The organism is Paraburkholderia dilworthii (genome assembly GCF_000472525.1).
Classification (GTDB): domain Bacteria; phylum Pseudomonadota; class Gammaproteobacteria; order Burkholderiales; family Burkholderiaceae; genus Paraburkholderia; species Paraburkholderia dilworthii.
The window spans coordinates 1-55156 of record NZ_AWZT01000045.1 but is presented as its reverse complement, the minus strand read 5'-3'; the positions used below and the strand labels follow the sequence as shown (position 1 = coordinate 55156).

Here is a 55156-nt window from a genome sequence, read left to right as displayed (position 1 = left end):
AGCAGGCCGTCCTGGCGTTGCATCGGATACGGCAGCAGCTCGTCATCTTCAGGCGCTCCCAGTCTAACTGCCTGAGGGGTTTGCTGGGCGAGTACGGCGAAGTAATGGGCGTTGGGCGCGCAGCAATGAACCGGGCCATGCCGGAGGTCCTTCTGCGCCTCGATTCACGCCTGCCCCGCGTATTGTTGGATTCTCTCCGGGAGCAATGGCAACGGCTGGTTGATATCGACGGGCAGATTGCTGTCATCGAGCAGCGGCTCCGTGCATGGTTACGTGAGAATCCCGCCTGTAGAGCAATTGCAGAAATCCCGGGCGTAGGGTTCCTCACCGCAACTGCTGCCGTCGCGTCTATGGGCGACCCGAAAGCCTTTCGTTCAGGGCGGGAATTTGCTGCGTGGCTGGGACTTGTTCCTGCGCAATTCGGGACCGGGGGAAAGGTTCGCCTGCTTGGCATCAGCAAGAGAGGTGACCGATACCTGCGTACCCTCATGATTCATGGTGCGCGCTCCGTCATGAAGCATGCAAAAGACCCGGGGTCGTGGGCTGTGCAGTTAAGCATGCGGCGTCCGCTCAATGTCGTAGTCGTTGCTATGGCGAACAAGATAGCCCGAACCATATGGGCTCTACTGGCTCACGGCCGTGCTTACAGCGCAAGCTACCCACCGCAGGCCGAGGCGGCCTGACTAGTACCCTGTCTCGTGAGGTCATGATTCTCAACTCAAAAGCTCAAGGTTGTGCAAGGTAACGTTGCAATGGCAAACAGGTAAGACCGGGACTCATCAAACCTGTATCGTCTTCCGGACGTCATGGTCCGTGGCAAAAATGAGGATTGAGTCAGCGGATTCCATTGGGGCCAGCGGGTATCGACCTGCATGGGCCGGATATAAAACCGCAGCCTATATCTGTTCAACAACGCAACACATCCTTGGCAAGCCGGAGGCGTCCATATAGAAAACGATGGAGGTGGAGATTCTGCGCGAAGCCGTGGAGTATGGCTGCGAAAAAAATGGATTGCGCGCTCGCCATCATTGCCGGGGGACGACCAGTGAAGCAGGTCTGTGACGTTCTCGGTGTAGCGCGTTCGAATGTGACGGCAAAGCGCACGCGGCCCTCCTGATTGGCGGGACGCACGCACGGCCCGCAAGACCGATGATGAGAGGTGGCCTCACTCGTTCGGACAGTCTTCTGAGAATTTTAAGGGGAACGTCCGGGGCAGTCATGCTGCCAGTTTGATCGCAGGCAGCGTCGCGAAGTATGGCTCATCCGGCGTGCGGTCATCCAGACTCGAACGAGGTCGTCTCTGGTTGTACAGATTGATGTAATCGCCGATTGAGCGCCGGGCATGGCCGACCGATTCATAGGCTTTCAGATACACCTCTTCATATTTCACGCTTCGCCACACGCGCTCGACGAACACGTTGTCTCGCCAGGCACCTTTGCCGTCCATGGACAAGCGGATGCCGCGGCTGAGCACGGCCTCGGTGAACACTGTCGCGGTGAACTGGCTGCCCTGGTCGGTATTGACGATCTCAGGTTGCCCGTACTTTGCGAACGCTTCTTCCAACGCCTCGACAGCGTGCATCGCCTCCATCGTGATCGCCACGCGGTGGGCCAGTACCTTCCTGCTGGCCCAGTCCACCACGGCGGTCAGATACACGAAGCCGCGCGCCATTGGGATAAAACTCGTATCCAGTGCCCAGACCTGGTTTGCCCTATTGATCGTCATGCCCCGCGGCAGATACGGCCAGATCTTGTGCTGAGCATTGCGTCGGCTCGTGTTCGGCTTGCAATACAGCGCCTCGATACCCATGCGCTTCATCAGCGTGCGCACGCGCCTGCGGCCAATCTCGTGTGCCTCGCGACGCAGCAGTCGCGCCAGCATCCGCGCTCCGGCAAACGGAAACTCCATGTGCAGTTCATCGATCCGGCGCATCAGCAACTGGTCTGCCTCGCTCACCGGTTGCGCCCGGTAATACACGCTCGATCTTGCGATACCAGCGAGTCGCGCCTGCTTGTTAGCGCCGATATAAAAATGACCCGTGGGGGTGCGGACAGAAACTTGGACTACCTGGAGGTAGTTCATGTACTCGTACGAAGACCGTCTTCGAGCGGTCCGGCTTTACCTAGAGTTGGGAAAGCGCATCAAGGCGACCATCAGACGGCTGGGTTACCCGACAAAGAATGCCTTGAAAGCCTGGCATCGCGAATACGAGGAGTGTCATGATCTACGGATTGGCTATGTTCGCGCGACGCCAAGGTATTCGGACGAACAGAAACAAGCTGCCGTTGACCACTATTTAAGCCATGACCGATGTGCCGCTGCTACGTTGAGGGCTTTGGGCTATCCGAGTCGCGGAACGCTCGCGGCCTGGATTGAAGAACGGTGCCCCAAGCTTGGCAAGCGCGTTGTCGGCAGGGTGGCTGGCAGCGTTCCGGCTTCGCGGGAGGCCAGGCAGGCGGCAGTCATCGAGCTGTGCACGAGAGAGGAAAGCGCACGCGTGGTCGCCGAGAAAGCGGGCGTAAGCAGGCCGATGCTGTACAACTGGAAGAACCAGCTACTCGGTCGAGAGGTCCCAGCATCTATGAAACGCCAGAAGAAGCCAGCGCCGGATCATGAACGTGAGGAGCTGGAGCAGCAGGTCGAATCGCTTCGACGCGACATACGGAAGTTGGAGCTCGAGCGCGACATCCTCAAGAAGGCGAACGAACTGGTAAAAAAAGCATGGGCATCGACCTGCAACTCCTGAGCAACCAGGAGAAGACGATGCTGGTTGATGCCCTGAAACAAACCTATTCTTTGCCGGAATTGTTAGCCGTCTTGGGGCTTGCTCGCAGTTCCTACTTCTATCACCGTGCACGTCGGCTCGTCGCTGACAGGCATGCGAGTGCGCGTCGCGTCATCGAAGACATCTTCGAGCGCAATCACCGCTGTTACGGCTATCGTCGAATCAGCGCAGCCTTGATAACGCACCAACTGCTCATCTCGGAGAAAGTGGTGCGACGCTTGATGCGACAAGAAGGTCTGATCGCAGCCACGACCAGACGACGTCGCTACGGCTCCTACCGTGGCGAAATAAGCCCTGCGCCGGAGAATCTTATCAATCGAGATTTCCGTGCAGCCGCCCCGAATCAGAAATGGCTGACCGACATTTCCGAATTCCAGATCCCGGCAGGCAAGGTCTATTTGTCGCCGGTGATCGACTGCTTCGACGGTCTCGTTGTTAGCTGGTCAATCAGCACGCGGCCAGATGCTGAACTCGTCAATACTATGCTGGATTCAGCGATCGAATCGGTGGCTAATTGCGATGAGCGACCCGTAGTGCACTCCGACCGCGGTGCCCATTATCGCTGGCCGGGATGGCTATCGCGAATGAGCGATGCCAGGTTGATTCGGTCGATGTCACGCAAAGGATGCTCGCCTGATAACGCAGCCTGTGAAGGTTTCTTCGGGCGACTCAAGACGGAAATGTTCTATCCTCGTGACTGGCGAGCTTCGACCGTTGACGAATTTATCGAGGCTCTCGACTCCTACATCCGGTGGTACAACGCAACGCGGATCAAGGTCTCGCTCGGCTCTCTTAGTCCGATCGAATACCGGCAAAGTCTTGGAATCGCGGCATAAATCAGTCCAAGAATTTAGCCGCACCCCCTTACGGTCAGATTTCAGTCGGCGTTGACAGGTAATTCACGCGCATGAGCGTGATGTGCCGCCCGGGCGTTCCGGAATCGGAGGAAGCTGCTGACCAACCTCTCGGTCCGATCACGTGCCGAAGCAATCGAGAAGCTGGACTGGTGCGCAACGCGCTGGAAAATCGAAACGTTCCACAAAATCCTCAAGTCCGGATGCAAGGCCGAGGACTCGAAGCTGCGCACAGCTGATCGGCTAGCGAACTTGATCTCTGTGTTTTGCATCCTGAGCGGGCGCACAACGGCTGACCATGATCAGCCGTTGTGCGCCGCAAGCTCCTCCAGAGGCGGCGTTGACATCAACCGAAATGGAATTGCTCGAGCGCCTCGTCCCAGATCTGCCGCTTGTTGCGCAGGCGCCACCGCTACGGCGCAAGCTCATTAAGGTTGCCCGGCCTGGTGGCTGTCTGGCTCGCGCCAGCGATCCACCTCCGGGTAATACTGTCATGTTGCGCGGCATGCAGCGCCTTACCGATACTCAAATGGGTTATGAATTCACGCCGAACCGAAGTGGGGAATTGCAAGCCAACTGAGGTGCATACGTTCAAACGCCGAGCCTCTCTCGTCCGGTGGAACATCTGAGGCCGAACCGAGCGGCATTTTTGAACTAGCCTTTCAGTTTGTATTCCAAAATATCTTGACGTCCGGTGGGTCCGCAATGGTTAACGCCGGTTTCTTGAAAACCTGAATTCAGATAGGTTCGCCTAGCTATGGCGTTGCGCCGATTGACAGCGAGCATAAGACGATTGGCATCTTGTCGATTCGATAGAACCCAATTAGCTATCAATCCAGATGTCGCCTTACCATAACTATTGCCCTGATATGATCGGCCAATACGGAAGCTATGCACAGTGATAGCGTCCAACGGCGCCCACTCCGGCAAGGCCGCCTTCTCACGAAGTACAAAGAAGCCAACGATCTGATCTCCAACCGCAAGCGAGCACGGGTGCTCATTCTCGTGAAGAGAACTACTTTGAAGCTCATGAAACACCGTATACAACGGATCCACGAACTGCGTCTGCTCAGGCTTCAACTGGAGGTGGGCAACGGACGCGCTATCGAAGCGGGACAAGAATATTAGCCTTGCGTCTCGCGTCTCTTGGATAACGGTAGGCCTTTTGTTTTCTGCATTCAGGTTGCGCTCAGGCGAGACCGGGTCGGCCAGTTGATGCGGCGATGCATGCAAACTCGCGGGCGGCTGATGGATGAGGCTTGAAAGGACTTGGTCGAGCGTGCGCCTGCGCCAGGCATAGGTAGACCACACGGTCATCTGTTGCGTGGGCGCTTCCACGGCCACTGGTTCGCAGGGTACCGATGCAGGCCATCCAGGCACGGATGAAAGCCAGTTTTCGTCATACACCGTCTCGACGTAACGGTGGCCCTCATCGGGGAAAATCGCGACGACCTTCTTTCCGCGGTTTTTTCTTGACCACCAGTCGGCCACTCTATATGCCGCACCACTAGTTGGTCCCATAAACAATCCGTGATGCCGATGCAATCGCTGAGTTGAATGGAACACCTCGACAGGCGTTAGCCAGTGAACTTCGTCAAACTGCGTGTGATCTACATTGGAGGGCACAAACGCGCCGCCCAGGCCGCTGAGGGGTATCGGCTTTCCGCTATGTTGCCCAAACAGGACAGAATTCGGGGTATCGACACCAACCGCATGCAACTCAGGAAACAGTGTCCGAAGAAGCGTGGTCGTACCGCACATCGACCCGCCTGATCCAACAGGGCCCACCAAACAATCGATCTTTCCAATCCTTTGGATTAAGACCTCCGCAAATTTTCCGTACGAAAGCGGATTATCCGTATTGGAGTACTGCGAGGGCCAATAGCTTCCAGGTACCTCGTCTAGGAATTTGGCGAGCCTGTTTAACCGCGCTTGCTGAAGTCCGCCGACGCGCGCAGGCCCGTCGACAATTTCGACCTGCGCTCCCAGCTCTACAAGTCTTTTATGAAGATGCCGGTCGAGCGCCCAGTCACTCACGAGTATTAGCTTGTATCCATATTGTACGGAAAGCATGGCCAAGGCAAGACCAAAAGTGCCAGACGAAGACTCACAGATAGTCGATCCGGGGCTTAACAAGCCTTGTTCGGAAGCCCGCTCCAACATAAATCGTGCCGGTAGGAGCTTCATAAGGAAGAAGCTGGCTCCATAGAAATCGTCAGCCAATTCGACGATTCGAGGATTTTCAAAATCCTCTAAATTTCGCATTAGTATTCGATTAAACATTTGTTTTCCACGAACTGGTTGAGTGTACGATAGACTGCTCAAAACCTAAACGTCTTAAATCATGCGTAGCCAGCTCTATACGAGCTGCGGTTCTGTCGTCAACTGGGTCAAACATCAAACCAACGACAGTTCCACTGTGGGCAACCTGGACACCGATCGCGCCGTGCCGGACGCCGATTCCTTCAATGCGATCCAAGTGCAGTTTTCGCAAAAATCTTTCGTTGATTCGGGCGCTCGCCGTAGCAACCCGACCCAGCAAGTTAAGATTGGAAGTGTTAAACGCTTGGCGCAGGAGAGCCCGCATGGAACGAAACATTTCGATCTCTACGTGGCTATACTCAGCAGGCTTTAATGTGAGAGTGTCGACGGACTCCACCGTTGCTGCATCGATGCTAATGAAGTCAATATGTGGCAGTGACTTTGTAAAGGCTTCAATTATCAGCCCCTCGCGTTGGGCAAAGAGCACGGCATTCTGAGAGAACAGCGTGGAATCACATGCCGTCTCGGCATCCACGGCAATCTGCATTACACGATCAATTGGTGCTTGGATGTTCAAGCAGTCCAGCACGGCCAAGATGGTAGCCAAAACGTCAGCAGTAGATGATCCCATGCCGCGCCCAATGGCGATGTTGCTATTAATTGTTACATGTCCACCGACTCCCGTTTGTGCAAACGTCTTGAGCGTAAGCTCGGCGGCGCGTTTCGCTTTTTCGCAGTGTTGTGGACTAACAGAAATCTGCGTGTCGCTATTGGCTAGAAACCTCGCTTTTGACGTTAGGTTAGGACAAGGCAGCGAGACCAAGCCACGACGCATGCGACCTCCCTCGCTTTCAAAAACTCCCTGTAGAAGCTCACCGTGGTGTCCAATAGCTTCACCAAATCCTTCTTTGCAATGCATAACAAACCTACCAGTGCGGGTTTCAAGTCTTTTGTGAGCGATGAGCGGGTTTCAGAAGTCGGCTCAGGTGAGAAACATGCCTCCCTGAGCCAACCACGTCATAGCAGTAGCCGGTCTTAGCAATGAATATCGCGGTCATGTCCGGTGTTTTCGAAAAAATTATCGAGCAGCGCCCAAAGAATTCGTAATCCGCCGGCGTACACCATGCCGCGTAGCGGTGGTAGTTGTGACAGTCGCGTATAGGAAACACAAGCCGCACGAGAGGTGTCCCGGTGTCGCGCTCCAGGACTTCCCATGTGTGTTGCCGACAAGGAAGTCCACTCGCTCTGTGAATAGGAGCGAGTGGATGTCCCACAGGCCGCGCGTGGGATAGACTTGCCTTCCCCACCGAGTGCCGACGCGTCCCGCCGGGCTTTGACTTTCTCCGCCCAGTCGGTCGTTGCCGGTTGTCGAGATCACATGCATTGACCTCCGCGCCACTTCGAGGAGGGATTTCTCGTTCCCGAGCATCTGGTCCGAAGGCGTGTTCGGGCGCTTGCCTTCCTTCGTCGCGACGTCGACTAGAATCTGCACCTCGTCCAGCATCTCGCTCTTCAGCGCTAAGACTGGCTCCCCCTTGTTTTGCCTCGCACGCGTATTGCGTTAAGGCTCCCACGCGGCGCTGGTATTCGAGGCGGACGTAATATTGTGCAGGAGCGCGCCAACCCTCTTTACCTCCCGGTTTGCATTGATCAGCTGTTGGTGGTTGATGCTCGGGATCCCGACCGAAGTCATCTTCGTCAATACGCCACGCTTTGTGGGCGCCCCAGGTGCGCCCACCGAACCGCAGCTCGACTTCCAGTGGGCCGCCGCCTGCACGACATCCCCCGCCCAAAACTGGCGCTTCGGGGATTGACGCCAAGGGTATTGTTTGCCGGATGTCAAAGTGGGCAGACCAGCGTAGCCGGCAAGCGTTCGTGCAATCAAACATATACCTCTCCTCGCGACCGGCAGTGGTCGCACGGTCGGTTATTGCGAGATCCATGCCCACTTGTTTGAAGTCCGTAAATACGCCAGTCCCCGCATGGCTGGGCTGATTTTCGTCTACCTGGACCGACAATCAAAGCCGACAACCGCACCACATTTGTCATTGTTACGACAATTTTTACGTTCGCCCGTCGGCCGTATCGGCGATCCGTTCCACGAGGTGCACCTGCGCAGATTGCCGACACCCACACGCAGCTTCATACCGCGCCTGTTCGGGCGCCAGCTCCTCGTGCCGCATGCGTTCGTCCTTTTCACGCACGTTCAATGGCCTTGATTAATGCACGAATACCTAACGGCTGGAGCTGGCGCAAAGCCTCTTCAGTGACCCGTTGATCAACACGGACAGCGCCGAACGAAATCCAGCGAGGGTCGCCATGATTGATGATGCTGCCCTGAGAGTTGTAGCACGCGACGGTGCCCTCAGCGCTGAATAGGCAACGTGCAGCTTGCGACCACAATGACCGCAACAGAGCAGTCCTGTCAGAGCTGTCAACGCCGACTGAAACCTGACCCGCCGGGGGCGCGGCACAATCCCTAGACTGATTTATGCCGCAAATCCAAGACTCTGCCAGTATTCGACGGGACTCAGGGAGTCGAGCGAGACCTTGATCCGCTTTGCGGTGTACCAGCGGATGTGCGAGTCAACGACTTCGATGCATTGATCGACGGTGATGGCCTGCCAGTCACGGGGATAGAATAACTCCGTTTTGAGGCGCCCGAAGATACTGGTCCCACCCAATGTTGAGGTTCCCGTGCTGCGACGTCCAGTCTGCGTCGGTGTTGCCGCAGTACTTGCACCAGCAGGCGCAGCGTCTGCTGCCGCACTTCCAGCAGCAGATTCGCCCAGAGATACGGCCAAGTCTGGTGTATGAGCGGTCGATGAACAGTGACGTCAGGCGGCGAGTTTCTGCTGACCTGGTTGTGGAAGGCATTGCCTCCAGGGACGGCGAACCGGTGCAAGACGATCCGTCACGAACCGATCGAAGGCGGCATGCGCGTCGGCGCGCGTCGCGGCCATCCATATCGCCTGCAGATCTGCTTTAGCTTTGCCTTGCTGCGATTTCGGCAGCGCGTTCAGGACGTTGACCATTTTGTGGAACCAACAGCGCTGGCCTCGCCTCGCGGGAAACACTTCCTCCAGTGCGGCCCAGAAGCCCATCGCGCCATCGCCAATGGCCAGCAGCGGACCAGCTTGCACGCCTCGGGATTTCAGGTCGAGCAGCAACTCCTGCCACGACGCCTTCGACTCGCGATACCCATCGCCGATCACCACACGCTCCTTGCGCCCATCTGGCTTCACGCCGATGATCACCAGCAGGCATTGCCCGTGTGAATTTTCGCTTCGCAGCCCGGTGTGAATACCGTCGACCCACCAGTACACGTAGCGCGACTTCGACAGATTACGCCGGCTCCAGTGCGTATGTTCGTCGGCCCACTGGGCCTTCAGGCGACTCACCACATTCGCCGACAAACCCTTCGCATCCTCGCCCAGCAGCACGCTCAACGCCTCGCTCATGTCGCCCGTTGAGAGCCTTTCAGATAAAACCACGGCAACGCGGCACTCACACGCGGCGACTTGCGCACATACGGTGGCACGATCGATGAATTGAACTTCACGCCTGACCCTGAACGATCGCGAACCTTGGGGACCTTCACCGCAATCGGGCCGGCCGCCGTCAATACCTCGCGCTCCGGCAAATAGCCATTGCGCACCACCGCGCGTGGTCCGTGCAACGTCTTGACGTTTTCGAACCGCTCCAGCAGCGCCTGCAGCTCTGCTTCGATCGCCTGTTGAATCACCTGCCGGGCTCCGTGACGGACCAATTCGTCCAGGCCCAGACCGCTTTCTGATAGACCGATAACCGCTTTTTCCCGTAAACTTGCTCATGGTGGATGGTTTGTTGTTTGCTGGTTTCCGACTTCGACAATCAGATTCTCAGCTAAAACGTCCACCGCCTTCAATCGCCCGCCTCAACTCCCCCGTACACCAGTTCCGGGCATATCTCATTCGCCCATTCGGAGGTCCCTAGGTAAAGCTGAAACAGATCGGGTTGATCGCCCGGTTGAGTGCTCGGCACGCGTCGCATCGCCTCCTCCTGTATAGGACAGAGGACGGTCTCGGTTTGTACCACATTGAGTTGTGCGGTGAGAGATTTATCGCTCAACAGGCGCCTCAGTTTGCGCAGCGGCTCGTAGCCAACGATTTGGAATGCTTACGATATAGGCAGACGGCAAGAAACTGCATCAAACATTTACTGCGGCATCTCCGATACATGCGCTGCCTCGAGTGGGTCAAGTGCACATCGCAGAATGATCTCGCGATTCTTCTCCATCAAGTTGCAATCCAGGCAATTCGACCGAACCACGGATGCCAGCGATAGGGACTTCTCGTGACTCGGTAATGTGGGTGTTGTGTTTATGGCTCCTATAACCGGAGCCGTCGCCACTCCACGCTTGGTCAGGTGTCGCCGATCAAGCTTCTTCAGGACTGAATCCGCCCTGAGGGCAAGCAAAATCTGGCAGCATAACGACCCGTCCTCGATGCGCGACCGGGGGCGCTCAATTCAAAAGCACTTTTCAACGTATCCACGTTATAGATGCAAAGCATCAACACAATCGATTTCACAAATTTGTTTTTGTGTTGCACAGTGGAACCGGTCGTAACGAAAGTTGAAATCGAGATTAATTGATTGTGTACTCGTGTCTATAAACTTGAGCAGTACGACAAGCTTTAGCTATGCCTCCACGATTCCCACACTTCTGAATGTGTCTCTCTCGACACGCCAGCTACGCATAGCGAAACAGTGCCTGTCGCGGGGCCTTCCGGATTGGACGATCGGCCGTGGAGCGAAGTGCTAACTGGACAATTGAGCAAGACGGGGCTGATCCAGCGAACGATCGCCGAGGGACACCAGATTGCCAATCACAAGATGACTCATCTGGATTTGTGCAGATGCGAACTTGATGAAGTACGACGCGAAATATTGGACTTGAAATGGAGCATCCGGATGGCGTGTCCCCAGGCCACAGTTTGGCATATGCATGCCTCCTACGGAACATGGACGGACGAAGTGGTCGCTGAAGCGACAAAGGCGGGGCTGCCGGCTCTTGACTAGTCGCAAGACTCGCGTGACTGGTCTCGCCCGGCGTCGATGCGATTGTCAGCACAGTGCTGGCCTCGGTCCGGCCTGGCGCAATTGTGCTCTTGCACGACGGATGTCCTCCCGGCGAGTCAGAAGGTGCTGTCATGCTGGGCTGCGCGACCGGACCCTCATGGCGCTTTCCCGCCTGATTCCAGCACTGCATGACTGCGGATTTGTAATCAGCTAGCTACCCCAACCACACTGAACAAACCGACATCTATGAATGCCCTTGCCACAATCAGCACTGCCCCGGTTTTGTTGTATGCACTACTCTCGACTATTTACAAAAGCGCACAGGCCCTCCATGGCCTACCGACGAGTGATCGGCCGGAGTCGCCCAATGCCGCCGACTCCAACTTTCTGCCGGACGTGGACGTCATCGTGCCGTGCTTTAACGAGCAACCGAGCACGCTCTCTGCGTGCCTGGAGTCCATTGCAAACCAGGACTACGCCGGAAAACTGCGGGTCTATGTGGTTGATGATGGTTCTGCGAATCTCGACGCCGTGAGGCCGGCATACGACGCGTACACACGCGACCCGAGATTCAACTTCATTACGCTTCCCCAAAATATGGGAAAGCGAAAGGCACAGATCGCCGCGATACACTCTTCATCCGGGGAACTGGTACTCAACGTCGACTCCGACACGACGCTGGCGCCCGATGTCGTCAAGAAGCTCGTATTGACAATGCGAGACGCGACGATAGGCGCCGCCATGGGGCAGTTGACTGCCAGCAACCGGAGCGACACCTGGTTGACCCGCTTGATCGATATGGAGTACTGGTTGGCTTGCAACGAAGAGCGCGCCGCACAGGCTCGCTTCGGCGCTGTTATGTGCTGCTCCGGTCCATGTGCCATGTACCGCCGGTCCGCGCTCCTTATGCTGCTAGATCAGTACGAGACACAGTTTTTTCGCGGGAAGCCGAGCGACTTCGGCGAGGACCGCCATCTCACGATTCTCATGCTGACCGCAGGTTATCGGACCGAGTACGTTCCGGACGCCATTGCCGCGACAGTCGTTCCGGACAGACTTGGGGCGTATCTGCGCCAACAACTGCGCTGGGCGCGCAGTACTTATCGGGACACGCTGCTTTCGCTGCGCCTGCTGCCCTGTCTCGATCGCTACCTTACGCTGGACGTGATCGGACTGAATCTGGGCTCGCTATTTCTCGCCTTATCGCTTCTAGCGGGGCTCGCGCAGTTCGCATTGACAGCGACAGTGCCGTGGTGGACTGCCCTGATAATCGCATCATCGACCATGATCCGCTGTAGCGTGGCATCGGTTCGCGCTCGCCAGGTTCGATTTCTTGGCTTTTCTCTTCACACACCCATTAACCTCTTTCTGTTGCTCCCGCTGAAAGTCTATGCGCTATGTACATTGAGCAATAGCGATTGGCTGTCCCGTGGCTCTGCAGGCAACGTATCGAACGTTCGTGAAAAACAGCCCGATACTCCTGATCCGGTTACTAAGCCGAACGTGACTTCAGCGTCAAGAGTTGCGACTCCGCACCGTCGACCGGATAACGCGTGTGAGTCCTCAACGTTAGCAACGTCTGACGAGGCATTCGATGGCAATTAGTTCATCGACATATAGGACCTCGAACCTTGCGCCAACCGAGAACCGCCCACCATCGGTAGGCATCCGCTTGAGTGCGATCGTCTCACGCAATGGCTCAATTGGCGCCTTCCCAACGCGAGTGCATTCACCGGAATCCTGGTACTTCCTTGTGAGTAACTCTTCCGCATGGTAGGCAAGGATCTTCTATCGGCTAGGGCGTTTTCAATCGGGCTGCGGCAGCAGAACGGCTTCTTTTCTCCAAGACGAGCGCGTAATTTTTCCTTCTTATCCCCATGTCCAAAGCAGCAATCAGCTTCGCTAGCGTAAGGAAGTCATATGGCAGCAAGATCGTAGTCGACGGATTATCGTTCAGCGTCGCGCCTGGAGAGTGCTTCGGTCTGTTAGGGCCAAATGGCGCGGGCAAGAGCACGACGGTGCGTATGGTTCTCGGCATGGCGCCGCCCGACGCAGGCAAGATCATCGTGCTCGGGGAGCCAGTGCCGGCTCGCGCTCGCGCGGCACGTATGCGCATTGGCGTAGTGCCGCAATTCGACAACCTCGAGCCCGGGTTCACCGTGCGCGAGAACCTTCTGGTGTTTGGCCGCTACTTTGGCATGAGCACACGTGAAATTGAAGTGGTCGTACCATCGCTGCTCGAATTCGCCCGCCTGGAAAGCAAGGTTGATGCGCGCGTCACCGAGCTATCCGGCGGCATGAAGCGGCGGCTGATGCTGGCTCGCGCGTTGATCAACGATCCACAGTTGTTGGTCATGGACGAGCCCACAACGGGTCTCGACCCGCATGCTCGCCACCTGATCTGGGAACGGCTGCGTTCCCTGCTGGTGCGCGGCACCACGATCCTCTTAACCACCCATTTCATGGAAGAGGCCGAGCGGTTGTGCGACCGACTGTGTGTGCTGGAGGAGGGTCGAAAGATCGCCGAAGGCGGGCCCCGCGCGCTAATCGCAGAACAGATCGGGAGCCACGTGGTCGAGATCCACGGCGGCAATCCGCATGAGCTGCGCACATTGATCGCGCCGCACGCGCAGCGTATCGAGGTCAGTGGTGAGACCCTCTTCTGCTATGTGTCCGATCCGGAACGGGTGCGCATACAGTTACGCGGGCAAACGGCGCTGCGCCTTTTACAGCGTCCAGCGAATCTCGAGGATGTCTTTTTGCAGCTAACCGGGCGCGGGATGAAGGAGTGAACGATGAGAGAGTTTTATGCAGCGGCCCTGCCCGCGAACGTGTGGAACTGGGTTGCAGTGTGGCGCCACAACTATCTGGCATGGAAAAAAGTCGCGTTTGCCTCGATTCTCGGTAACCTTGCCGATCCTATGATTTATCTGTTCGGTCTCGGCTTTGGTTTCGGGATAATGGTAGGTCGGGTCGATGGCGCACCTTATATCGCGTTTCTCGCGGCGGGTATGGTCGCGACGAGCGCAATGACCTCCGCGACCTTCGAAACGATTTACGCAGCTTTCTCTCGCATGCATGTTCAGCGCATGTGGGAAGCGATCCTCTGTACACAGCTCACGCTCGGCGATATCGTTCTCGGTGAACTGGCATGGGCCGCCACCAAGGCCTTTTTTGCCGGCATTGCCGTCATGGCGGTAGCCACCGTGCTGGGTTATGCAGCGTGGTCATCCATGCTCTACGCATCGCCTGCCATCGCCCTGACTGGCCTCGCCTTCGCAAGTCTGGCGATGATCCTCGCGGCGCTTGCACCCAGTCACGATTACTTCGTGTTCTATCAAACGCTCGTTCTCACGCCCATGGTGCTCCTGAGCGGCGTGATCTTCCCGATCAGTAAGCTACCTGCCGTTTTTTGTGACGTAGCGCGTTTCTTACCGCTGGCACATTCCGTCGACCTTATCCGTCCCCCGATGCTCGGACGCCCGGTCAGCTATGTTGCCCTCCATATTGGCGCTCTCTGCATTTGCACGGTGTTGCCGTTCTTCCTGTCAGTGGCGCTGTTACGTCGACGCCTCATGTCTTAATGCTGCTATGGCCGGTACGAATGAGTTGGAAAACACCATGTCGTATCAACGCGAACACTTCGTGCATCCGCGCACGCGATTCTCGTGCGCCGACAATATCTCCGCGGCCCGATATGGCAACGGAAACGAGCCGCGATGTGGGCGCGAACAGCAGCGCCAGCGCGTTGCTGTTCGCGTACGACCTGTAGTTATGCTCGGCGAGCCACACCTCGTGGTAGCCGAACGTTCGCGCGGCCGGCGCGTTACGCACCGTTTGCGTCAGCGCATCGCGCGCGTGTCGCCGTCGGGGGTTCTCGACGTTGAGGAAAAGGCCGTAGGGTTGTGCGGAATCCCACATGACAGGCTCTCTTGTCGAAAGACCACGTCAAAGGCACGACGTTTCGCGCGCACATCTCGCGGTATGTGAAGTCATGACGACGTCAGCCATGCCTCAGGCAGCCGTGCGACGCGGGGACCACGCCGCACGGCCGGGCGGGCCGAGCCCGCAACACGCCCGCGATGAAGCTCGTCACGCTCGACGAACGCAAGGCGGACCACGGCGCGCGGTGACGCGCGCACAACCGCCGCAGCGCGACCAGCGAGTCCGGGTCGATCAGATCCAATGGGCACAGCACCCGGTAGGCGCCTGACAGCAAAGCCTCGAGGCCTTGCGCACGGCCATCGTCGTCGATGGTCCCGGCGTGATGAAGGAACTCGCCTCCGGCCGATTCCACCAGCGCACACAGCACGGCGTTGATGCTTGGCCGCCCGCCTACATAAACCCATCGACGCCCGCTCAATGCGCGAGTCAGTGCGCGGCCATCGAGCAGCGTCTGCTCAATCGCGAACAACTCGTGCTGCAGGCTCGCGACGTGTGCCCGCGCGCGTTCGAGCGACAGGCTAGCATTACTGTCGGGAAGGCATGTGCTGCGGTTCTGATCCATGTCGGGTTGCCCTTCGGGTCGCACCTTTACGGCAACGGCAGGCCGCATGCGTTTCATGGCGAGCGCCTCGTGCCATGGCCCGCGAGCCGTTCGCCCGCTGCCGGGGTAAGAAACCAGCTACGCACCGTGTCGTAGGTGCAGCGCGTCCGGCAGCATGACCAGCGTGCGTCGCTAGCCGATGCTCGGACAGCGACTGTGCCCCGCCCCAGAAGTCGGCGCGCAGCGCGGGCGGAAAACCGACGTCGTCGAACACGTGCCAAAGTTGAACCAGCCGGAGTTCGCGGCCCTCTTCGTCAAGCCGCAAAGGCGGCCCGAAGTCCGCCTGCAGATGCGCATGCCGCTCGCCGTAATACAGCAGCCCGCCGCAGGGCTCGGCCACGAAGTCGGCCACCCGCAAGGCGACACAATCGAAGCGCTGACCGACGCTTGCAAATAGCGGCATAAGCCTGAGCCGCTGCAAATGGTACAGCGACGACCGCGCGACCGCGGTCCGTCGCAGATCGCGAGTAACGGATGGCGCGGTTGCGGCAGCGCGGGCACGCAGGCGGACGGCAATGCCCGGGCGCGCGGCCCTTGCTGCTGCGACTCCGCAACGGGCCATTGCAGCGTCAGACGGCAAGCGCGGATGAACGGTGTACAGCGAGGGCATGGCCCCCCGGGACGCAGCAGGTCGGAACGAATCGATAGATGTGTAAGGTTTGTGGTTCGATTTTCTCGTTGAATGCCCGAATACATCACGATGAGCATGCTTACGCAACTCCGGCGCCTTCTCACTGTGAATCTACCGAAGAGGCCTGGCAAAGCGGACCGGCGACGCGCCTGCTCGACGGGGGGCGCGAGCCGGGCATTTTTGCCTACTCCGCTCCAAAGCAAAGCACATGGTCCGAACAGACGCCACAACTCGGCGCCTTGCAGTTGGACAGGCCCTCGCGCTCGCACAGTTGCTTGTAGAAGAACTTCTTCCACTTCATGTCATGCGTATTCTTTGCGGCCAGCCGCGGAAACCAGTGGTCAATCAACGCAGACAGCTCGCGCCGCGACGGCAGAAGCAGGTCTTGCCAAAGGTGGTTTTGTCCGAGGCTCGCACAGGCCAAGGCATGGGCCACGCAGTTCGCCTCGTCTGCCGGGCCGGCGCGCGGATCGGCATGGTGATTGAGCAACGCCACCAGATCTTCGAGTTCGTCCTCACGCGGCATCGTCGCGGGCGACAACGCGCACTTAAGACCGAGCGCCGGCCCGGCACCCGGGAACCAGCGCGCGAGCATCCCGTGCGTCTGGTCGGGGTCAAGTCCGCGCATCGGCAGCACATCGACGCCGCGGTGCTCGAACCCGCTCGACAGCACGCCGGCCAGTGCCAGCACGGTCGGATCCCCCGCATCCACCGCGCACGCCATCAGGGTTGTATAGGCGTTCGTCACGTCATCGCTCAGAGGACGGCCGCCGCGTGCGTGTAGCACTTTTTCGGGCAAATTTTTGCACACGCGCTGCAGCCGACGCACAGTTCCCGATACGCAATAGTCATCACCTTCTTCTCGTACTCGTCGTCTTCGTCTTGGTCGTCGCCGCCCAGTGCGATGTGCGCGCCGTCCTCGTCAAGCCCGACGAGTTGCAGCACGCCACGCGGACAGACACGGAAACAGCGTCCGCAACCGATGCATTTTTCTTCGTCGAGCCTGTTGACGAAGGTCGGCGTCCAGGTGGCGCCGCTCGGCAGCGTAACGCTGAAGGTATCGCTCATGGTGTGGCTCCGTGGCTTCGCTGGCTCAGACCTCTGCCGCAGCGGCAGCCTTGCGGGCTGCCATCAGCGCGGCGTGGGCGTCATGGCAGCGCTGAGCGACAGCGAGAATCTTCTCCCAGTTTGTCGGGAGTTCCTCTGAGAGGTCGTGCAGGTCCAGCTTCGCCTGGGTCGCTTGCGCGTTGAGTTTCTTCAGGTGCGCCGTGAGTTCATCGGCATCGGTGCTCATCGTCTCGGCCCCCTCACAATTCCTTCAGGCACTGTACTGTGCGACGGCGGGGTACGTCCGGATCAGCTCGACCGCTTCGCCGAGAAGCTTTGCGCCAGCCTCGGCGAGCTTCTCCAGCGAAGCGAAGCCGAACCGGTGTACGTCGCGCAACTGCTTGTTGACGACAACGAGCCGCCCCGCGAGCAACACCATGCGACCGAAGCCCTCGTGGCTCATCTTCATCATCGGCGAAACCATTTGGCCGGTCTCACGCTCGATCGCCACCGCAATCGCGCTATAGAAAAGCTCGAGCCGCCACAGCGTTTCGGGGTCGGGGTCTCCCATGATCGGAATCGCGCGGCGTTCCGCGGGAGTGTGGATGTACGGCTTGAGCAGTTGCAGGTCGGTCTTTCCGTCCCACACGCCGTGGGCATCTTGCGCGCGCAATTGCCTGACGAGCTGCTGCACGAACGGTACGCGCAGCAACGTTTCGTCGGTGGCCTCGGACGGAATTGTGGATGATTCAGTCATGGGATACCTCATCGTCTTCAAAGTCGAATACTCGCTCGCCATCCTTCGCCAGCGCCTTGCGCAGCCACGGCGGCGGCGTGCCCTTCAGCACCTGTTGCAACTTGCCGAGAATCTCCTCGATAGACTCGGGCCGCGACACCTTGATCGGGTGAATCTTCAGCGCAACCACTCGCGCCGCGGCCGAGCCGCCGATTGCGACGACGTACAGAATCGCGCAATCCTTGACGGCTTCGAGCTTGGGCGCGAGCTTGTCCTCGTCGCCGTCCTCCTCCAGCTTGCCACCAAAGTCGAACGCCTCGACGAACTGGTAGCCGTACGGTGTGACGTTGTAGGTGACGATGCTCCTCGCCCAGCCAAAATGCGCATCGACGAACTGCCTGCCCTGGGTGGCGAACGCGATCTTCATACTGTGTGCTCCTTTAGGTAGGTCAGGCACCGGCCGCGACGACAGGAATGTTCGCTTTTTGCGCCGGATCGCGCGCGGCCAGATCGATAGCGGCCTGCGGCAGCGGCCAGTCGCCCGGACCGTGATGCGGAATTTGCTCGATCATCAGGTTGCTGATCTCAAAGATCAGGTTCATCGTGCCACGGTAGCCGACGTAGCGTCGACGTGCGTTTCCAACGCGGTCGAAGACCGGAAAGCCGATCCGGAAGAGCGGCTTCTGCAGGCGCTCAGCCATCTGCCTGCCGTGCGAATGTGTGATCAGCAGGTCGCAGTCCGCCGCGGCGCGCTCCATGTCTTCGAGATCGCCGATCACGACCTGATCAGCGGGCAGCAACGCGTGCGCTGGTGATCGCGTCGTGCTGATGCAGCAGCGCAACTGCGCGCCCATCTCGTGCAGCATGCTGCCCACCGCGAAAAGCAGATCGGGCTCTGCGCCGATCGCGACCCTTATGCCTCCAGTGTAGAAATGCCCGTCTAGCATCGCATCGAGCAATTGGCTGCGCTGACGGCGGTATTTCGCGGGAACGGGTCGTCGTGAGCGCCGCGCGAGCAAGTGCAACAGACGGTCGGTGGGTTCCAGTCCGGTGAGCCGCTCGAACACTTCGAACGGTGTGCCGGCGATAGCATGCAATGCCTCCGCACCGTCGCGCGTCTGCTCGCCCACACCGATCGTAAATGCCGATGCACCCGCGGCCCGGATCTCCCCGAGTGTGGTACCGCCCAGTGTGGTGCTGCGCCAGTCCGGCGCGATATGGCCGTCGAGCGAGCCGGAAATGTCGGGCAGCACAATGATATCAAAGCCGAACGCTTCGATGATCTCGCGCAGTTCGTCGATGTCGCCAGGCGACAGATGGCTGCCGGGCAGCAGCGTCACCTGATTGGCCACCGTTGGCAACGCCTTGACCAGCGCGTTGACGATTCCGGTAATCGCATGCCGGTAGCCGTCTTCGAACGCGCCGACATAGTCGGGGGTCGACACATAGACGATCTCAGTGTCCTTGAGCTCGGGGTTGCGTTTGCGCACGGTAACGAGATAGCCGTCCACGTCGTCGCCCTCGGTCTCGGTGAGGCCTGTTGAACAGATCGCGATGACCTTCGGCGCAGCGCGCTTGCGGATGTTGAGCAGCGCGGCCTCGATGCTCTCGTAGCCGCCGAGCACCGCGGTGACTTCGTCCATGGCCGTCGTCTGCAGCGGGATCGCCTCCCTGAAGTGGCGCACCAGCAGCACGAGGCCGAACGACGTGCAGCCCTGCGAGCCGTGCATTAGGGGCATGCAGGCATCGAGTCCAAGGAACGCGAGGATGGCGCCCAGCGGCTGGCTCATCTTGAGCGGGTTGACCGCACAGGCTTTCATAGATTCGACGACATCGGCCATAGCATGTTCTCTAGTTCAGGGGGCGTCAGGTTGGTATACCGGGTTCAAGACCCATCACCCACGCCGCGGCGCTCGACAGTGGGTGCGCGACTTGCGTTTGGACCACACCGAGCGCTTGCCCGTCGTCATCCCACGGAGCAGGGATGCGCACCTGTTGCCACACCGGGTTGTAGATCGAGCGGTCGATCTCGTGCACCAGCTCGACCATCCCCTCGTAGCCGCCGTAAGGGTGGTGGCGTTCTTGGTTGATGTCGAGCCACGGTACGTGGGCCTTCAGTGCGACGAACTGTGAACGGCCACCCGACAGCATGATGTCGGCCCGCGCGTCCTTGAGCATCGCGTACATCTCGCGCGGCGTCATACCGTCGATTATGTGGGCGTCGTCGCCCATGATCTCCTTGATCTTGTCCTTGTCCCTCTTAGTGCTCTTTTTGACGCTGGTGCCGACGATTTCGAGCCCTGCTTCCTGCAGCGCGGAAACCACCGACCAAGACTTCACGCCACCTGTGATGAGCAACACCCGCTTGCCGGTAAGGCGCGCTTTGTAGTGCGCGATACGCTCCCACGCGCGCGCTTCCTCGACGGCGACCAGGCGCTCCGTCCGATCGAGCAGATCGTCCGGCGCGCCCTGCTGCACGAGCAGGCTGGCGATACGACGCAGCGTGTCGCTCATGTCGCCGATCCCATAGAACGAGCCCTCAAAGTAAGGGATGCCGTAGCGCCGCTGCATCTTTGTCGCGATGTTGATCATCGACTTTGAGCAGACCATCATATTGACCTTGGCGCGATGCGAACTTGCGATCTCGTTGTAGCGCCCGTCGCCGGAGATGCACGAGAGGATACGGATGCCTAGCGCGTCGAGCAGCGGCTTGGTTTGCCAGAGTTCGCCCGAGAGGTTGTATTCGCCAATGACGTTTATGTCATACGGCGTCGTGTAATCGGGCTCGCGCGTGCCGATCACATAGTTCAGGATCGCCTCGCCGCCAAGCTTGTTGCCGAGATTCTTCGGCCCGGCGAAACCAGGGGAAAGGACCGGAATCACCGGCTTGCCAAATTGTTCAGTTGCGCGCTTGCAGACTGCCTCGATGTCGTCGCCGATCAGCGCAGTGACGCAGGTCTGGTAGACGAACACTGCGGGCGGATCGTATTTCTCAATGATTTCGCGCAGACTCCTGAACAGGCGCTTCTCGCCGCCGTACACGACGTCGAGTTCGTTGATATTGGTGGTGAAGCCAGTGCGATAGAGTTGCGAACCGGACGAAGCGGCGTGCCGGTTGTCCCACGAGTTACCTTCACAGGCAATTGGCCCGTGCACGAGATGTGCGACGTCCGCCACCGGCTGCAGAGCGATCTTCGCGCCGTCGAACGCGCACCCACCTGCGGCCGAACCCGGCGAAAGCCGCTTAGTGCAGCCTCTTTTGCGGTCCTTCTCGCTCTTGCCTTGATTCTTGTCGCAACCCGGCTCGTCGAAAACCTCGGCGATTTGGGCATTGAGCGAAGCAGACATGACATGCTCCTGATGGATGGACGTCTCTCTACCGGCAAGTTCCATACCACCGGAAAACGTCTAGAAAACGCGCGAAATTGGCGCTGAAGCGTGTCGTTCGCGCATTGCCATGGCGGGTTTGAACGGTTTGCGACAGGCGGTTCGCGACACAGAAAACGACAACATACGTTCAATGCCTGCCTTGCCGTTCCGTACGGAGCAGAACCGGTGCGATCGCGTTCGCGCGCGCCCCCAGCAACGCGTCCGGTCCTAGGTGTTCGCAAAGCGCCTTCTCGCATAGCGTGTGCGCTGTGCCACAACGTGTATGCGCCATTCGGGCCGCCTGCCCTGCCGGGCGCGCCCCGCACTTCGAGCGCCACCAACCACTCGTACTCGTCGCCAACCGCGCAGATTGACGGGTACACTGCCTGTCCGTTCGCATCGGAATCGTGATCGTTCAGCGCGAGCAGTCCGCGCAACGTTACCCCGTCATAGACCTCCGCGGTGCTCAGCAAGTCGGACACCGCCGCCTGTTGCTCAAAGTCGTCGCGGGCGAACGGCGCACGCGACGGCACTGAGTCAGACTGCTGGACTACATAGATCATGCCCCGCTCCCTGAGGTTCGTCATGCAGGCTAGCTACATACAGCGAGTGGTTTCGTTTTCAGCTTGCCCGCTACTCGACACCCCTCGCCGCAATCTTCGCCCACACCGCACGAGGTGACCGCGGCGCAATGCCCGCCGGGCTCCGTCGAACTGCTCCGAAGCCGCCGACAACGCACTCTGCGCAATCGGAATCTCCTCGTGCGTCAACGGCAATCGGCGCACACGGGCGCGGCTCTCCGGCAGCACCTGGGCTATCACCTGCCGGCTCGGGCGTTCGAACTGCGGGACGAGGTGATCGACTTGCCCACACCGGCTAGGCAGCACCAGCCGTTGATGACCTCGACCTTACGGTCGGTCTGCGTCATCCTGACCAAAAGTGCATCTACCGCGCCCAATGCATCTGCTGTGTCTGCCATGGCCACGCTCTCCTCGTCAGCGAATGATGTCGTAGCTGTAGTCGGTCTTCGCCACGTCCATCGTGTTGGCGTCGAGCGCTTCGAAGAACTCGTCCAGCAGCGTGACCAGTACCCTCAACGCACCTTCATAGCCCCACGTCGGGAAGCGATGGTAATGGTGGCGATCGAAGATCGGGAACACCATGCGTATCAGCGGCGTTTTGGTATCGCGCTCGAGATATTTGCCGTAGGTGTTGCCGATCAGGAAATCCACCGGCTCGGTAAACAGCAGTGAGCGCATGTGCCACAGATCGCGTTTCGGGTACACCTTACAGCCGGCGCCGTAGGGCGACGCGTCGAACAGCGCCTGCACCTTCGCAGCCCAGGTTTCGTTGCCGTTGGTCGCCAGCACGTGAGCCGGCTCGGCGCCGAGTTCCAGCAGGAACTGCGTGTAGCCCAGCATCTGGTCCGGGTCGCCGTAGAGTGCAAAGCGCTTGCCGTGCAGGTGGGCCTGGCTGTCGGCCATCGCATCGACGAGCTGGCCTCGCTCCTTCTCCAGTTGCGCCGGAATCGGCTTGCCGGTCACGCGCGAGATTTCCATCAGGAACTGATCGGTGCCCGCGACCCCAACCGGTGAGTTCAGCACCACCACTTGTTGGCCATGCTCGCCAATGAACTTGCTGGTCTTCTCGCAGCAGTATTCCTGGAACACGAAGGTCGCCTTCGCGTTCAAGGCGCGCTCGACTTGCTCCTTGGTCGTGCCGCCTTCGTACATCCGGAACTCGCCGTCGGTCGGCGTATTCCACGTTTCGGATGGGTCGCAGATGATGTTCACCGTCACGCCGAACAGATCGAAGATGCGGCGAATTTCCTTCATGTTACCGACCACGTAGCCGTCAAAGCCGCCGATGAAATTAACGCTCTCATCGGACACGCGCACAAGCGGCGTCGCTGTGCCGGCCTTGCCGTCCCAGAAGTGCTTGAGGATGCCGAGGAGCGCGTTGTCGTAGCCGGTCACGTGGCTGCCGACGAAGGCCGGAGTGTGCGCGAACGGCACGTCATAGTCTTCCGGCACGCTGCCCTTCTGCTTGGCGTTCTTGATGAGCGCATCCAGGTCGTCGCCGATCACTTCCGCCATGCAAGTCGTGGAGACCGCGATCATGTCAGGCTTGTACAGGTTGTACGCATTTGCGAGGCCGTCGATCATGTTGTTCATGCCGCCGAACACCGCCGCGTCCTCGGTCATCGACGAGCTGACGCACGACGTCGGCTCCTTGAAGTGACGCGAGAAGTGCGAGCGGTAAAACGCTACACAGCCCTGCGAGCCATGCACAAAACTGAGCGTCTTATGGAAGCCGTTGGCGACGTATACTGCGCCGAGCGGCTGGCAGGCCTTGGCCGGGTTGATGGTGAGCGAGTCGCGAGCAAAGTTCTTTTGCCGGTAGTCTTCGCTCTTGGTCCACTCGACGATCTGCTTGACCTGCTCGTCTGAATGGTTGAACTCGAAATTTTCCTTTTTCACGCGGAAAATTTTCTGGTACTCGGGCTCACGGAACAGGAGTTCCTGGTCGAGAATCTGGTCTGCGGATTGGGGCAAGGGATGCTCCTAAAATTCAACTCAATGGCCTGCCGGCCGGTGATCGGTGCGGTGGCCGGCGCTTAGGTTTTTTTCTTCCATGGCGCCTTGGCGAGCCCCCACACCGGGCTGGAAATGGCCATGTCCATGTCGCGCGCGAAAATGGCGAAGCCGTCGTAGCCGTGATATGGACCGGAATAGTCCCAGCTGTGCATCTGGCGAAACGGCACGCCCATCTTCTGGAACACGTACTTTTCCTTGATGCCGGAGCCGACCAGATCGGGCCGGGCCTGTTCGACGAACCTCTCGAACTCGTAGCCGGTCACGTCGTCGTAAATCAGTGTGCCGTCCTTCACGTAGTGCGTGGTGCGTTGATAGTCGTCGTTGTGACCGAATTCGTAGCCGGTGCCGACCACGTTCATGCCGAGGTCTTGGTAGGCGCCGATCACGTGGCGCGGACGCAGGCCGCCAACGAACAGCATCACGGTCTTGTCCTGCAGGCGCGCTCTGAACTTCGCGTTCACCGCGTCGACCAAGGGTCGATACCTGGCGATCACCCTCTCCGCGTTGGCTTTGATGGTGTCGTCGAAGTGACTGGCGATCTCGCGCAGGCTCTTCTCGATCATCGACGGGCCGAAGAAGTTGTATTCCACCCACGGAATGCAGTACTTTTCTTCCATGTGCCGGCTGATATAGTTCATCGAGCGGTAGCAATGCAGCAAATTGAGCTTGGCCTTGGGCGTGTTCTCAAGCTCCGCGATCGAGCCGTCCCCCGACCATTGCGCGATCACGCGCAGGCCGATCTCTTCGAGCAGAATCCGGCTCGACCAGGCATCGCCGCCGATGTTGTAATCGCCGATGATCGCAACATCGTAAGGCGTCGAAACAAATTCGGGCCGCTTGTCCGGATCGGCCTTGTCGAATATCCAGTCTCGAATCGCATCGTTAGCCAGATGGTGGCCCAGCGACTGGCTGACGCCGCGAAAGCCTTCGCAGCGCACCGGCACAATGGTGTGCCCTTCATACTGCGCACTCTTCTTCTTCGAGACCGCCTCGATGTCATCTCCGATCAGGCCGATCGGGCATTCACTCTGGATCGAGAGGCCCTTGTTCAGCGGAAACAGTTCCTGAATCTCGTCGATGAGCTTGTCGAGCTTCTTGTCGCCGCCGAAGACGATGTCCTTTTCCTGGAAGTCCGACGTGAACTGCATCGTCACGAAGGTGTCGATACCGGTAGTCCCGATGTAGTAGTTGCGACGCGCGGCCCACGAGTACTGGCCGCAACCGACCGGACCATGACTGATGTGGATCATGTCCTTGATGGGTCCCCAGACCACGCCCTTCGAGCCGGCGTACGCGCAACCGCGAATCGTCATCACGCCCGGCAACGACTTGATGTTCGATTTCACACCACAGTCGGGCTTGCCGTCCTCGAAGGTGCCCAAATGCTTGGCGCGCCGTTTGGCCATCTTCTCCGGATAGGCCTTCAGCACTTCATCGATCAGGGCCTTGTTCGCGGCCTTGCGCTCTTCAACAGTGACGCTCATGCGAATGCTCCATAGGGTGAGTATCAAGCCTGGCAGCGGGTGGCCGGCATGGCCCGGTTCATCGCGTGAAGGAGAACACCGGGCCGCGCGCAGCGGCGCTCGCTTAGGCGGTCAGTTCCGCTGCAGGCCTGCCGACTTGCGATTCGTCGACGGACGTCATGATTCCGTGCTCCATTAACAGGTCTTCCAGTTGATCCATCGTGATCGGCGTCGGGATCGTGCCGTTGCCCGCGTTGTTGTGCACCTTGGTGGCGAGCTGGCGATACTCTTCCGCCTGTTTGGATTCGGGCGCGAACTCGATCACCGTCATGCGGCGCAGCTCGGCGTGCTGCACGATGTTATCGCGCGGCACGAAGTGGATCAGCTTCGAACCGAGCATCTTCGCCAGCGCTTCGGCGAGTTCGAGTTCCTTGTCGGTCTGACGCTCGTTGCACACGAGCCCGCCGATCCGCACACCGCCGCTGTTCGCGTACTTCAGAATGCCCTTTGAAATGTTGTTGGCCGCATACATGGCCATCATTTCGCCGGACATCACAATGTAGATTTCCTGCGCCTTGTTCTCACGAATCGGCATTGCGAAACCGCCGCACACCACGTCGCCAAGCACGTCGTACGACACGTAGTCCACGCCGTCATAGGCGCCGTTTTCTTCGAGGAAGTTGATCGACGTGATGACGCCACGGCCCGCGCAGCCGACGCCCGGTTCCGGACCGCCGGACTCCACGCAACGGATGTTGCGGTAGCCGATCTTCATCACGTCCTCGAGTTCGAGGTCCTCCACCGAGCCGGCTTCGGCCGCTAGCGACAGGATGGTGTCCTGCGCCTTTGCATGCAGGATCAGACGGGTAGAGTCCGCTTTGGGATCGCAGCCGACGATCAGGATCTTCTGCCCGAGTTCAGTCAGGGCGGCCAGGGTGTTCTGCGAGGTGGTCGACTTGCCGATACCGCCTTTACCGTAGAAGGCGATTTGCCGAAGTTTAGACATTGCATTTCTCCATTCAGGAAGAAGGGTTGAAACCAGGGTTGCGTAACCGCGACCATGTCAGCCTGTCGTGCCTGTATGGGTCTTCTTATATCGAGTCACGCATCGGCCGGACCTGTGTCCGCGTTGGACTCCAAACGCAGCTTCTGTGCCACGCCACCAGCGGTACTGCGTCGCGTCCGCCCCCCGCGCTGCGACGGTTGGTTCGGGACCTTTGCTCCCCCTTCTGTCCTGTCGATTTCGCGACAAACCACATTAACTTCGTCGCCAATGAAACCATTCGGGCGCGTTTGTCGTGCGATTTCTGCGGCATTGGCCTGCGTGCAGCCGGACAATGGCCGGCTTGCGGCCTGGTTCGGTTATTGCATTGATCGCGCCATGGACACACCAGCCACCCAACCTTCGCGACCCGTGCCGCGGGAGACGCACTTCAACCGTCTAGGCGGCGAGACCGCCGTCATCCGCCTGGTCGACGCGTTCTATCGGCACATGGATACGCGGGCCGACGCGCAGCGCATTCGCGCGATGCATCACCCGGACCTGTCTTCGACGAAGGCGGTGCTTGTGCTTTATCTGTGCGAATGGCTCGGCGCCGACAAGCAGTACTCAGCACAGCGTGGCCAACCACGGTTGCACACGCGTCATGCCCCATTCGCGATCGGCACCGCCGAACGGGATGCGTGGCTAGCTTGCATGCGCGCCGCGTTCGACGACACGGGTGTCGCTCCGGCGCTGCGTGAAGAACTGATGCAGGCCTTTTTCAAAATCGCCGACCGGATGCGCAATACGCAGACGTGAATCCTCTTCAACGCTGTTTAATCCAAGGATCTGTGATGACCGAAACGCTCGCCCACAAGGAAATCGACGACACCGCGTTCGCCCGTCTCGAACACGAAGGCCGTCTGCTCAACCCGGTTCTCAAGGGGCTGACGAACAAGTTCGGCCGGGTCGGCTTCCGCGGCGAACTTGCGCTGCGGTTTGCCCCGAAGCTCGCAGACGAAGCTCGGCCGCCGGAGCTGACCTGCGATCAGGTGATGGCATGCGCGACGATCGGCCATAAGCACTTGCCGTTCTTCGCCGGGTATCTGTTGAGCTTCGAGCATCTGAAGGACGTGGCCGAGGTGCTCAGCGACACGCTCTCGGCGGGTGGCAAATACTTTCTTTTTTGCGACAACATCGACCTGAGCAAGCGATATCAGGTGCCATACAAGGACGCGATGTTCTATGTGTTGCCGATTTTCGAGTCCACCGTCTACAACGAGATGCTCCAACTGCTGCACCTCGAAAAGAACGAATTGAAGAAGAAGGACTCAGGCGGCAAGCTGGATACGGTAGCGGACGCGGCCATAAAGTTCGACGTGACCTTCGACCTGATCACCTACAGCGAAGGGCTTGAATTGATGGGGCCGGTGCGCAACCCCAACGAGAACCGGCCTGTCTGAAGCGCGGGGCCCAACGGCTGCCGCCCGCGCGGCTGCGCCAACCGATGTTCCCTTGCACCCGAAGGCGACCATGATCATACATACCGACACTGTTTTCGTCGTCCGCGAATGCCTGGTCTCGCGCGTTGTCCGGAACGCCGATGCACAACTCGAAACGGTCGTGCCCGCCGCACTTTCCACCTGGCTGGCGTACCACAGCTTCCCTGATCCGCATTCGCGCTGCGTGAACGGCGAAACCCCATTGATGCGCGCCGCGCAACATGGCGAGGACACGGTGGTCGAAGCGTTGCTCGCATTCGGCGCATGCGCCGACGCGCTCGATGACAACGGCAACCATGCGCTCTGGTTCGCGTGCCTGCACGGCGGCCCCGCGACCATCCTGCGGCTGATCGACGCCGGCGCGCCGATCGACCATGTGAACGACGACGACATCACATGCCTGATGCAGGCAGCCGCGAGCGCTCGCCTCGACGTCGTGCAGATGCTGCTTGCGAATGGGGCGAACGCAGAACTGTGCGCACCGGATGGCCGCAGCGCGCTCGACATGGCAGCCGACCTCGGGCTGCAACTGCTGTGCACGGCCCGACAGATGGAAGGAGCGGGCACGCAACGGATCACCACAGCACCGGTCCTCCTCTGAGATGTGAGCCATCGGTCAACGAGCCCATCGGCAGCGAACCCGGTACGGCCCGCATCGTCGACAGGAGATCGGAAGATGAATGGCGAACGCGTGTCTCGTCTCCTCACGTTCGACCAGGTCCGCACGTCGCTGGCGCGACGCCCCGGACGCGCTGCTGCTCGACGCGCGCGACGCCGCCAGTTAGGCACGCGATGGCTGGCCCGGTGCCGTGCGCCTCTAGCCCGCGAACGAGGACGCACCGCTGTTGCGCACCGACCGGCAGCGGCCCGTGCTGATCTATTGCTATAAGGGCAACGCCAGCCAGGCGTAGGCGCAGATGTTCTGCGGACTGCGGATTTACCGATGTATAGGACGTGGTCGGCGGCCATCGTGCATCGGTGGCTGACGTCGATGTGTCAAACCCGTCGTGCACGTGATTGATCGCATGGATGGCCTGCCATAACACTCGGCACAACAGTCGTCGAATCTCCCGGACGCTGAGTGGCTCCCACCGGCGGCCCACGACATTGGCCAGTGTCTGCCGTGTGGCTGAGCGGCTCGGCGCGTAGACCACGTAATACGCTTGTTTCGCGCTTTTCATCGAGGCTGCGCCGCGCCAGCAGGTAGTGTTCGAAACGGCGCTGCTCGGGGTAATCTGCAGGCGCCATAACAGCGTGAGCGCCCAGTCGCACGGACGCCCGCCCTTGGACCCAGCGCCTACCGAAAGACGCCGCCAGGACTGTGCGGGCAAGCGCTTCCACGATCCGGTCGGCACGCACATAATCGGGTCTCTTCCACCACAGCAGCTCATTGTTCGCGACCGCCAGCACGAAGGGCTGTTCGCGCGATTCGAGCCACAGCCTCAGGTGCCGGTCGCCACCGTACACCTCCTCTGCCGTGACCCATGCGCACGGTACTTCGTCATCCGGCACGCGCTCGAGCATTCTGCGCGCGAGCTGCGCCTTCGTTGCAAACGTCACTGTCCCCGAATGCCTGCCTGCTTGCAGTGCGCCCGGTCATCGGTCCACACCTGTCGCGCATACGGCTCGCGGTCGATGAATGATCAGAGTCACTAATAAATCCTTCCGCGCGGACAGCGCGGCGAACACGGCTGCCCGATTGTCCTGCATGGAACCCGGAAAGCGCTGATCTGTTTCAATACGAGGTGTCGTGAGCGCGATAGTCCTGTGTAGGTGAGAGGCGAGGCGCGGGACATGTTTGTGATATACACGGACGTTCGTTCTGGAATAACGCTACGCTCAGGCGCGCAATCTCGCGAAGGCGGCCACCTGAAATTACGTGCCTGCGACCGGACAACGGGACGGCACGCCCCTGCCAGCTCGTGTCGATGTTCGCACCCGCCAGATTGATCTCAACTGCGAAGCATCACGCATGACTGTCGCGTTCGGCGGCTGCAGGCAGTCCGGCAATTGCTGCGAAATCGGTGTCTCCCGGTGCGAGAAACATCCTGGGTACCAGTCAATGAGGTTGAAGGCCAATAGTCCAGCCTCAAGGCTCTCGCTATCTCGACGTTCCGACGTGTGACCCGATGTCGCATCTTGACTTCGGGCTCGGGACCGGTTGATCCTGCGCAAGGGCAGCCCTGATTTGCGCGTCGACAATTCCCCGCATACATCAACAAGGGGAAAGCGATGAAGCACATGATTAAGGCCGTGATGATCGTGACAAGCCTGTGCGCTACCGGTTTGTTCGAAGTGCGGGCATACGCGGATGATGTAAGCGCGAACGGAAGCACGATGGCGGGCGAGGTGCTGGCGGATGGGGTCCACGCCGGTGACGTGCTCGTGCGTCTGCGTGCCATCTCGATCGAGCCGGAAGTACATACCAGCGGCACATTGTCGTCGCTCGGCGTGGGTGTCAATAACGCACTCGTGCCGGAGTTGGACCTGACCTATATGATCCGCGACGCGATCGGCGTCGAGCTGATTCTCGGCACCTCGCGGCACCACGTGACGTCTGGCCTCGGCGATCTGGGTGGCGTGAATGTGCTACCACCGACGCTGCTGCTGCAATATCACTTCAACCATGCTGGCATGATCCGACCGTATGTCGGCGCGGGAGTCAACTACACGTACTTCTACAACGACGGCCTGAGCGCGGGCCCCGAAGGCATCCAGGTGTCACGCAGTAGCTTCGGTCCGGCGGTGCAGGCTGGCGTCGACGTGCAGATCACGAAGACCGTCTTTCTCAACGCGGATATCAAGAAGATCTGGATGCACACGGACGCCTCGGTCGGCGGCAGTTCGTTGGGCCGACTGGACATCGACCCACTGGTACTGGGAATAGGCGTCGGGATGAAGTTCTAGCCAGCGCAGCTAGTGTCCGGTTCCGTTGTTAAGTGCGCACGCTGCTCGGGCTGGGCGCCGATCCGGCTGTGCGTTACCAGGACGACTTCACTGCCATCGACATGGCGGCCGGCCTCGACTGCCTGCAACTGCTGCGTCAAACCTGAGAACCCGGCAATGGCACACCTCACCCAAAAACCCGGCTGCTGCGGCAATGCGCGCCAGAAAGCCCTGCCGTGCATAGCCGGTCACACACTCGACGTGCGCAACATACTGAGCTGGCTGTGGACCGCCGCACGCTGCGGGCCTTCGTGGCGCCGCGGCCGGTCAACGGGAGATTCTACCGCGCGGCACCGCGCATCAAGTCGAGCGAAGTGGTGCCGGAAACGATCGACGCCAATGTCGCGCTGGCGCTGTTGCTGGCCGAGCCGCTGCTGATCCGCCCGCCGCTGATGCAATGCGACGAGCGCCGCGTGGTCGGCTTCAATGCGGCCCTGTGCCCACTTGGAGCGGGCTCGGCGCGCACGCGCCGGGCCCCGGACATGCCTCACGAAGGCTACGCCGCAATGACAGACCACAGCTCGCACCAACGGGCGAGCCGCTGCGCCCCATCCACCTCAGACGGAGATCTGATCACTATGCCCCTGTACGACTACCGCTGCACGGCCTGCAGTCACGCATTCGAAACGCTGGTGCGCGCCGGCCACACGCCAGTCTGCCCGCAATGCGGCGGCACCGCGCTGGACAAGCAGGTCAGCGCGCCGGCCTCGCCCGGCAAGAGCCGCGCGATCATCTCCTGCGCGCGGCGTCAGGCGGCCCGCGAAGGGCACCTCAGCAACTATTCACCGGCCGAGCGCTGCAAGCTGCTGCGCTGAGCCGAGCGGGGAATCGCGCTGTCGATGTATGTGAACTTCGAGGGCGCCTTCCCGATGGCATTCAGTCTCACCGTCGTCATGTGGCCGGCACGCCGGATCAGGCCACCGCCGACGGCCTGCTGGAACGCGCGAAGGGCATCTGCCCGTATCTCGACGCTACCCGGATCCACGCCTTCGGTCAGGATCATCGCCGCCGTGCCGGCCTGCTCGATGATCGCCAGCCGCGCGCTGGTTTCGATAGCGGCGCTGCGGGTCATGCCGGCACCGCCGCAGGATCGATGTCCGGACAGACATGCACGAGACGCACGTTCGATTCGAGCGCGATCGCACGTAGCAGCGCCGCGTACGGCTGGTGCTCGTCAGGGAAGTTCGACAACGCGCAGGACGTGTTGCTGAACGCCAGCGCCGCGCTCAGCAGGGTCGGTGTGGCCGCGAGCGCGTCAGCAAGCAGCGCTGGCAGCGGCAGATCGAACCTGGCATGCGCCGCCATCAGCCGCTGCGGCAACGCGAATACCGCCCGGCGGGCACGCAGCAGGTGTCGCAACGCTACTTCCGGTTTGCAGTTCAAGCCAGGCGCCCCGGTCACGCAGCGTCAGCAACGCGTTGCCGGTCCGCACGCAGGCTGCCGGAAGCGCTGCAGCCTGCGTATCGACCAGGCGCGCCGTCCCGCCTGCGATGCGGCGCGCCCCGGCATGCGTCCCAAGCGGCCCCTCGCGCCGCTACGGTTCGCGGTTCGGTCGTGGGCCAAAGCGCATCGCCGGGGTCGTGCTGCCGCAAGCTCGGCATACCGAGTTCGAGTTCGTCGAGCAGCGCGGTGATGGGCGGCTCCGCATCGGGCCAAAACCAGGCCGGAACGAGGCCCAGCGTCTGGCCGGTGGATTCGCAACATTGCGTCAGCACGGTCGCCCTCGCGCGCTTCGATGACCACGACGGAAACGTCCTGCGCATGCAGTACGCGCGCCAGCGCGAGGCCGCCTAGACCCGCGCCGACGACGGCCGCGTCGACCACCAGCGATTCGACCGTGGTCATCTCGCCGCCCAGACGAAGTCAGCAGTTCGATGGTCACCGGCTCTTCGGCCAGCACGGCTTGACAGGCGAGCCGCAATTTGGAGCCGATGACGACGAGCCTATCGAGCTTGTCGTTTTCGAGCCGCTGGATCTTCGACAGGCTTTTGCGCCCTTCCTGTACGAACAGGTGGCAAGATCCACAGTCGGCCTTACCGTTGCACTTGTGCTCGATGCTCTCGCCTACGGCCAGCAGTGCCTGCAGCAGGGTCGCGCCGGCGGCAACGTCGTAGGTCTTGCCCGAAGGCAGTACGGTCAGTGTGGTCATGATGGCGATCTTGATAAAAGGCTACGGATAAAGAACGATGAATAGCGGCCACGCTTCACGCGGCCAGTGCGGGTTGCAAGGCATCCACCAACGCTTCGGCGAACCGGCCAAGCGGCATCGCGATGCACGTGATGCCCTGCTCTTCGAGAAAGCGCGCCTCCATACGCGTCGGTTCGTCGGGCAGCACGGCCCAGTGCATGTCTGAGGAGCGCTTCATGATCTGGCGTGCGAAGCTGCGTGTGAGCTGGTCATCGAAACGGCAGCCCAGAAACAAAAAACTTCGACCGCTGCGCCACGCCTGCACGGCAGGCGGAATGGGCGTCTGGATATCGATCTCGCTCAAGACTTCGACGAAGTCGCTGTCAGAGACCAGATAGTTAGAGGCCGGCGCATGGCCGCCAATCGGCTTGTAGAGTAGCGCGCCCGAGGCCGGCACGGCATCCAGCAACGCGCCGTCTGCGCTATAGGCCGCGAACCAATGGCCGAAATGCTCGGCCTGCGACAGCCCCTGCAACCGCGCCCAGCCGCCCTGCGGCCGCGCCTGCGCGGGCGCGCGGGCGAAGGTATCGTCGTACCAGCTATCGACAATCAGCCCGGCGCCGATCGTCGCCAGCGCGCGATGCAGTGCCGACGGCGTCGATGTCATGGCGAAGGCCTCATTCATGACGCTCACCAGCGACTTGCGATGCTTGAAGTTTTCGATGAGCTGCGCCGCCTGGGTCAGCCGGGTGCGGATCTTGTGCAGCACGCTGACCTTGGCCGTGATGATTTCGGCGAGCGCGAGTGGCGTGGCAGGGACCGCCGTATCGGGGCAAAGCGCGAGCAGTCCTGGTCCCAGGTACGGAATGACGCCGCCCGCACACAGGCGTTCGGTGATGGTCTGCACTGAAACGGTCATGAAATGCCTCTCACAGATAAATGGCGGCGCCGGCGCCCACGTTGGTCGCGGTGTCTTTCAGCGTCTTGACGATATACTTGACCTGGTCAGTGTCGAGCAGCGTGTGCAGCGGCAGCGCCAGCGCGCGATCGCCGATGCGCTCGGTGTCGGGCAACAGGCCGCTCTTGCGGCCGATCGCATCCCCCGCGTTCATGTAGTGGAACTGCTGATGCAGCGGATGGCTATAGGCCACCGTCTCAATGCCGCAAGATTTCATGTCGTCGATCATCTGGGCGCGCGCGCTCTGCGTAAAACGCTTGCCCAAATGCACAACATAGAGCATCCAGTGCACTTCTTCGACGTCCTCGGCCACGTAGGCCGGCTTGATCCCCTCGAAGCTTTGCATCTCTTCGTGATACCAAGTCTCGACCTGCTTTCGCTGCGCGAGGCGTGTGTCGAGTTCGGCCAGTTGTGCGAGACCGAGCGCGGCGGTCAAATCACTGACGCCCGCCTGCAGCGGCACCCGCGAGCCGACCGAGACGGACGCGCGGTCTGTGACGCGCCGCTCGCGCAGATAGCGCAGTTCATGGACGAGTTCGTCATCGTCGGTGACGAGCATGCCGCCCGCTCCTGTGCACAGCGCGGACGGGCTGGAGAAGTCGAACACTGATACGTCGCCGAAACAGCCGACGTTGCGGCCCCGGTAGCTCGAGCCCAACGCCTCGGTACTGTCTTCGATCAGCCGCAAGCGCTGCGCGTCGGCCAGTTCGCGCAGCAGCGCCCACGCGGCCGGGTGGCCGTTGGTATTGCCCGCGAGGATCGCGCGCGTGCGAGGGCCGATCTTCTGCGCGACTTTTTCGGCGCTCAGACAACCGCTCCAGTAGTCGATGTCGGCGAACACCGGCACGGCCCCCGCCAGCGTGATCGCGTGCGCCACCTGATGCCAGGTGTGGGACGCGCAGACCACCTCGTCTCCCGGGCCGATCCCCGTCGCGCGCAACGCAATCCAGGTCGCGAGCGTGCCGCTCGCGACCGCGACCGCATACTCCCGGCCGACCCAGCCCGCAAACGCGCGCTCGAACGAATCAAGCATCGGCCCGTCGCTCCAACGTGAGGAATGCAGCACAGCGTTGACGAAATCGATCTCGCGCGTCGCGCAAGCCGGTTCGGTCAGCGAGATCTCATCGATTTCCATGCGCCTCCTCCTCGGTCAGGATCAACGCATCGGCCTCTTCAGGCCGCTGCGTGATGGACCTGCAATGCCCGGCCGACATCGCGAAATAGATACTGCGCACACCGAACCGAAGCGCTGCCATATCGTCGCTCATCACCGATGCGCTGACATGCATTGTGCGCACCTCGGGATAACGTTGGTGCCATTGCGTGGCGGCGTCGCGCAGCGTCGGTGCCGTGCGGAGCAGGTCCGCAGCGAAGTTTAATTGCTCGGCGTTCAGGCTCATCTCACTCCTCCACGCCAGCAATGCGCCGCGCGTCGACCGTGATGGGCAGCGGCGTATCGTCGGCCATCGCGGGCAAGTCGAGTTGCCAGCCGTTCGCGAGCGTGACGAGACCGCCCCACATACCGGGCTGCGCCATCGCGACAATGGGCTCTTCCAGGTCCTTCTTTGGCAGGTAGGCGCTCAGCGCACCCTTGCTGTCCTTGCGGATCATGACTTTCATGGTTGCGGACTCCGGAGATTGATGACAGGTTCAAACCACGTTCAAGCGGGATGCGCTGCTTCCTCCTGCAGTGGACCAAGCAACGACGGCCGATAGGCGAGTACGTACTCAATGTCCTGCGCCGTAGCGGTTTCGCCCAGCGACAGCCGCACCGCCGCCAGCGCCTCATCGCGCGGCACATCCATCGCGGCAAGCACGTGCGACGGCTCGCTGCCGCCAGACGATCATGCCGCGCCTGACGACGCGGCAACGCCGAGCAGTTCGAGCCGCTGCAACACGACTTCGGCGTAAACCTCGCCGAAGCGCAGGTAGCTGGTGCCGGGCAGACGCGATGCCTGCGCCGACAACACGTGGACGGCCGGCAGCGCGCACCGCAGCCTCTGCTCCAGTGCGTCACGCAGCGCGGCCACGCTCGCCGTTTCGCTGATACGCTCGGGCGCCGCTGTAAAATCGGCGATGGCTGGCAGGTTCTCGGTGCCACCGCGCCGATGCCGCTTCTGGTTGCCCTGCACCTGCGGCACCTGCGTCACGCCCTGGCGCACGAGCAGCTCACCGATGCCCTTCGGCCCCCGCAGACTGTGCGCCGAGAGCGACACCGGATCGATCCTGCTGTGCGCGAAATGGAACCGCATCCTGCCGGTGAGCCGCGTCGCACCGACATGGAGCCGCGCGCGGGCCGAGGGCACGAGATCGCGTACGTCGGCGACCGGCGTCAATACGCCCGTCTCGCTGTTGGCCGCCATCACCGAGACCACCCGACGTCAGATCCAATCAGCGCGGCGGCGCTGTCAAGGTCCAGCGTCCCGTCGGGCCGCACGGGCATGTAGTCGACCGCAACGCCGCGCGCAGCCAGCGCACGCGCCAGCTTAAGATGCGCTGCATGTTCGATCGCGCTGAATACGCTACGGTGCCGGCCCTCCGGCGCCACCGCGTGTGGCCCGCACACGGCCAGGTAATTGGCTTCGGTGGCGCCGCTGGTGAAGATCAACTCTGCGGGCTTGCAACCGAGCGCTCGCGCGCGCGCCGCGCAGGCCGCAGCGAGCGTGCCCGTCGCCTGCAGCCCGACGGCATGGTGCGACGACGCATGGCCCCACACATACGTCAGGATGGACAGCATCGCCTGCGCCACGGCGCAGGCTGGCGGCATGGTCGCGTTGTGGTCGAGATAGATCATCGCCCGGCTCGGTTAGTTTGTTTCACGGCCAGAACACCCATTCGCGATCGATGCAAAGCGTGTCCAGCAGCTCGGCCAGATCGGTGCTCTCATGCTGGGGCATCCATCGGTGCCACGTATGATCGCGCGCGCTCAGGTGCCACATACCGTCTTCATCGCGCGTAAGCCGCGCTATGTCAATCAGCCCGCCATTCACGTCGACATTGCGGGAGCAGCACGGGCACTCGACACGGAAACCCTGCCCATCGCGCAGCACGCGCGCCAGCACATAGCGGTAGGGGGCACGCTCGCGCAACGCTTGCTCGATCTTGCGCTGGGTCAGATCGAACACGCGGCCCGCGCGCAAACCGTCGCGCGGCGGCGCCGCGTCTGGCGCGCTCGCCAGAACAGTCATGACACGGCACCTTCTTCGGGTAGCAGGCCGTCGGGCGCGGGAGCAATTTCATTCTCCGTGCATCCGACGACACAGTTGCCGAACTCCACCAGATAGACCGGCTCGCCACTCTCAACCACCTGGCCGACGTTGACGATTTCGCCGACCGTCCCCGCCTCGGCCAGGCAATCGTTCTGGCCGCGCTCCGAAAAGCTGCCGTCGTTGCACAGGTCGTCCAGCGCGATCACGCGCATGCCCCACTGATAAGCAGGCTGAACCGGTTCGATACTCATGCTGCCGGCTCCTGCGGTTGCGGCATTTCCGGCTGGACCCGCGTGCCGATCTTGTGCAGCGCTTCGGCCCGCTCGCCCAAGCCTTGCAGCACGTCGTCCGGCAGGTTGTCGAGCGTACATAGCTCTTTCGCGCGCATGCCGACACGGTGGCCGCTCTCGACGAAATCCACAGCGAAGATATAGAACTGCTGGAGGAAGGTGTCGATGCTGGTGACGTAGCCTATCTCGCCCTTGTTCACCAGCACTTCGCCGATGTCCTTGCCGTTGTACGTACCGTCGTTGTGGATAACCGAGCGCGCGATCACGCGCTCGCCGTAATTGAAGCGCGGGGGATACGCGATCTCGATCAGGTCGTCGTCGCGGTTGATGTCAGCCATGCTTCACTCCTGCTGATCGTTGCGTCTGTCCGCTGGTCATCAGGTTCGCGACCTCGCCCGACTGCCGGCGCTGCCGTGCGAGCGCGCGCACCTGTTCGTCCGCGCCATCCACCAGCGACGGCACGATTTCGGCAGCGGCGCGCCGCGCGACTTCCCAGCGCACTCGCCCGTCGGGATCGGCCGCGAGGCGCGATAGCAGCGTCGCGGGCAGACGCTGGGCGACCATGCGGGGTCCCTCGGCCCCGCTACCGTCGGCAATACGCAGCAGCTCGGGCATCTCTAGACGCTCGGCCAGTCGCATCCGGACTGCGCGATCAGGCTCGCCGAGCATCGGCGGCAGCAGCGCAAGCCGCAGATGCTGTGCCACCCATTCGCGCACACCATAGTCGGAACCGCCCCGCATGCTGATCAATGCAGCAGGCGACCCGTGCTGCGCCACGCGAATTCGCACCTCGCGATGCGGATCGTGGATTAGGCGCGCATGTTGCGCCTGCGGCAATCGCAACGCGTGCAGCCGGCCCGTCTCGTCCGGGTCGCCGAGCAATGCGGGCAGACAAAACACATCGGCGTGACTCGCAGCGATTGCGCGCACGTCGAAGTACGGATGCGCAGGCTGCTCGTTGGCCACTTCGGGATGCCAGTGAAAGAAGCGCTCGATGCGGCGCGCGTACGCATCCTGCGTGCGCTCGTGACCTGGCCCGCGATCGTGCTCCGCCGGCAACTCGCGGAACCGCACGTACCCGCAGCCGGCGGAGTCGAGCGGGCCGCCCTGCCAGTGGCGCGGTGCAATGTCGCCGCCTCGTACCCGCAAGTTCTGTGCGCTCATGGTTGCGTCCCCATCCAGCCGCGCGTCGGATAGGCACTGAGCGCATCCATTGCGTCGTCGGACCCGGCGCCGGTCTCATGACGATTCAAGACCTGGGAAAGCAGCGCGCCGCCGACCCGGTCTTCGGGATCGAGCCGGCGCAATTCGCGCAGTACCATGCGCGCTTCTTCAAAGTCGCCGAGACGCATGTTGAGGTACGCGAGGCCTTTCAGCGTGAACAGATAAAAACGCGCGCCCGCGTCATAGCGCGTGGTCACGATCGCGGCCGCAAGCGGTTGGTCGCCGAAATTTGAGTCCAGCGCGCTGCGGGTGACCGCCAGCGCGTCTTCGCCGATCGCACGCGCCTGCACCCATTGATGGCCGTAGAAGTAAAAGCGGTACAGGGCGATCAACGGCACCGGATGGCGCGGCGCGGCGGCGCGGGCGCGTTGCAACAGCGCGAGCGCCTCGTCGGGGCGCTCGCGCAACCGGCCCGCCTCGGCGATCAATGCATTGACGCCCGACGGCAAGCCGCCGCCAATCGCGCTCTGCGCAAACGCGGTCATTGCGTCGTCGAGGGCACGGTCGCCGGACTCCATCGCCATCGCTCGTCTTTAGGAAATCTGACGCGGCAGCGGCGGCCGTCCGCGGCCAATCGCGCTGACATCGATGGTCGCCACGCCTGGCGGCGCCGAATCCGCACTGCTGCTGCAACCACAAGCGGCCTCCTTCGGATTGAAGAAGATCAAGCCGGACTGGGTTGGCGTGTCGGCGAAATCGATCGTTATGCCTTCGAGCATCAGCCGGCTCTCAGCGGGCAGGAATACGCGCAGGCCGTTGATGTCGAGTTCCCGTTCGCCCGGTTGCAGCGCCGGCTCGGCGGTGAATTCCGGGGTATAGCCGGAACAGCCGCCAGCGCTCACCACCAGACGAAAGCCGGCGCCAGCCGGCAGGCCCGAAAAGCGCACGACACGACGCATGAACTTTTCGGCGGCGCTCGTAACAGTTACGTTTGACGGCATGATGCGTAGTCTCCTGATGGATGAATGGCCAGCCCGGCCACGAGCCAGACTCATACCTGAACGATGCAGCCGTCCACGGGACACACGGCGACGCACTGCGGGTCGTCGAATTGGCCTTCGCATTCGGTGCATTTCTTGAGGTCGATCGCGAACACGCCGCCTTTCTCGCCGATCGCGACATTGGGGCACTGCGGTTCGCAGGCGGAGCATCCCGTACAGGTGGACGCAATGATCTTCAGCGGCATGGAGGCTCTCCTGTTGTCCTGTCTGGCACGGTGTGGGGTTGTCACGCCGCTGAGGCTGACGAGGTGTAAGCGCCCTGGCGGATCGCAGCATCGCCCCGGTCCCGGTGCACGATGGCGCCGCTAGCGATGCGACTGCGGTAGTCGTTGAACCAAGCAAAGACCGCTTTTTCGATAAATTCGCCGACGTACTGATCGACAGGCTCGATGCCCGCTTGCGCCAGTTCGTCTTTCGGGCAGGCGCCGATCTTCGCGACCAGCACCGCGTGGCAGTCGTGGAGCGCGCGCACGACCGACGGTAGTTGCTCGTCGTCGCCGTAACCGCCCCGGCAATACAGGTCTACCCTGCGATGGCCGACGAACAGCGCTTCGGCTGCCGAGACCTCAAAGATCTGAAACTCCGTGACGTGGCCGAAGTGCTCGTTGACCCGGCCGCCGCCCTTCGTTGCAACCGAGACCAGCACCTTCATGTCGTCGGCGACGTCGATCTTGCCAGAGACAGCCAGCGCATCTTGCTTCGCGTCGTGCTGCGCCTGACGCTCGGCTTCGACGCGCTGCTGGTATTCACGGCGGCGGTCGAGGTCGTAGACCACTTCCATCTGCTCGATCTTGTCGAGCGTGAATTCCTCGCTGCGGTCCTCGCCCAGCAGGCCAATCGCATCCGCGCGGCACTGGCGGCAATGACGCATCAAGTTCGCGCCGCCCATGCAGGCGTCCTGCACGGCCTTGAGTTCCTGCGCAGTCGGTCCGCGCTGTCCGCTCAGGCCAAAGTAAGTGCCGTGCTCGGGCTCCGCGATCAGCGGCATGATGTTATGCAGGAATGCGCCGCGTTTCTTCACCTCGCGGTTGACCTCGATCAGGTGCTCGTCGTTGATGCCGGGAATCAACACCGAGTTGATCTTGGTCAGCACGCCGCGTGCGGTGAGCATCTCGAGACCCTTCATCTGCCGGTCATGAAGGACGCGGGCTGCTTCGTAACCGGTCACGCGCTTGTGCTCCCAGAAAATCCACGGATAGATCTTCTCGCCCACCGCCGGGTCAACCATGTTGATGGTAATTGTCACGTGGTCGATGTTGTATCTGCAGATTTCGTCCACGAGGTCGGGCAACGCCAAGCCATTGGTTGACAGGCACAGCTTGATGTCCGGGGCCTGTTCCTGCAGCATCCGGAACGTCTCGAATGTCTTCGCCGGGCTCGCCAGCGAATCACCGGGACCGGCGATGCCAAGCACCGTCATCTGCGGAATCTCGCTTGCAATGGCCACGACCTTCTTCACTGCCTGTTGCGGCGTTAGCTTCTGAGAGACTACGCCAGGACGCGACTCGTTCGAGCAGTCGTATTTGCGGTTGCAGTAGTTGCACTGGACGTTGCAAGCCGGCGCCACCGCCACATGCATGCGCGCATAGTGATGATGAGCTTCTTCGGAGTAGCACGGGTGATTCTTGACCTTTTCCCGGATGTCCGGCGGCAAGTCGTCGAGACTACCCGACCCGCCGCAACTGGGGTTACCCTCGCCACCGTGCGTGCCGCAGCCGCCACCGGTGGACGGGTCTTCGATCTTCGCGCCAAGAGGTTTAATCTGCCCGATGCCGATATAGGCCGCTGCGGGCAAGTCGCTCGCATTTGAACCCGTTTGCATGGATATCTCCTCGCAACCGACGGCGGCCGCGCGCAAGCCATAAAGCCAGATCCATGCCACTCGACAAGAAAGCCAAGAATCAACGTGTTAGGGGATATTTCGCAGTTCTGTTGATCCAGGCGCGCGACGTATCTGTCCAATTTCGTTGCGTCGTGTCGATGTTGCGACAAATCTCACACGACCTAGAACGCATGTGCCGAACCTGCGAGATGGACCCGTACAAGCTGGGTGGGCAAAGCATTCTCCAACCTGGTCACAACCGGCGAACCTCAATAGAGGATGCACGCAGCGCATAGCCGATCTGCCGGAGCGTGACCTCAGTAAGCACGCCACCTTCGCCTGAACCGAGCCGCTGCGTTGCATCGCCCAGATCAGTCGTCGGCAATCAATCTCCGGCTTCCCCTGCGTGGGATGTCGTGAACGTTCGGTCGTCAGCCGCCAGATCCAGATCAGCGGAAGCCTCAGTGGCCGGGTGCCAGACCAGACAACCGGTGCGCACGCCATATCCGGAACACGATGCCTGTACGGCACTGCGACGACGGCACTTCAGCGGCCGGTACTTCGCCCACAGGCGTGGGACGAACCGCATCCTCGCGCTCGATGTAGTCCAGCGCCTTCGTCAGACAATGGTCTCCTGACACAGGAACTTGAAATGGTCAATCACGCCGTCACGCGTCATGGCCGCCGCCTTTCTCGCACCAGCATCTTGCTCACCTCGTCGACGCCGTCCAGCGCTTGCCAGACAACGGCTGCCTGGATGTTCACCATTGACTTGCCCTTCGTGCGCTGCGCGCTTTCGATGTACCGGCGCGAAGCGCAAGATTGACGGAAAGACACAGGGTTTAAGGTAAGCCCATTTCCACGCTGATGATTGAGCCATCGTGCAGGTCAATCCCGCATGCGCAACAACAAGTACTACAAAAAGACGACGGCAATCGGGGCTCGTCGCGCGCATCGACACAAACACCACAGCGAAACAACACCGGGCCAGCTGAAGGCGGACCTTGGAGCGCGAGAATCCGCCGGCATGAAAGTTGCCGTGCAGATCGCACTATCGCTTTCAGGAGCTTGCGATGTCGCATTTCCAACATGTCAGTACCGGCCCGCGAGCAGATCAGCTCGTTCGTCAGCACGGCCCCGCGCGAGATTGTCCGGGCCTCGGGAGCGACGGAATCGAACAACCTGGCGATCAAGCGTCTCGCGCACTTTCATCGCACCACAGGCATGACGCTCTCGGCACGATGCTCGAACTTGATCGCGAAGGCTTCGGGGTCATAGTGTTGTCAGTGCAGGAAAGCGGCCTCGTGGGCCTCGCCGTATTTAAGGCAGCGCTCCAGCCGGGCGCCGTGTTCGCATCGGTGATGTTCGTCGACAAAGAGACGCGCGTGATTCAGGACATCGCCGCGATCGGCCGCGCCCGGGAGATCCTGCTGCGCGTGGATGCCGCGCATGCTGCCGACAAGATACCAATCGATCTCGCCGCTTTGCCGGTCGATCTGATGTCGTTCCCCCGCTCACAAGACCTACGGCCCCAAGGGCATTGGCGCGCTGTACGTGGGGCTCGGCCGCTCATGCGGATCGGGTGTCAACTTCACGGCGGCGTCCACGCTTCAGTTCGTCAAGGAACTGCTATTGCCCCGGTCGAGATCCACTGCTCGATTCTCGCCGAGACGCGATCAAGACGGCCGTGTCTGACTGTCGCTCGCGCCAGACGATTCCAGGCGCAGCAGCCGACGACCTGTAACTCGCCGAGCAACCGACCTGCTCGTCTAACCCGAAGTAAGGCCATTCAAGCCTGAGAGGAACCTCCATGAAAACGCTCACCCAACCGCCTTCCGCCACACCCGGCGTCATGCCCGGCCTGCTCGAATTCACGCCTCAGGCCGCTGCGAAAGTGGCCTCGCTGATCGAGGAAGAAGGCAATCCGAACCTGAAGCTGCGGCTGTATGTGTCCGGCGGCGGCTGTTCGGGCTTCCGGTACGGCTTCGCGTTCGACGACCAGGTGGCGGACGACGACATGCAGACCGTCACGGACGGCGTCACGCTACTGGTCGATTCGATGAGCCAGCAATTCCTGCCCGGCGCTCGCGTCGACTACGAAGACGGCCTGGAAGGTTCGCGCTTCGTCATTCACAACCCCAATGCGCAGAGCGCCTGTGGCTGCGGCAGTTCGTTTTCCGTGTGAGGCAATCATGAGAATCTCACTGACTGGCGCCTCCCGACGACGAGCAGAACAACTAGTTCGACAATGCGTGAGGCCTTGACCTGCAATCGCGTCTCACGTGCTGCGTGAAACTGCGCGACGCCGACCGGACGATCGAACTGCAGCCACATATGCGCGGCCTCGCGCGTGAGCATTGATGGCATGCGTCCCTAGCGCTGTGCGGCCCCTTCAAGCGCCATAGCGCTCATCGCCGCGAGCGCATAGCCGCGCTGATGGCCGCCGCCTGTGTTTATCTTCCCGCATCGCCGTTGCAATGGATAGCCCATCCCTACAGCGTTTGCATCGCGCCGGCCGCGTCCGCACATCCTGGCTGACCATGCCCATCGCATCGCGCATCGCTTTCTGCAGCGCCGTGTTCCTCCCTACATCTGCTGTTCGAAACAGGACATTCGCGACAGGTCTTCGTTGGAACCGCTTCATCACAGCGCCAGCGAACACCGGAAAGCCCCGCGGCAAGCGGCTATTCGCACGAGCCGTGCATGGCGCAGTACTTGCAACGCGTATGATCAAATGCCTAAGGACAACTTCCCGTGTCGAATCCGATCATCAATGACACCACACTGCGCGACGGCGAACAGACCGCTGGGGTCGCATTCACGGTTGCCGAAAAATGCGCGATTGCCGAGGCGCTCTCAAGCGCCGGAGTACCCGAACTGGAAATCGGTATCCCCGCGATGGGCGCCGAGGAAATCAATTGCATCCAGACCATCGTCGCGCTGAACCTCGACGCCGATCTGATGGTCTGGGGCCGTCTCACCGACACGGACCTGGCGTCGGCCTTGTGCTGCAATCCCGACATCATTCACCTGTCGATTCCCGTGTCCGATATTCATCTTCAACACAAATTGCGCCAACCGCGCTCGTGGGTGCTCGCGCAGGTGAGTCGCGTGATCAGCGCCGCCGCCAAAAGCGGCCGCAGGGTTTCGCTGGGCGCGGAGGATGCCTCGCGCGCGGACCCCTCGTTTCTCGCCGACGTGGCGCGGCACGCGCAGCAGTGCGGTGCGCAACGCATCCGCTTTGCCGACACGCTCGGCGTCCTCGATCCTTTTTCGACCTATGATGCGATTGCGCGATTGCACGACGCGGTCGACCTGGAAATCGAAATCCACGCGCACAACGACCTCGGGCTCGCGGCCGCGAACACCCTTGCCGCACTGCGCGCCGGCGCAACCCACTCCAACACCACCGTCAACGGTCTCGGCGAACGCGCCGGAAATGCCGCGCTGGAGGAGATCGTGATGGGCGTGCGTCATATCATGGGTTGCAACACGGGCGTCGACACGACCGCGCTATTGCGCATCTCGCGGCTTGTCGAACGGGTTTCAGGACGCCCGGTCGCGCTGAACAAAAGCATTGTCGGCGCCAGCGTATTCACGCACGAGTCCGGCATCCACACAGACGGGCTCGCCGAAAATCCATCGAGCTACGAGAGCTTCGATCCCGCCGAACTCGGTCGCGAACGCTCGGTTGTGCTCGGCAAGCATTCGGATTCGCAAAGCGTGCGCCGGGCTTATAACGCACTCGGCCTGCCCGTCAGTGAAAGGCTGGTCGTGCTGCTGCTGACCCGTATCCGCCACCATGCCACCCAGCACAAGCAAGCGCCCAGTGCCGCCGACCTGTTTCGCTTCCTGACCGAGTTGCGCTACACCGTCGGAGAATTGTCGTGATGGCGCTGTGGTCGGCTTTACGAAGTGGGTCGTGCGACCCGAACAGTCGGGCACGACGCCGCGGTGCGCCACCAGCGACGCCTGCGACAAGGACTTCGCCGAGCCGACGTTCTGTCCGCACCTATCCTCATCCGCTTGCAAGGGGTAACCGCGATGAAAAGCTTTGTCCAGCAACTCAAGGCGCTGTCCTCAGCCGAGGAATTTCTGCAGTTCTTCGGCATTCCGTTCGACCAGAAGATCGTCAACGTGAGTCGGCTACACATCCTCAAGCGCTTCTTTCAGTACATCCAGCAACAGGACGCGTTGCCCGAGAGCGACGAAGCCGCGCTGTTCGCGTCATATCACGCGCTGCTGCTCAAGGCTTACGGCGACTTCGTCACGTCCACGCCGGCTCAGGAAAAAGTGTTCAAGGTGTTCGGGGACAAAAATGGGCGGCAGCACGTTTCACTCGACAGTTTGCGCGCGTCGCTGCCCCCACGCGCACTGTTGCCTGACACACGGAGCAAGACCATGCACATCGTCGTCTGCATCAAGCAGGTCCCGGACTCGACACAGATCCGCGTTCATCCGGTCACCAACACGATCATGCGCCAGGGTGTTCCGGCGATCGTCAACCCTTATGACCTGTTTTCACTCGAAGAGGCGCTGCGACTGAAGGACCGCTTCGGCGGCAAGGTCACGATGCTTTGCATGGGTCCGCCGCAGGCCGAGGAAGCGTTGCGCAAGTGCATCAGCTTCGGCGCGGACGAGGCCGTGCTACTCACCGACCGCGCATTTGCGGGCGCGGATACGCTCGCTACGTCGTACGCGCTGGCAGCAGGTATCCAGCAGATCGCGAAGGAGCAGGCGGTGGACATCGTGTTCACTGGCAAGCAGACGATCGACGGCGACACCGCGCAGGTTGGCCCCGGCATCGCCAAACGCCTAGGGCTGCAACTGCTGACCTATGTGTCGCGCATCGTCGAGACCGCTCTCGATGCGCGAACGATCACCGTCGAGCGGCGCGCCGAGGGCGGCGTGCAGGTGCTCAGGACTACGCTGCCGTGCCTGATCACAATGCTGGAGAACACCAACGAACTGCGTTTTGCGACGCTGCCCGCGATGATTCATGCGGCCGGCTGTCCGGTGCGCAAATGGAACTGCGAACAGGCCGGCATCGAAGACCTCAGCAAAATCGGGCTGAAGGGCTCCCCCACAGTGGTCAGCAAAGTCTTTGGACCGACGCCGCGCAGCGAGAAAGCGGAGATGCTCGACCTCGACGCATCGAGTCTTTGCGACGTGTCGGTGAATCTGCTGCAAAAGATCTTCACGCGCCATCCCACCCTGGAAGCTGACCTGCTTATGAAGGAGGGGTCATGAACGCACCCGCATCCCCCGCGAAGAAACCTGCCGGCCGCGCACGACGCAACCTCGAACTGCCGGAACACCTGAAAGCCTACAAAGGCGTCTGGGTCTTTATCGAGCACGACCGCGGACACGTGCACAGCGTCTCGTGGGAACTGCTCGGTGAAGCACGCAAACTGGCCGACACGCTCGGCAGCCGAGTTGGCGCCGCCGTGCTCGGCGGAGCGACCGAACCGCTCGAACAGTTCGCGGCAGAAGCCTTCACTTACGGCGCGGACGATGCGTACATCATCCACGACCCAGTCTTGCAGGGCTATCGCAACGAGCCGTTCACAAAAGGGCTGACCGACCTCGTCAACCGGCATCAGCCCGAGATCCTGCTGCTGGGCGCGACGTCGATGGGGCGTGACCTCGCGGGCTCCGTAGCGACGACCCTCCTGACCGGGCTGACCGCTGATTGCACCGAACTCAGCATCGATCCCGCGTCGCGGGCGCTGGCGGCGACACGCCCCACCTTTGGCGGCTCGCTGTTGTGCACGATCATGACGCTCGCTTACCGTCCGCAGATGGCGACGGTGCGCCCGCGCGTGATGCCGATGCCGCTGCGCGACGCCGAACGCACCGGCAACATCGTCCATGGAACGCTTGGGATGATCGAGACGGACATCGTCACGAGGTTGCTCGACTTTATCCCGGATGCGAGCAGCAACCGGATCAACCTGCCCTATGCCGATGTGATAGTGAGCGGCGGCAAGGGGTTGAAGAGCCCGGAGAACTTCCACCTGGCGTTCGAACTGGCGAACGTGCTCGGCGGCGAAGTGGGTGCGACCCGGCCATGCGTGCAGGCCGGATGGGTCGACGGGGAGCGCCAGGTGGGACAGACCGGCAAGACGGTGCGGCCCAAGCTCTACATCGCCGCCGGCATATCCGGCGCGATCCAGCACCGCGTGGGCATGGAAAGCGCGGACGTGATCGTTGCGATCAACACCGACGCCAACGCACCCATCTTTGATTTCGCGCACTACGGCATCGTCGGCAATGCGTTGCAAGTGTTGCCCGCGCTGAAGCAGGCTTTTGCGGAGCATTTGTCCCGGCGCCGCAAGCAGGCCGCCTGAGGAGAATCACGATGAAAAAACTTTCACACTTCGATGCGATCGTGGTCGGTGCCGGTCCGTCCGGCAACGCTGCCGCTTACACGATGGCCAAGGCAGGCCTGGAAGTGCTGCAGATCGAGCGGGGCGAATATCCGGGCAGCAAAAACGTTCAAGGTGCGATCCTGTACGCGAAGGCGCTCGAAGAGATCATCCCGGACTTCCGCGACGATGCGCCGCTGGAGCGCCACATCATCGAGCAGCGAATGTGGATGCTCGACGACACGTCGTTTGTTGGTACACATGTGCGCAGCGAGGAATACAACAAGCCGCCCTATAACCGCTACACGATCATCCGCGCGCAGTTCGACAAGTGGTTTTCATCGAAAGTGCGCGAAGCTGGCGCACTGCTGCTCTGCGAGACCACGGCGAAGGAACTGATCATGGACGGCGACCTGGTGGTCGGCGTGCAGTGCGACCGCGAGCACGGCGATGTCTATGCCGACGTGGTGGTGCTCGCCGACGGCGTGAATTCGACGCTAGCGCGCAAGGCGGGCTTTCATGGAGAGATCGGGGCCGGCAACGTTGCGCTCGCCGTCAAGGAGATTCTCTTCATGCCCGAGGAGACGATCCGCCAGCGCTTCAACGTCGGCGAAGACGACGGCGTCGTGATCGAGATGGTCGGCAGTATCACCGACGGCATGATGGGCACTGGCTTCCTCTATACCAACAAGGAATCGCTCACCATAGGCGTGGGCTGCATGCTGAGCGACTTCAGGAAAAACCCCAACCGCACGAGCCCCTATGTGCTCCTCGAAAAGATGAAGCAACACCCGTCGATCGCACCGCTGATTGCGGACGGCGAGATGAAAGAGTATTGCGCGCATCTGATTCCCGAAGGCGGTTTTCACGCAATCCCGCAGGTCTACGGCAACGGCTGGATGATCGTTGGCGACTCAGGCGGTTTCGTGAACTCCGTGCACCGAGAAGGATCGAACCTCGCGATGACCTCGGGACGCCTCGCCGCCGAAACGGTGATCCACGCGAAAGCCGCGGGCCACGGCTACCGCGCCCGCACGCTCAAGGCCTACAAAGCCGCGCTTGATCAGAGCTTCGTAATGAAAGACCTGCACAAGTACCGCGACATGCCAGCAGTGCTGCACAAAAATCCGCAGTTCTTCACGACCTACCCCGACCTCATGGCGCGCGCCGCGCGCACAATGATCACGGTCGACGGTAAGGACAAGAAAAGCAAGGAGCGCGAGATTTTTTCGAGCTTCCGCAAAGCCCGTTCGCTTTCTGGCATCGTGGGTGATGCCTACAAACTCCTGAGGGCCTTCCGATGAGCACCCCACCCGTCAACGTAGAGGAAAAGCTGTTCCAGAACCGTTACCGCGTCGATGCCGGACGGCCGCACGTCCACATCAAGAATGGCGACGTCTGCCAGAGCGAATGCAGCGCGAAAAGTTGCACCTTCGTCTGCCCGGCCTCGTGCTACAAGGCCGAAGACAACGGCGCGGTGACGCTGATCACCGACGGCTGCCTCGAATGCGGCAGCTGCCGCATCCTCTGTACCGACCACCAGAATATCGAGTGGGACTACCCGCGCGGTGGTCACGGCATCCTGTTCAAGTTCGGTTGAGGAACATCGTCATGGCCAGACCTGAACGACATGTGTTTGCTTGCACCCAGAACCGGCCGCCGCAGCATCCGCGCGTCGCCTGCGCAGGCGGCAAGGGCTCGACCGCGCTGCTGAAGGCATTCTGGGCTGACCAGCAGAAACGCCAGGCGCCCGATACCGTCGCGATCACGTGTTCGGGCTATCTCGGCCCGTGCGATCAGGGCGCGACCGTGCTCATCTATCCCGACGCGGTGCTACACAGCGGCGTGACGATGGCCGACGTGGAGAAAATCTTCACGCGTCAACTTGAAGGCGGCGAACCGGTGCAGCGCCTCATCGTCGCGGAGACGGTGTGGTGAACCTGCTGACCGGGGTCGAGTCGAACGAACAGTTCGGAGGCGAGGTGTCGGCTTCCGGCCGGCGTCTCATCGAGGGCCTGCATGGCGCGCCGGCCGAGCAGATCGTCGCAGTCCTGTGGAGCGTCACGCTGACCTCTCCGCGAAGCCTTGCCGCCTACTATCTGCTCTACAAATTCCATGCCGGACGCCGGGAACTCGATGAGGCAGAGCACGCGGCCCATCTGGGACTCAAAGCAGCTGCGCATGCCGCCGGATTGAATGAGGACTGGCAGATGGTACAAGCCGGCGATGCGAACTTCCACGCGCCCGGTCCCGCCCGCTTCTGGCTGTTCACGCTAAAGGCGCTCGCCGTCATCGGCCTGCGGCGCGGCGAACGCGAAACCGCCACACAGTAGATCACACAACTACGGCGGCTCGACCCGGCAGATCACCTCGGCTTCGGCGTAGTGGAAGCGTTGCTGCAACGGTCCGGCTGAGGAGAGGTACGATGTCCAAACAGCCCGCCATCGCATCGTTGGCCGACGACAATCTGGCAGCCGGCGGCGTGGCAGCAGTCGACCGTGCGCTGACCCTGCTGGCTGCCTTCGGCAACGGCACGCCCGTGCTGTCATTTAGCGCGCTCGCGGAACGCAGGCGCCTGTACAAGAGCACCGTGCTGCGCCTGCTCGCGTCGCTGGAACATGCGCATCTCATGGTGCGCCGCGCCGATGGCTGCTACGTGCTGGGGTCCGGCGTCGCAGACTGCATGCCGTCTATGCGCAATCGTCCTCCAGCGAGTCGCTGGTGATGCCCGTGCTGCACGAACTGGTGGCCGCAACCCGTGAGAGCGCCGCGTTTCACGTACGTCAAGGTGCGCGACGGATATGCCTGTATCGCGTCGACTCGCCACAGCCTGTGCGAGACCACATCCGCGCGGGCGAGCTAGTGCCGCTGGATCGTGGCAGGAGGCCGGGTGTTGCAAGCCTACTGCCACGAAGGCGACGAGGCACTCGGTCAACACATCCGCCGCCAGCAAGTCATCGCGCTAGCAGGAGACCGCGATCCTCAATTGGCAGGCATCGCCGCGCCGGTGTTCGGCCCGTCTGGGCAACTCGCCGGTGTCGTTACGCTGACCATGCCCCGCGAGAGACTGGACCCCGCTTGGGCGGAGATAGTGAGAAATTCTGGGCGAATTCTCACACGATACCTTGGCGGAATCGAGCCGGGCGGGGCAGACGGGTAGTGATGCGTGAGAAACGAACTTGGGTCGTCGCTTGCTTTTACTGATGTCTTAATGTTGGCCATTGCGGCCAGCCGCGGTCAGTCCCAACTTCGACTCACGAATGTCAGTACATGGGCACCTTCAGTTTGCCAACTTTTCAATCGGTGATGATGGGTCGGTAGATTGCAACCGTACGTTGGGACTTTCAATGTGGCTGTGCCGCTGTGCCTGACGGGGTTCGCTGATCGGTTCCCCGTCGCTTTCGCGCACCCGACGGTGCTCGGACCGGACGATCCCGGGCTTTGCCGACCACGCTCTAAGCTGTCGTGCCATCACGTCATGATGCACTGGGCAATCGGTCGACTCTTCTCGTCTTGTCAGCGTTTTTTCTTGCTATCAGGCCGGCTGACCACGCAACGGCGGCAAATGTTTCTTCTGCCCGGGATTCGCCTTGATTTGCCCACGGCCCCCAGACGACGCGCAATCTTGTTGGCGCGCGACAGAGTCGCCTCGCTAATATGACCCCGGGCGCGCCTCCACAAATGCAACGCGGTCAAACAGCACCGCTTGTGTCGCCGAGCGCATCAGTGTGAGCTGATGGTCGAGCGCGACGCGGCCGGCGAACCGGCGATGACAGCGCCGCGTTCGCAGCACCTTCGTCGAGGTACTGACCGCCCCTGAGGTCGGCCGGGCTGTTCTCGACGATTACCGAATTGGCGCCGACGCGGGGCCGCTTCCGATCGTGATCATGCCATGGTCCGCGCCAAACCCTGGCTTGACTTGTCTGAGCTGTTCGCATCAGTCGCGATGTCGCGGCCCCGACACGCCGCAAGTCCGACAGTACTTTCAGAAACGCTTGATCTCGACACCGTATTTCCTCAGCGCGTAGCCAATCTGGCGCGGCGTCAGTCCAAGCAGTCGCGCCGCCCTTGCCTGCACCCAGCCGGACCTTTCCATGGCGGCGATGAGACGCTCGCGGTTGGAAATCTTCGCACCGCTTCCGAAGGCTGCGCCGCCAGGCGCTAGCGAGGCCTGCTCGCTGTCGACAGGCGGGACCGCAACTGCGCCAGACGTAGCAGCCTCGGCCTGGGGCGTGCCCGGTTTCACTTGCACTGGTACGATCGGCCCGGCCTGCAGCGCCATCTCTTCCGGTCCGCTCTTCCATAGCATCGCGGAAAGGCACTGGCCGTGGGAGCAGGCAAAGTCGTTTCTCACGATCGATAGTCCCGGCGCCAGGGTCGCAGTCCGCTGCACGCAATTCTCGAGCTCACGGACGTTGCCGGGAAAACCGCAGTTCATCAATACTTCAATCGCACTCGCATCGAAGGTCAGCGTACGGCCGTTCTCGCGGTTGAAGTTCTTGAGAAACTCAACGGCGAGCAGCGGGATATCACTGCGCCTTTCGCGCAACGGCGGCAGCAGTAAGGGAACCACGCTGATGCGATAATAGAGGTCAGCGCGGAACTCGTTCCTTGCCACAGCGTCTTCCAGGTTCTTATTCGTGGCGGCAACCACGCGAACATCGACCTTAATGGTCTGGTTGCTGCCGACGCGCTCGAATTCTTGCTCCTGCAGGACGCGCAGCAGCTTTGCCTGGAACGAGGCCGAGATCTCGCCGATTTCGTCAAGAAACAGCGTCCCCTTGTCGGCGAGCTCGAAGCGCCCCTTGCGCGAATTGAAGGCGCTGGTAAAGGCACCCTTCTCATGACCGAACAATTCGGATTCCAGCACCGTCTCAGGGAGCGCCGCGCAATTGAGCTTGATGAAGGGCCGCTTGGCTCGCGGCGACAGCTCGTGAAGGGCCTTGGCGACCAGCTCCTTCCCGGTACCGGATTCGCCGCGCAACAGAACTGTGCTGTTCGATTTGGCTACCACTGCGATCTTCTCGAGCAGGCCGCGCAGCGCCGGGCTGTCGCCAATGATCCCCTCGACCTGAAACTTCTTTCGGTCCTGCGCAGGATACTTGAGCTCGGACATTTGTTTTTGCAGCCCGTCCCTCCCCGCCATCAGTCGCTCGCGGTCACTCTTGAGTAAGCGATGCAGCTTCACCGTCTGCGCCACCAGGTTGGCGACCAAGGTAAGCAGCCGCATGTCGCAATCGAGCCGGAAGTTCGACCCATTGTCCACGACGCGGTCGATGGTCAGCGTGCCTACGACCTTCGCGTCGATGCGAATAGGAACGCCGATGAACGACACTCGCATGTCGTCGGAAGCACCGAGCACGCCCATGTCCGCCGCACTGAAGCCCGAATGCACCGCCACGTTCTCGGCGACGAGCGGGCTGTCCGTCGCCATGATCTGGTCAATTGCCTTCTGCGGCAGGCGCATCCGGTAGCGCTCATCGGTGCCTTCGCTCCAGCCGGCGCCAACGGTAATGTCCGGTACGCCATCATCGTCGAAGAGAGAGACGATACCGACCCGCATCTGCACAAACGATTGCAGGAGATCGACGACGTTGGCCAGCATGACTTCGAGCCCGCAGGGGCCAGTAAGCACCTTCGATATTTCCAAGGTGCCGGTAAGGGCGCTCTCGTACCACTGCACAATAGGAACCGCGTGGTCCGTCTCGGACTTTGAGCCGGGCCTTTCCCGTACCGAAGCGATATGCAGCATGACGACGTCTCCGTTGTTGTGACCATCCTCCCTGTCACCGTGTTCGGATTTACGAGTATTGTGTTGCATATCATCCTCGATTTCGCGCCCAATTTCATCGGCTGACTTCAAGAGATAACGCCTTTTCATGGCAGGACCGTGAAACTATAGTGCCTTGTTTTACTTATCTTCTCCTTTTGTGATCTCGCCGTGCGGATTCCGCTGGGAACGCGAGTTCCGTTGACGTGGCTCAAATCAACCCACGATTTGTCTACTCTGCAGAAGGGAACCCAGGATGATTGAGGCTACGCGAAGCATTCGTCGTGTGGACGGAGGATCGAGTGCGCGGGCCAATCTGGTCATGCCACCAATAAATCCATAGTCGTGGTCTAACGGTGACGAAACCGCCTCCCCAATCGGGTGCGTTGAAAGCATTGAGCTGTGTATTAAAAGCACATGCACGGTTCTGAGCGAGGCGCTATGCAGCAAATGTATAGGGGCTACCCGACATGACGTCAAGAAAACTCGCGACCACGGCGAAACAAGGACTGATCGTCGGCGCACGGGCGTTCGCAGGCAACCCATACGACGGCCACACGCTGGCGGAGCAACTCGAACAGAGCCCCTTTCTGTTGCAGCATCTGACGGGTACGCCGCAACCGACGGCCGTGCTGGTCGATGTCGGGTCCGGGGCGTTAATCAGTACAACTGATTCATCGCGGCAAACGGAAGGCCCTGACCAGCACGCAGCGACGTTGGCTCAAGCGACGGCACGCGATCGAACCGGTCATCGGCGATGTGAAGGACGACCACGGCATGCGGCGTTGCTGGCTTAAAGGGCAAACCGACGATGCGCCACCCGCGGTACTGTGCGCTGCCGGTTGCAACCTGCGCTGGTTGCTGCGCGCCATCGTCCGTCTGGGCCTGGGGCCTGATTTTTTTATCCTCGCGGTGCTGCATGGACCCGCCAATGCCACGCCGCAGCCGACCGCTTGCTCGGCACAACCGCTTTCGACGATCTGATTCCTGTTCGCCGAGAGACGCACCTTGGCTTGGCTCGATACCGCAAACTGAATTTTTCAGGATTGACTATCTAGCCGCACTATGTCTCTGATTCGTCGATAGAGCGATGGCGGCGTCACCGCGCGCAGCAGGGGCCCGGCCTGAGGTGGAGATACTGCCGCACATCAGCGCTCCCGCGAGAGTTATGGGGCCGAACGCCTGCAAGGCACGTCGTAGCGCATGGCTTGGACGTCGGCGTACATCCGATAATGAGACTGCGTCGTAAGCGAAGGTTGCGTAGCAACCAAAAACGCAAATTCAAGGCAACAACCCGATTGACACACGGCTTGCCGGTCGCGCCGAACCTGCTCGATCAGGCGCTTGCCGTCACTGCGCCGAATCAGGCCTGGTGTGGCGATACCCGTTATGTCGCCACAAAACCCTCGAAACCCCGCAAATCCATGCCGCAAAGACCTTGCTGAAAGATCTTATTTCCTAACTTGGGTGGATTGGTCTTCGCGTGGCCTCACGCGGAGGAATCATGCGTGACGCCTCCTGCAATATTATCTCCCGCATCCAGTTGCTTGCCGGATCACTGTTGTGAAGGGCAGACCATTGGACGGCCTCGGTGAATGCGGGAA

General features: G+C 61.1%; 57 protein-coding genes and 10 pseudogenes (1 of these 67 cut by a window edge). 26 read left to right on the top strand and 41 right to left on the bottom strand.

Annotated features, from left to right (window positions below; all coding sequences use genetic code 11):
• Nucleotides 1-683: the 3' portion of an IS110 family RNA-guided transposase gene (locus F759_RS0128570; RefSeq protein WP_027802875.1), read on the top strand. The gene continues 343 nt to the left of window position 1, outside the view; the window shows 683 of its 1026 coding nt (coding positions 344-1026); its start codon lies beyond the left edge, outside the window; its stop codon occupies nt 681-683.
• Between the two features lie 268 nt (nt 684-951).
• Nucleotides 952-1154: pseudogene (locus F759_RS41420) on the top strand (IS3 family transposase); the annotation flags it as partial.
• 62 nt (nt 1155-1216) lie between these two features.
• Here F759_RS41420 and F759_RS0128565 read toward each other — a convergent pair.
• Nucleotides 1217-2014: pseudogene (locus tag F759_RS0128565) on the bottom strand (IS3 family transposase); the annotation flags it as partial.
• Between the two features lie 67 nt (nt 2015-2081).
• On the opposite strand from F759_RS0128565, the gene F759_RS38800 reads away from it, so the two are divergent.
• A protein-coding gene (locus tag F759_RS38800; RefSeq protein ID WP_152530726.1) for an IS3 family transposase occupies nt 2082-3622 on the top strand; the annotation gives its coding sequence in 2 pieces (ribosomal slippage) (nt 2082-2721 and nt 2721-3622; 1542 coding nt in all).
• 358 nt (nt 3623-3980) lie between these two features.
• Complete coding sequence (locus tag F759_RS41415; protein ID WP_152530725.1) at nt 3981-4220, top strand: hypothetical protein; 240 nt, start codon at nt 3981-3983, stop codon at nt 4218-4220.
• 74 nt (nt 4221-4294) lie between these two features.
• Here the strand turns inward: F759_RS41415 and F759_RS40455 are convergent, their stop codons facing one another.
• The 4 genes and pseudogenes from F759_RS40455 to F759_RS38785 form a co-directional block, all read right to left on the bottom strand.
• On the bottom strand, nt 4295-5905 hold the full coding sequence (locus F759_RS40455) for a pyridoxal-phosphate dependent enzyme (RefSeq protein ID WP_063829677.1): 1611 nt from the start codon (nt 5903-5905) through the stop codon (nt 4295-4297).
• A 10-nt stretch (nt 5906-5915) separates the two neighbouring features.
• A complete protein-coding gene (locus F759_RS41410) occupies nt 5916-6737 on the bottom strand; it encodes a GHMP family kinase ATP-binding protein (RefSeq protein WP_244438934.1) in 822 nt (273 codons plus the stop codon).
• Nucleotides 6738-8391: 1654 nt separating this feature from the next.
• Nucleotides 8392-8568, bottom strand: a pseudogene (locus F759_RS0128540) (IS3 family transposase); the annotation flags it as partial.
• Nucleotides 8569-8817: 249 nt separating this feature from the next.
• A pseudogene (locus tag F759_RS38785) lies at nt 8818-9735 on the bottom strand (IS256 family transposase); the annotation flags it as partial.
• A 1042-nt stretch (nt 9736-10777) separates the two neighbouring features.
• On the opposite strand from F759_RS38785, the gene F759_RS44420 reads away from it, so the two are divergent.
• From F759_RS44420 to F759_RS0128510, 4 genes are all read left to right on the top strand, one after another.
• The gene (locus F759_RS44420) at nt 10778-10963 is read left to right on the top strand and encodes a polysaccharide deacetylase family protein (RefSeq protein ID WP_244438936.1); all 186 of its coding nucleotides are present in this window, start codon (nt 10778-10780) and stop codon (nt 10961-10963) included.
• A gap of 246 nt (nt 10964-11209) precedes the next feature.
• Nucleotides 11210-12568 (top strand): chitooligosaccharide synthase NodC, encoded by a 1359-nt coding sequence (gene nodC, locus F759_RS0128520; RefSeq protein WP_027802870.1) that lies wholly within the window; start codon nt 11210-11212, stop codon nt 12566-12568.
• A gap of 272 nt (nt 12569-12840) precedes the next feature.
• Nucleotides 12841-13755 carry a nodulation factor ABC transporter ATP-binding protein NodI gene (gene nodI / locus F759_RS0128515; RefSeq protein WP_027802869.1) on the top strand — a complete coding sequence of 305 codons (915 nt, stop codon included), beginning with the start codon at nt 12841-12843 and terminating at the stop codon, nt 13753-13755.
• Nucleotides 13756-13758: 3 nt separating this feature from the next.
• A complete protein-coding gene (locus F759_RS0128510) occupies nt 13759-14547 on the top strand; it encodes an ABC transporter permease (protein ID WP_027802868.1) in 789 nt (262 codons plus the stop codon).
• Here the strand turns inward: F759_RS0128510 and F759_RS0128505 are convergent.
• Together F759_RS0128505 and F759_RS0128500 are read right to left on the bottom strand one after the other, a co-directional pair.
• Complete coding sequence (locus tag F759_RS0128505; protein ID WP_027802867.1) at nt 14537-14884, bottom strand: hypothetical protein; 348 nt, start codon at nt 14882-14884, stop codon at nt 14537-14539. The two genes, F759_RS0128510 and F759_RS0128505, sit on opposite strands and share 11 nt — an antisense overlap.
• 82 nt (nt 14885-14966) lie before the next feature.
• The gene (locus tag F759_RS0128500) at nt 14967-15527 is read right to left on the bottom strand and encodes a DUF2325 domain-containing protein (RefSeq protein WP_244438933.1); all 561 of its coding nucleotides are present in this window, start codon (nt 15525-15527) and stop codon (nt 14967-14969) included.
• A gap of 196 nt (nt 15528-15723) precedes the next feature.
• Here F759_RS0128500 and F759_RS42910 point away from each other — a divergent pair, with 196 nt between their 5' ends.
• Nucleotides 15724-15906 (top strand): hypothetical protein, encoded by a 183-nt coding sequence (locus F759_RS42910; protein ID WP_154670921.1) that lies wholly within the window; start codon nt 15724-15726, stop codon nt 15904-15906.
• A gap of 418 nt (nt 15907-16324) precedes the next feature.
• Here F759_RS42910 and F759_RS0128490 read toward each other — a convergent pair whose 3' ends face one another.
• The 11 genes from F759_RS0128490 to nifH form a co-directional block, all read right to left on the bottom strand.
• Nucleotides 16325-16864: a nitrogen fixation protein NifQ gene (locus F759_RS0128490; protein WP_036025431.1), complete on the bottom strand. Its 540-nt coding sequence runs from the start codon at nt 16862-16864 to the stop codon at nt 16325-16327.
• A 32-nt stretch (nt 16865-16896) separates the two neighbouring features.
• Nucleotides 16897-17208 (bottom strand): ferredoxin III, nif-specific, encoded by a 312-nt coding sequence (gene fdxB, locus F759_RS0128485; RefSeq protein ID WP_027802863.1) that lies wholly within the window; start codon nt 17206-17208, stop codon nt 16897-16899.
• A gap of 25 nt (nt 17209-17233) precedes the next feature.
• Nucleotides 17234-17434 (bottom strand): CCE_0567 family metalloprotein, encoded by a 201-nt coding sequence (locus tag F759_RS0128480; RefSeq protein ID WP_027802862.1) that lies wholly within the window; start codon nt 17432-17434, stop codon nt 17234-17236.
• A gap of 24 nt (nt 17435-17458) precedes the next feature.
• Nucleotides 17459-17944 carry a NifX-associated nitrogen fixation protein gene (locus F759_RS0128475; protein ID WP_027802861.1) on the bottom strand — a complete coding sequence of 162 codons (486 nt, stop codon included), beginning with the start codon at nt 17942-17944 and terminating at the stop codon, nt 17459-17461.
• On the bottom strand, nt 17937-18350 hold the full coding sequence (nifX, locus tag F759_RS0128470; RefSeq protein WP_027802860.1) for a nitrogen fixation protein NifX: 414 nt from the start codon (nt 18348-18350) through the stop codon (nt 17937-17939). Before nifX ends, F759_RS0128475 begins: the two co-directional genes overlap by 8 nt.
• 22 nt (nt 18351-18372) lie before the next feature.
• Entirely contained in the window at nt 18373-19764 is a 1392-nt protein-coding gene (nifN, locus tag F759_RS0128465; protein WP_027802859.1) for a nitrogenase iron-molybdenum cofactor biosynthesis protein NifN, read from the bottom strand.
• 25 nt (nt 19765-19789) lie between these two features.
• A complete protein-coding gene (gene nifE, locus F759_RS0128460; protein ID WP_027802858.1) occupies nt 19790-21271 on the bottom strand; it encodes a nitrogenase iron-molybdenum cofactor biosynthesis protein NifE in 1482 nt (493 codons plus the stop codon).
• Nucleotides 21272-22109: 838 nt separating this feature from the next.
• A complete protein-coding gene (locus F759_RS44415; protein WP_244438932.1) occupies nt 22110-22271 on the bottom strand; it encodes a hypothetical protein in 162 nt (53 codons plus the stop codon).
• A 16-nt stretch (nt 22272-22287) separates the two neighbouring features.
• A complete protein-coding gene (gene nifK, locus F759_RS0128450) occupies nt 22288-23847 on the bottom strand; it encodes a nitrogenase molybdenum-iron protein subunit beta (protein ID WP_027802857.1) in 1560 nt (519 codons plus the stop codon).
• A 62-nt stretch (nt 23848-23909) separates the two neighbouring features.
• A complete protein-coding gene (gene nifD, locus F759_RS0128445; RefSeq protein WP_027802856.1) occupies nt 23910-25373 on the bottom strand; it encodes a nitrogenase molybdenum-iron protein alpha chain in 1464 nt (487 codons plus the stop codon).
• 103 nt (nt 25374-25476) lie between these two features.
• On the bottom strand, nt 25477-26358 hold the full coding sequence (gene nifH, locus F759_RS0128440) for a nitrogenase iron protein (protein WP_027802855.1): 882 nt from the start codon (nt 26356-26358) through the stop codon (nt 25477-25479).
• Between the two features lie 375 nt (nt 26359-26733).
• Here nifH and F759_RS0128435 point away from each other — a divergent pair, with 375 nt between their 5' ends.
• The 3 genes from F759_RS0128435 (at nt 26734) to F759_RS0128425 (ending at nt 28437) form a co-directional block, all read left to right on the top strand.
• Nucleotides 26734-27153, top strand: a complete 420-nt coding sequence (locus tag F759_RS0128435) for a group II truncated hemoglobin (RefSeq protein ID WP_027802854.1) — start codon at nt 26734-26736, stop codon at nt 27151-27153.
• 35 nt (nt 27154-27188) lie between these two features.
• Entirely contained in the window at nt 27189-27797 is a 609-nt protein-coding gene (locus F759_RS0128430; protein WP_027802853.1) for a hypothetical protein, read from the top strand.
• 70 nt (nt 27798-27867) lie between these two features.
• Nucleotides 27868-28437 carry an ankyrin repeat domain-containing protein gene (locus F759_RS0128425; RefSeq protein WP_027802852.1) on the top strand — a complete coding sequence of 190 codons (570 nt, stop codon included), beginning with the start codon at nt 27868-27870 and terminating at the stop codon, nt 28435-28437.
• Between the two features lie 484 nt (nt 28438-28921).
• Here the strand turns inward: F759_RS0128425 and F759_RS40225 are convergent.
• Nucleotides 28922-29479: pseudogene (locus F759_RS40225) on the bottom strand (transposase); the annotation flags it as partial.
• Nucleotides 29480-30068: 589 nt separating this feature from the next.
• Here F759_RS40225 and F759_RS0128415 point away from each other — a divergent pair.
• Both F759_RS0128415 and F759_RS0128400 read left to right on the top strand, forming a co-directional pair.
• Entirely contained in the window at nt 30069-30743 is a 675-nt protein-coding gene (locus F759_RS0128415; protein ID WP_027802851.1) for an OmpW/AlkL family protein, read from the top strand.
• A gap of 617 nt (nt 30744-31360) precedes the next feature.
• Complete coding sequence (locus F759_RS0128400; RefSeq protein WP_027802877.1) at nt 31361-31597, top strand: FmdB family zinc ribbon protein; 237 nt, start codon at nt 31361-31363, stop codon at nt 31595-31597.
• Here F759_RS0128400 and F759_RS0128395 read toward each other — a convergent pair.
• From F759_RS0128395 to F759_RS44900, 20 genes and pseudogenes are all read right to left on the bottom strand, one after another.
• Nucleotides 31561-31854, bottom strand: a complete 294-nt coding sequence (locus tag F759_RS0128395; RefSeq protein WP_027802850.1) for a hypothetical protein — start codon at nt 31852-31854, stop codon at nt 31561-31563. The two genes, F759_RS0128400 and F759_RS0128395, sit on opposite strands and share 37 nt — an antisense overlap.
• Nucleotides 31851-32141 (bottom strand): hypothetical protein, encoded by a 291-nt coding sequence (locus F759_RS0128390; RefSeq protein WP_152530724.1) that lies wholly within the window; start codon nt 32139-32141, stop codon nt 31851-31853. Before F759_RS0128390 ends, F759_RS0128395 begins: the two co-directional genes overlap by 4 nt.
• Before the next feature lie 48 nt (nt 32142-32189).
• The gene (locus tag F759_RS45240; protein ID WP_152530723.1) at nt 32190-32627 is read right to left on the bottom strand and encodes an NAD(P)-binding protein; all 438 of its coding nucleotides are present in this window, start codon (nt 32625-32627) and stop codon (nt 32190-32192) included.
• Nucleotides 32628-32643: 16 nt separating this feature from the next.
• Nucleotides 32644-32931 (bottom strand): annotated as a pseudogene (locus F759_RS41385) (2Fe-2S iron-sulfur cluster-binding protein); the annotation flags it as partial.
• A gap of 55 nt (nt 32932-32986) precedes the next feature.
• Nucleotides 32987-33829: an SIR2 family NAD-dependent protein deacylase gene (locus F759_RS0128375; protein WP_027802846.1), complete on the bottom strand. Its 843-nt coding sequence runs from the start codon at nt 33827-33829 to the stop codon at nt 32987-32989.
• A 10-nt stretch (nt 33830-33839) separates the two neighbouring features.
• On the bottom strand, nt 33840-35003 hold the full coding sequence (locus F759_RS0128370; RefSeq protein WP_027802845.1) for a DegT/DnrJ/EryC1/StrS family aminotransferase: 1164 nt from the start codon (nt 35001-35003) through the stop codon (nt 33840-33842).
• On the bottom strand, nt 34990-35268 hold the full coding sequence (locus F759_RS0128365; protein ID WP_027802844.1) for a hypothetical protein: 279 nt from the start codon (nt 35266-35268) through the stop codon (nt 34990-34992). The genes F759_RS0128370 and F759_RS0128365 overlap by 14 nt, the downstream gene beginning before the upstream one ends.
• Before the next feature lies 1 nt (nt 35269).
• Entirely contained in the window at nt 35270-35488 is a 219-nt protein-coding gene (gene nifT / locus F759_RS0128360; RefSeq protein ID WP_027802843.1) for a putative nitrogen fixation protein NifT, read from the bottom strand.
• Nucleotides 35489-35529: 41 nt separating this feature from the next.
• Nucleotides 35530-35685: a hypothetical protein gene (locus tag F759_RS44405; RefSeq protein ID WP_244438931.1), complete on the bottom strand. Its 156-nt coding sequence runs from the start codon at nt 35683-35685 to the stop codon at nt 35530-35532.
• Nucleotides 35686-35712: 27 nt separating this feature from the next.
• Entirely contained in the window at nt 35713-36231 is a 519-nt protein-coding gene (locus F759_RS44910) for an aminotransferase class V-fold PLP-dependent enzyme (protein ID WP_274533495.1), read from the bottom strand.
• Nucleotides 36231-36662, bottom strand: coding sequence for an aminotransferase class V-fold PLP-dependent enzyme (locus tag F759_RS44905; protein ID WP_274533494.1), 432 nt, complete (start codon nt 36660-36662; stop codon nt 36231-36233). Before F759_RS44905 ends, F759_RS44910 begins: the two co-directional genes overlap by 1 nt.
• A gap of 22 nt (nt 36663-36684) precedes the next feature.
• Nucleotides 36685-37056 (bottom strand): DUF3024 domain-containing protein, encoded by a 372-nt coding sequence (locus F759_RS0128350; RefSeq protein WP_027802842.1) that lies wholly within the window; start codon nt 37054-37056, stop codon nt 36685-36687.
• The gene (locus F759_RS0128345) at nt 37053-37328 is read right to left on the bottom strand and encodes a nitrogen fixation protein NifZ (RefSeq protein ID WP_027802841.1); all 276 of its coding nucleotides are present in this window, start codon (nt 37326-37328) and stop codon (nt 37053-37055) included. The genes F759_RS0128350 and F759_RS0128345 overlap by 4 nt, the downstream gene beginning before the upstream one ends.
• Complete coding sequence (locus F759_RS0128340; RefSeq protein ID WP_027802840.1) at nt 37325-37705, bottom strand: nitrogen fixation protein NifZ; 381 nt, start codon at nt 37703-37705, stop codon at nt 37325-37327. The genes F759_RS0128345 and F759_RS0128340 overlap by 4 nt, the downstream gene beginning before the upstream one ends.
• Entirely contained in the window at nt 37698-38531 is an 834-nt protein-coding gene (locus F759_RS0128335; protein WP_027802839.1) for a 4Fe4S-binding leucine-rich repeat protein, read from the bottom strand. Before F759_RS0128335 ends, F759_RS0128340 begins: the two co-directional genes overlap by 8 nt.
• Nucleotides 38528-39109 carry a hypothetical protein gene (locus F759_RS0128330; RefSeq protein WP_027802838.1) on the bottom strand — a complete coding sequence of 194 codons (582 nt, stop codon included), beginning with the start codon at nt 39107-39109 and terminating at the stop codon, nt 38528-38530. Before F759_RS0128330 ends, F759_RS0128335 begins: the two co-directional genes overlap by 4 nt.
• 15 nt (nt 39110-39124) lie before the next feature.
• Complete coding sequence (locus F759_RS0128325) at nt 39125-39532, bottom strand: HesB/IscA family protein (RefSeq protein ID WP_027802837.1); 408 nt, start codon at nt 39530-39532, stop codon at nt 39125-39127.
• 50 nt (nt 39533-39582) lie between these two features.
• Nucleotides 39583-39777: a 4Fe-4S dicluster domain-containing protein gene (locus tag F759_RS0128320; RefSeq protein WP_027802836.1), complete on the bottom strand. Its 195-nt coding sequence runs from the start codon at nt 39775-39777 to the stop codon at nt 39583-39585.
• A gap of 41 nt (nt 39778-39818) precedes the next feature.
• Complete coding sequence (gene nifB / locus F759_RS0128315) at nt 39819-41414, bottom strand: nitrogenase cofactor biosynthesis protein NifB (RefSeq protein WP_027802835.1); 1596 nt, start codon at nt 41412-41414, stop codon at nt 39819-39821.
• Nucleotides 41415-41667: 253 nt separating this feature from the next.
• On the bottom strand, nt 41668-41799 hold the full coding sequence (locus F759_RS44900; RefSeq protein ID WP_274533493.1) for a hypothetical protein: 132 nt from the start codon (nt 41797-41799) through the stop codon (nt 41668-41670).
• 856 nt (nt 41800-42655) lie between these two features.
• Between F759_RS44900 and F759_RS38755 the strand changes: the two genes are divergently transcribed.
• From F759_RS38755 to F759_RS38745, 11 genes and pseudogenes are all read left to right on the top strand, one after another.
• Nucleotides 42656-43213 carry an aminotransferase class V-fold PLP-dependent enzyme gene (locus F759_RS38755; RefSeq protein WP_244438930.1) on the top strand — a complete coding sequence of 186 codons (558 nt, stop codon included), beginning with the start codon at nt 42656-42658 and terminating at the stop codon, nt 43211-43213.
• A gap of 11 nt (nt 43214-43224) precedes the next feature.
• Nucleotides 43225-43599, top strand: a complete 375-nt coding sequence (gene erpA, locus F759_RS0128295) for an iron-sulfur cluster insertion protein ErpA (protein WP_027802832.1) — start codon at nt 43225-43227, stop codon at nt 43597-43599.
• A 569-nt stretch (nt 43600-44168) separates the two neighbouring features.
• A complete protein-coding gene (gene nifV, locus F759_RS0128280; protein WP_027802831.1) occupies nt 44169-45305 on the top strand; it encodes a homocitrate synthase in 1137 nt (378 codons plus the stop codon).
• A 153-nt stretch (nt 45306-45458) separates the two neighbouring features.
• Nucleotides 45459-45788: pseudogene (gene nifW / locus F759_RS43440) on the top strand (nitrogenase stabilizing/protective protein NifW); the annotation flags it as partial.
• Nucleotides 45789-45815: 27 nt separating this feature from the next.
• Complete coding sequence (locus F759_RS0128275; RefSeq protein WP_027802830.1) at nt 45816-46664, top strand: electron transfer flavoprotein subunit beta/FixA family protein; 849 nt, start codon at nt 45816-45818, stop codon at nt 46662-46664.
• Nucleotides 46661-47764, top strand: coding sequence for an electron transfer flavoprotein subunit alpha/FixB family protein (locus tag F759_RS0128270; protein WP_027802829.1), 1104 nt, complete (start codon nt 46661-46663; stop codon nt 47762-47764). The genes F759_RS0128275 and F759_RS0128270 overlap by 4 nt, the downstream gene beginning before the upstream one ends.
• Before the next feature lie 11 nt (nt 47765-47775).
• On the top strand, nt 47776-49086 hold the full coding sequence (locus tag F759_RS0128265; RefSeq protein ID WP_027802828.1) for an FAD-dependent oxidoreductase: 1311 nt from the start codon (nt 47776-47778) through the stop codon (nt 49084-49086).
• Nucleotides 49083-49382 (top strand): ferredoxin family protein, encoded by a 300-nt coding sequence (locus tag F759_RS0128260; RefSeq protein WP_027802827.1) that lies wholly within the window; start codon nt 49083-49085, stop codon nt 49380-49382. Before F759_RS0128265 ends, F759_RS0128260 begins: the two co-directional genes overlap by 4 nt.
• Nucleotides 49383-49393: 11 nt before the next feature.
• Nucleotides 49394-49720, top strand: coding sequence for a (2Fe-2S) ferredoxin domain-containing protein (locus F759_RS0128255; RefSeq protein WP_027802826.1), 327 nt, complete (start codon nt 49394-49396; stop codon nt 49718-49720).
• Nucleotides 49717-50115: a hypothetical protein gene (locus F759_RS38750; RefSeq protein WP_322787120.1), complete on the top strand. Its 399-nt coding sequence runs from the start codon at nt 49717-49719 to the stop codon at nt 50113-50115. The genes F759_RS0128255 and F759_RS38750 overlap by 4 nt, the downstream gene beginning before the upstream one ends.
• Nucleotides 50116-50207: 92 nt before the next feature.
• Nucleotides 50208-50942, top strand: a pseudogene (locus F759_RS38745) (IclR family transcriptional regulator).
• Nucleotides 50943-51767: 825 nt separating this feature from the next.
• Here F759_RS38745 and nifA read toward each other — a convergent pair.
• Entirely contained in the window at nt 51768-53645 is a 1878-nt protein-coding gene (gene nifA / locus F759_RS0128235; protein WP_244438929.1) for a nif-specific transcriptional activator NifA, read from the bottom strand.
• A 392-nt stretch (nt 53646-54037) separates the two neighbouring features.
• On the opposite strand from nifA, the pseudogene F759_RS44400 reads away from it, so the two are divergent.
• A pseudogene (locus tag F759_RS44400) lies at nt 54038-54440 on the top strand (transposase); the annotation flags it as partial.
• Nucleotides 54441-55010: 570 nt separating this feature from the next.
• Here the strand turns inward: F759_RS44400 and F759_RS42415 are convergent.
• A pseudogene (locus F759_RS42415) lies at nt 55011-55156 on the bottom strand (LysR family transcriptional regulator); the annotation flags it as partial.

What these genes read in the sequence shown, in the direction of transcription:
- F759_RS40455 (WP_063829677.1), bottom strand. Translation starts at nt 5,905, where the DNA reads ATGCGAAATTTAGAGGATTTTGAAAATCCTCGAATCGTCGAATTGGCT.
- F759_RS41410 (WP_244438934.1), bottom strand. Translation starts at nt 6,737, where the DNA reads ATGCGTCGTGGCTTGGTCTCGCTGCCTTGTCCTAACCTAACGTCAAAA.
- F759_RS44420 (WP_244438936.1), top strand. Translation starts at nt 10,778, where the DNA reads ATGACTCATCTGGATTTGTGCAGATGCGAACTTGATGAAGTACGACGC.
- nodC (WP_027802870.1), top strand. Translation starts at nt 11,210, where the DNA reads ATGAATGCCCTTGCCACAATCAGCACTGCCCCGGTTTTGTTGTATGCA.
- nodI (WP_027802869.1), top strand. Translation starts at nt 12,841, where the DNA reads ATGTCCAAAGCAGCAATCAGCTTCGCTAGCGTAAGGAAGTCATATGGC.
- F759_RS0128510 (WP_027802868.1), top strand. Translation starts at nt 13,759, where the DNA reads ATGAGAGAGTTTTATGCAGCGGCCCTGCCCGCGAACGTGTGGAACTGG.
- F759_RS0128505 (WP_027802867.1), bottom strand. Translation starts at nt 14,884, where the DNA reads ATGTGGGATTCCGCACAACCCTACGGCCTTTTCCTCAACGTCGAGAAC.
- F759_RS0128500 (WP_244438933.1), bottom strand. Translation starts at nt 15,527, where the DNA reads ATGAAACGCATGCGGCCTGCCGTTGCCGTAAAGGTGCGACCCGAAGGG.
- F759_RS0128490 (WP_036025431.1), bottom strand. Translation starts at nt 16,864, where the DNA reads ATGGCGTGCGCGGTGGATGCGGGGGATCCGACCGTGCTGGCACTGGCC.
- fdxB (WP_027802863.1), bottom strand. Translation starts at nt 17,208, where the DNA reads ATGAGCGATACCTTCAGCGTTACGCTGCCGAGCGGCGCCACCTGGACG.
- F759_RS0128480 (WP_027802862.1), bottom strand. Translation starts at nt 17,434, where the DNA reads ATGAGCACCGATGCCGATGAACTCACGGCGCACCTGAAGAAACTCAAC.
- F759_RS0128475 (WP_027802861.1), bottom strand. Translation starts at nt 17,944, where the DNA reads ATGACTGAATCATCCACAATTCCGTCCGAGGCCACCGACGAAACGTTG.
- nifX (WP_027802860.1), bottom strand. Translation starts at nt 18,350, where the DNA reads ATGAAGATCGCGTTCGCCACCCAGGGCAGGCAGTTCGTCGATGCGCAT.
- nifN (WP_027802859.1), bottom strand. Translation starts at nt 19,764, where the DNA reads ATGGCCGATGTCGTCGAATCTATGAAAGCCTGTGCGGTCAACCCGCTC.
- nifE (WP_027802858.1), bottom strand. Translation starts at nt 21,271, where the DNA reads ATGTCTGCTTCGCTCAATGCCCAAATCGCCGAGGTTTTCGACGAGCCG.
- F759_RS44415 (WP_244438932.1), bottom strand. Translation starts at nt 22,271, where the DNA reads ATGGCAGACACAGCAGATGCATTGGGCGCGGTAGATGCACTTTTGGTC.
- nifD (WP_027802856.1), bottom strand. Translation starts at nt 25,373, where the DNA reads ATGAGCGTCACTGTTGAAGAGCGCAAGGCCGCGAACAAGGCCCTGATC.
- nifH (WP_027802855.1), bottom strand. Translation starts at nt 26,358, where the DNA reads ATGTCTAAACTTCGGCAAATCGCCTTCTACGGTAAAGGCGGTATCGGC.
- F759_RS0128435 (WP_027802854.1), top strand. Translation starts at nt 26,734, where the DNA reads ATGGACACACCAGCCACCCAACCTTCGCGACCCGTGCCGCGGGAGACG.
- F759_RS0128430 (WP_027802853.1), top strand. Translation starts at nt 27,189, where the DNA reads ATGACCGAAACGCTCGCCCACAAGGAAATCGACGACACCGCGTTCGCC.
- F759_RS0128425 (WP_027802852.1), top strand. Translation starts at nt 27,868, where the DNA reads ATGATCATACATACCGACACTGTTTTCGTCGTCCGCGAATGCCTGGTC.
- F759_RS0128415 (WP_027802851.1), top strand. Translation starts at nt 30,069, where the DNA reads ATGAAGCACATGATTAAGGCCGTGATGATCGTGACAAGCCTGTGCGCT.
- F759_RS0128400 (WP_027802877.1), top strand. Translation starts at nt 31,361, where the DNA reads ATGCCCCTGTACGACTACCGCTGCACGGCCTGCAGTCACGCATTCGAA.
- F759_RS0128395 (WP_027802850.1), bottom strand. Translation starts at nt 31,854, where the DNA reads ATGACCCGCAGCGCCGCTATCGAAACCAGCGCGCGGCTGGCGATCATC.
- F759_RS45240 (WP_152530723.1), bottom strand. Translation starts at nt 32,627, where the DNA reads ATGACCACGGTCGAATCGCTGGTGGTCGACGCGGCCGTCGTCGGCGCG.
- F759_RS0128375 (WP_027802846.1), bottom strand. Translation starts at nt 33,829, where the DNA reads ATGACCGTTTCAGTGCAGACCATCACCGAACGCCTGTGTGCGGGCGGC.
- F759_RS0128370 (WP_027802845.1), bottom strand. Translation starts at nt 35,003, where the DNA reads ATGGAAATCGATGAGATCTCGCTGACCGAACCGGCTTGCGCGACGCGC.
- F759_RS0128365 (WP_027802844.1), bottom strand. Translation starts at nt 35,268, where the DNA reads ATGAGCCTGAACGCCGAGCAATTAAACTTCGCTGCGGACCTGCTCCGC.
- nifT (WP_027802843.1), bottom strand. Translation starts at nt 35,488, where the DNA reads ATGAAAGTCATGATCCGCAAGGACAGCAAGGGTGCGCTGAGCGCCTAC.
- F759_RS44910 (WP_274533495.1), bottom strand. Translation starts at nt 36,231, where the DNA reads ATGGCGGCCAACAGCGAGACGGGCGTATTGACGCCGGTCGCCGACGTA.
- F759_RS44905 (WP_274533494.1), bottom strand. Translation starts at nt 36,662, where the DNA reads ATGATCTATCTCGACCACAACGCGACCATGCCGCCAGCCTGCGCCGTG.
- F759_RS0128350 (WP_027802842.1), bottom strand. Translation starts at nt 37,056, where the DNA reads ATGACTGTTCTGGCGAGCGCGCCAGACGCGGCGCCGCCGCGCGACGGT.
- F759_RS0128345 (WP_027802841.1), bottom strand. Translation starts at nt 37,328, where the DNA reads ATGAGTATCGAACCGGTTCAGCCTGCTTATCAGTGGGGCATGCGCGTG.
- F759_RS0128340 (WP_027802840.1), bottom strand. Translation starts at nt 37,705, where the DNA reads ATGGCTGACATCAACCGCGACGACGACCTGATCGAGATCGCGTATCCC.
- F759_RS0128335 (WP_027802839.1), bottom strand. Translation starts at nt 38,531, where the DNA reads ATGAGCGCACAGAACTTGCGGGTACGAGGCGGCGACATTGCACCGCGC.
- F759_RS0128330 (WP_027802838.1), bottom strand. Translation starts at nt 39,109, where the DNA reads ATGGAGTCCGGCGACCGTGCCCTCGACGACGCAATGACCGCGTTTGCG.
- F759_RS0128325 (WP_027802837.1), bottom strand. Translation starts at nt 39,532, where the DNA reads ATGCCGTCAAACGTAACTGTTACGAGCGCCGCCGAAAAGTTCATGCGT.
- F759_RS0128320 (WP_027802836.1), bottom strand. Translation starts at nt 39,777, where the DNA reads ATGCCGCTGAAGATCATTGCGTCCACCTGTACGGGATGCTCCGCCTGC.
- nifB (WP_027802835.1), bottom strand. Translation starts at nt 41,414, where the DNA reads ATGCAAACGGGTTCAAATGCGAGCGACTTGCCCGCAGCGGCCTATATC.
- F759_RS38755 (WP_244438930.1), top strand. Translation starts at nt 42,656, where the DNA reads ATGCTCGAACTTGATCGCGAAGGCTTCGGGGTCATAGTGTTGTCAGTG.
- erpA (WP_027802832.1), top strand. Translation starts at nt 43,225, where the DNA reads ATGAAAACGCTCACCCAACCGCCTTCCGCCACACCCGGCGTCATGCCC.
- F759_RS0128275 (WP_027802830.1), top strand. Translation starts at nt 45,816, where the DNA reads ATGCACATCGTCGTCTGCATCAAGCAGGTCCCGGACTCGACACAGATC.
- F759_RS0128270 (WP_027802829.1), top strand. Translation starts at nt 46,661, where the DNA reads ATGAACGCACCCGCATCCCCCGCGAAGAAACCTGCCGGCCGCGCACGA.
- F759_RS0128265 (WP_027802828.1), top strand. Translation starts at nt 47,776, where the DNA reads ATGAAAAAACTTTCACACTTCGATGCGATCGTGGTCGGTGCCGGTCCG.
- F759_RS0128260 (WP_027802827.1), top strand. Translation starts at nt 49,083, where the DNA reads ATGAGCACCCCACCCGTCAACGTAGAGGAAAAGCTGTTCCAGAACCGT.
- F759_RS0128255 (WP_027802826.1), top strand. Translation starts at nt 49,394, where the DNA reads ATGGCCAGACCTGAACGACATGTGTTTGCTTGCACCCAGAACCGGCCG.